Source organism: Pandoraea nosoerga (assembly GCF_902459585.1).
GTDB lineage: Bacteria > Pseudomonadota > Gammaproteobacteria > Burkholderiales > Burkholderiaceae > Pandoraea > Pandoraea nosoerga.
Genome location: NZ_CABPSC010000022.1, coordinates 1 through 56,427, shown reverse-complemented (window position 1 = coordinate 56,427; position 56,427 = coordinate 1). Strand labels below are relative to the sequence as shown.

The window sequence follows — 56,427 nt, the reverse complement described above, 5'->3', positions numbered from 1 at the left end:
CGAGCCGCGTCTCGTGCTGCTCGACCTGATGCTCCCCGGCATGGACGGGCTGGAAGTGTGCCGCGCCGTGCGTGAAATCTCCGAAGTCCCCATCGTGATGCTCACCGCCCGCGCCGCGGAAACGGATCGTCTGCTCGGTCTGGAGCTGGGCGCCGACGACTACATCTGCAAGCCCTTCAGTCCGCGCGAGGTGGTGGCGCGCGTGAAGGCCATCCTGCGACGCGTTCGCGGCAACGGCGCCACGGCGGGGGCTCCCGCCGCCGCGCCGCAAACGCCTGCGCTCGTGATCGATCCGGTGCGTCATCACGCGCGCCTCGACGGCCACGAGCTGCCCCTCACGCCGGTGGAGCTGCGCCTGCTCGCCACGCTCGCCAGTCATCCCGACAAGACGTTCCCGCGCGCGCATCTGCTCGATCGCATGTACGACGACCACCGCGTGGTGGCCGACCGTACCGTCGACAGCCACATCAAGAATCTGCGCCGCAAGCTGCAGGCCATCCGTCCCGACGAGGAAACCGTGCGCTCGATCTATGGCGTGGGCTACCGGCTGGAGTTGCGCACCGATCGCCCGGCCGGGCACCCGGCGCGACATGGCGTCGCCGCTATCGACAATCCGGCAGATGCAGTGCCAGAATAGGCGCACCCGCGCCACGGCGGGTGCCCATTGAGGAGATCGACGATGCCACGCCGCACCGCCCCGCTCTGCCCGATGTTCCCGATGTCCGCGCCATCCCATCCGCCCGCCACGCCAGTCGGCTCGTTGCGCACACGCGCCGCCCGCGAGGCCGCCGCGTGCGGGAAGCGCCCACGGCTCGATCGCCTGATGCGCGTAACGCTGGCCCTGGCCCTTCTCGGCAGCGGCGCGCTGGCACACGCGCAAACGCCTGTGTGCTTCGATAGCGTCGGACGCGCCCTTCCCCCGGAGCAATGCTCGCAGGCCGCGCGCGACCAGGCGGCGGCGCAAGCCGCCGCATCGGGGGCCGGGTCACCGTCCCTGCGAGACGAATGCCGCGCCCTCGCCGACAAAATCGCCAACACCCCCGACAAGCCGGTCTACACGCGCGACCGGCCGGTCGTCGCGCCCAACGGCAATCGTATCGACATTCCTACGCGCACAAACCCGCGCAAGGCGCTCAAGGAAGAATACATGCGCAAGTGCACGTAGGCATGCGCCTACAAATTAGCGGAAGATGCAAGCGAGTTAGCGGAACTTGTGGCGCCGGTTTCTTGACAATACACGCAGACACCGCATAATCGTTGTCATGCCGGCGCGTACTGCAACGTCGCGAATGCGCTGTCCATCGGACGCCGAATCATCGTCCTCATCGCCGCTTCAATGCCGAAGCGTCTCGCCCCGCCGGGGTGTTGCGTCGGCCTGACGTTTTATCCGCATCCACCGCCGCCACACGTTGCAAGCGGCATACGCTTTCCGGAGGGAGAAAATGCAGAAACGCGAATTCCTGATGAAAACTTCCGTGGCCATGGCGGCTGCCGCCTTCGCTCTGGCAGGCTGCACCACCACGACGCCTTCGCAGGCCGATCGGAGCGACAAGGCCGCCGGCACGAACGCGAACAAGCGCCGCGAAATCGATGCGGCCGTCAACGGCGCGCTCGAGAAAATGTATGCCTCCGTGAAGGGCTCGCGCGAACTGGTAAACCGCGCACGCGGCGTGCTCGTGTTCCCGTCCGTGCTGCAGGCCGGCTTCGTCGTGGGCGGCGAGTATGGCGAAGGCGCGCTGCGCGTCGGCGGCGCGACCAAGGGTTACTACAACACCGTGACGGCGTCGTTCGGCCTGCAAATCGGCGCGCAGTCCAAGGCGGTCATCTTCCTGTTCATGACGCAGGACGCGCTCGACAAATTCCAGCGCACCGACGGCTGGACGGCTGGCGCGGACGCCTCCGTCGCGCTCGTCAAGGTCGGGGCCAACGGCGCGGTCGACCTGAATACGGCCACCTCGCCGGTAGAGGTCATCGTCATGACCAACGCCGGCCTGATGGCCAACCTGAACGTCGAAGGCACGAAGGTCACGAAGCTCAATATCTGACCGGGCGGGCGTCGCCCTGCGCGGCGGCGCCCATCGAACGGCCAACGAACGACAAACGAACGGCCAACCAACAACGCCAACGGGAAAACGGCGCTGCCCCTGCGGGTGGCGCCGTTTTTTCATGCGACGGACTCGCCTCAGCCGGCCATCACTCGTTGCTGAACGCGGCCGGACGCCACTTGAGCAGGCGCTTCTCGAGCGACGTGAGCAGATAGTCGGCGCCCAGCGCCACGGCGGCGAGCACGATCATCGCGGCGAACACGCCGCTCGCGTTGAACGCGCCCTGCGCGGTCGAGATCAGCAGGCCAATGCCCTGCTTGGAGCCGAGGAATTCACCGACGACGGCGCCCACGAGCGCAAAGCCGAAGCTCACGTGCAGGCTGGCGAGAATCCACGACAGCGCCGACGGAATCACCACCGACATCGTCACCTGACGACGCGACGCACCGAGAATCTGCGCGTTGGCGATCATGTAGCGGTCGGCTTCGCGCACGCCCTGGAAGGCGTTGGCGAACACCACGAAGAACACCATCACCACGGCGAGCGCAACCTTCGACGCCATGCCCAGGCCGAACGCGATCACGAAGATCGAGCCGAGCACCACGCGCGGAATCGAGTTGGCGATCTGGATGTAGAGGCTGAAAACGTCCGAAAGCAGCTTGTTGCGCCCAAGCACGATGCCGCAGATCACGCCGGCCACCCCCCCGATCAGAAAGCCGAGCACGGTCTCTTCGAGCGTGACGATCACCTGCGTCCAGAGCGGTCCCTGCGACGTGCCTTCCACGCACCAGTCATAGATCTGCTGCACGATGAGCGACGGCTGCGAGAAGAAAAACGGATCGATCCAGCCGACGCGCGCGGCGAGTTCCCAGCCGCCCAGTCCGACCACCAGAATGGCCACGCGCAGAAAAATCACCAGCGCGCGACGTTGTTTGATACGGCGCTGCGCCGCGGCTTCCTCGCGTGCGAGATCGGCGTCGCCGATTCCTGCCAGCATGGCCTGTTCACTCATGTTCATGCCCTCCTCCTGACGGCATGGGCGTGCGCGCCTGCCGCGCCGCCCGATAATTCACTGTCGCCGGCTCTCGCCAATGCCGACAGACTCAACCGATCTTCACTTCTTCGCGCAGATCCGCCCAGATCTCGCGCGAGATGTCGATGAAACGCTGTTCGTAGCGAATCTCGGACATCACGCGCGGGCGCGGCAGATCGATCGTGTACACGTTCTTGAGCGTGGCCGGACGCGCACTCAGCACGAACACACGATCGGCGAGCGCAATCGCTTCCTCCAGATCGTGCGTGACGAACACCACCGAGCCCGACGTCGACGACCACAGTTGCAGCAGCTCGTCCTGCATGAGCGTGCGCGTTTGCATGTCGAGCGCCGAGAACGGCTCGTCCATCAACAGGATTTCGGGGTTGTTGATGAACGTCTGCGCCAGCGCCACGCGCTTGCGCATACCGCCCGAGAGCTGGTGCGGGTAGTGATTGCCGAACTTGTCGAGGCCAACGCGCTTGATCCACTCGTCGGCCAGCGCATACGCGGCGTCCTTCGACTGGCCCCGGAAGAGGGGTCCGGCGGCCACGTTCTCGCGCACGCTGCGCCAAGGGAAAACGGCGTCGTTCTGGAAGACGAAGCCGATGCGCGGATCGATGCCATTTACCGTCTGGCCCATCACGCGGACGGTGCCGGTCGTGGGACGCAGCAGGCCGGTAATCATCGACAGCGTGGTCGACTTGCCGCAGCCGGTCGGCCCGACGATGGCGACGAATTCGCCGCGCGCGACCGACATGCTGAAATTGCGCAGCGCGACGGTGGCGCGCCCGTCGGGCGAAATGAAGCGGCACGACACATTGTCGAATTCGATGGCCGGCGTGTCGCGCGAGACGGTGCTCGCGGCACGCACCGGCGCCGTGGGGGTGGTGGTCTGGGTCATGCCCGGCTCCTCTGGTACGTCGAATGGCTAACGGTCTTGCCGTTGCGTTGGGATGAGCCGGCCCGCACACCGGACGGTCGTCAGGCGCGGGCGGCTCGGGGTGCGCGCCGAACTGCGCGCGCGCCGGTATTACGGGGTCAAGGGGTGCGCAGGCCGCGCCGCGAACGCGAGAACGCGAGAACGCGAGGGCGGGCGAGCGCCCGATCACTTGACCTGATCGACGAACTCGTTGGTGTACGTCTTCGACAGGTCGATGTGCTTGCCCTTCACGTTCGGATTGAACGCAGCGAGCACCTTAAGCACGGTCTCGGGACCGCCCTTGGGCATGCGGCCGTCCGGCGAGAACATCGGCAGCGAGTTCTGCAGCGCCTGCACGTACAGGTCCCGATTCTTGCCGTAGTAGTCCTTCGGCATCTTGTCGGCGATCTCGGTCGCCGAGTGGGTGTTGATGTACTTGAGCGTCTTCACGAACGCGCGAGCCAGCTTGGCCGCTTCGGGCTTGTGCTTGTCGAGCCACGAGCGCTGCACGTACAGGCTCGATGCCGGATACGCGCCGCCGAGCGCGGCCACGGTGCCTTCCATCGTGCGCATGTCCACGAGCACGGCGGCGTCGCCGGTCTTGATCAGCTGCGAGGCGGTGGGCTCGGTCGTCATGCCGGCGTCGATGCGGTTCTGCTTGATCGCCGCGATGAACGTGTTGTCCGCGCCGACCGGCAGCACCGAGTACTGCGCCGACGTGATGCCGTGCTTGGCGGCGAGGTACTGCGTGAGGAAGTTCGTCGAGGAGCCGAGGCCGGTCACGCCGAGGGTCTTGCCCTTCACGTCGGCCATGCTCTTGATGGTGTCCTTGCTCTTGGCGTTGACCAGTTCCACCTCGCCCGGCACCTGACCGAAGATCGTGATGGCCTGGACTTCCTTGCCCTTGCTCTGCAGATCGATGGAGTGATCGTAGAAACCGACCACGGCCTGCACCGCGCCGGCGAGCAGCTCGTTCTCGGCGTCGACGCCGGCTGGCTGCGAGAGCAGTTCGACGTTCAGCCCCTCTTCCTTGAAGTAACCGAGTTGCTCGGCGAGCTTGGCCGGCAGGTAGATCATCTTCGTGATGCCGCCGACCATGATCGTGATCTTGCCGCTGTCGGCGGCGAAGCCCGGTGCGGCGGCCAGCGCCAGCGACACGCCGAGCACGGCGGCGATTGCGGGTTTCACGAAGGCTTTGGGCAGGCGCGTGCCAAGGCTTGCTCGCATTGTGGTGTCTCCATCGTTTTAGGGATAATGGGGCCGAGCGCGTGTGCGGCGCCGGCGGGCCTCGCGCGACGCGTCGCGGGGCCGGGGCAGCGGTCCACTGAGTCGAATTCCCCTGCCTCGATGGCGATTGTAGAAAATCGAAGCTTTCATCAAGCTTTCGCCGCTTGCAGGTTTTCGTTCGCGACTCATGGGTGTTTACCCGCTGTTGGCGAGCGTCCGGACAGCGGGCACACTCCCGAGCGCATTACGCCCTCGCCGTCATGAAACTGCTGCTCATCGAAGACAACGACACGCTCGCCCACTGGCTCGCCCGCATGCTGCGCGACGACAACTTCACCGTCGACGCCGCGCGCGACGGCGATGCGGCCGATCGCCTGCTGCAAACGGAAACCTACGACGTCGTGCTGCTCGATCTGATGCTGCCCAGGCTCGGCGGCAAGCATGTGCTGCGGCGCCTGCGCGAGCGGCGCAACAACGTGCCGGTCATCATTCTGACGGCGAGCGGCTCGGTCGACGAGAAAGTCGACTGCCTTGGCGCGGGGGCGGACGATTACCTCGTCAAGCCGTTCGAAGTGCGCGAGCTTATCGCGCGCGTCAAGGCGCTGGCCCGGCGGCACTCCCCCGAACAGGGCGCCGAGCTGCAGTGCGCCGATCTCGTCTATCACACCGGCACCCGCCAGTTCACCATCGCCGGCGCACCGCTTGCGCTGCCCTCGCGCGAGCACGCCGTGCTCGAGATCCTCATGCGCAAGCAGGGCAAGACCGTCGCCAAGAGCGCGCTCGTCGACGGCGTGTTCGGCCTGGACGACGAACCCAGCGCGGACGCCATCGAAATCTACATCCATCGCCTGCGCAAGAAGCTCGAGACCAGCCGCGCGGCGATCATGACGCTGCGCGGTCTCGGATATCTGCTGCGCGAGAAAGATGCTTAGCCTGCGCGTCAGGCTGTTGATGTGGCTGATGCTGCCGCTCTCGCTCTATATCGGCGCGAGCGCGTGGCTCGCCTATCGCAGCGCGCGCGACACGGCCGAGCTCGTGCAGGACCGTGCGCTGCTCACGTCGGCGCAGGTCATCGCCGGCGAGCTCACGTGGGTCGACGGCGCGCTGCGCGCCAGCGTGCCGCCTTCGGCGCTCGAGCTCTTCGCCTCGCCGGCGCGCGACCGGGTGTTCTATCAGGTCATCACGGAAGACGGCCGCCTGCTTGCCGGGCCGCCCGACTTTCCGCATCCGCCGCTGTTTCAGGCGTCCGCGCCCGTCTACACGGACGTCACCCTCAACGGCGAGCCGCTTCGCGTGGTGAATTACGTGCGCACGATGTACGACTCCGGGCAGCGCTATCGCGTCGCCGTCGTGGTCGCGCAGACCATGCACGGACACGACGAGATGCTCGCGCAGCTCTGGGAGCCCTCGCTGCATCGCCAGATCGCCATGGCCGCGCTCGCCGCCATACTCGTGCTCATCGGCCTGACCGTGGAGCTGCATCCGCTCATCCGGCTCAAGGAAGAGGTGGCCGGCCGCGCCCCGCAGGAGCTGGTGCCCATTCGCGCAGGACAACTGCAAACGGAATTGCGCCCCATCGTCGACGCGATCAACCTGTGCATCCAGCGGTTGTCCGCACAGGCGCAGCAACAGCGCCGCTTCGTGGCGGACGCCGCACATCAGCTGCGCACGCCGCTCACGCTGCTCGACACCCAGTTGCAGTTCGCCGCACAGTTGGACGACCGCGCCGCGCTGGCCGACGTGCTCGCCGCCATGCAGACCAGCAGCCGCGGACTGGCCGACCTCACCAACAAGCTGCTGCTGCTCTCACAGGCGGAGGCGGCGGACACGCCGGCGTTCTCGCGCTCGCGCGTCGATCTGGTGGGCGTGGCGGCCGGCGTGCTCGAAGAGCTCGTCGCCCTCGCGCAGCGGCGTGACATCGACCTGGGGCTGGAGACCGCCGAAGCGCATGTCTGGGTCTCGGGCAACGGCGAGCTGTTTCATGCGATGGTCATGAATCTTGTCGACAATGCGATCCGCTATATCCATGAGGGCGGCCGCGTGACTGTCGCGATCGACCGCGAGGGCGGCGCCGCGCGCCTGCGCGTGGTCGATGACGGCCCCGGCATTCAGGCCGAAGCGCGCCAGCGCGTGTTCGAGCGCTTCTATCGCAATGCGCCGCCCGGGCAACCCGGCACCGGCCTTGGCCTCGCCATCGTGAAAGAAATCGTGGCGGCCAGCCACGGCGCCGTCACGCTGGGCCCGGGCGCGCACGGACAGGGTCTGGTCGTGACCGTGACGCTTCCTCTGGATCCGGAAACAGAAAACAACGCCCTATAGGGCCCGCGCCTGGCGTACCGTCACCGATGAGGCGCGCGGCACTTCCGGGCGATTGTCTGAAAGAAACTCACAACCGTATGAAGTACCGATAAAAATCAAGGCACTACAACTGGTTAGATCGAAAGTGTCGTTTGAAACATACGCTCGACTGGATACGCTAGGACAAACCCTGATATATTTGGGGTCTTCGCAGAATCCTCCTCAAGCAAGCGCAAACTTATTGATCCAAATCAATTAGTTATGCTTCGCTGTCAACCACGCGGGCGCCCGCCGCGTGTAATTGTGACGAAATGTAAAGTTTGTTAAATTGGTTGTCGGTCCCGCCGCGTGGGTTGCGGCACGGGACTTTTTCTCTCAGGGATTTGCCTCCATGCCGTATCTCGTCGATCCTGCCGCACAGGCTGCGAGACGCCGCACGTCGCTGGACGACGCGGTGCACGCTCGCGCCGTGACGCCGGCATCGGATCAGGCCGCCGTCTGCGATGCGTCATTGCCGGTGGAACCCGCCTCGCGCGCGGGCGTCCCCCGTGCGCTCGCGCAGTCGGTGGCGCGCAAGATCGACGCCGCACGCGAGGCCGAGCGCACGCGCCTTGCGCAGGAAATGCACGATGGCCTCGGCGCCCATCTCACGGCATTGCAACTGACGGTCGCGCGCCTGACGATGCGCCCGCCGGCCAACCCCGCCGAATGGCAATCCCTCTGCGCCCAGATCCAGCATGCGGCAAGTGCCGCACAGGACGCGGCACACGAACTCGTCGGCCGCCATCGCCCTCCCGCGCTCGACGCGGGTCTGGTGGCGGCGTTGCGCGCGTGGCTGCGCGGCTTCGGCGAGCAAAGCGGACTTACCTGCATCTGGCGGTGTGACGACGTGACCCGCGAGCGCGTGGCACGGCTCACGCCCGAGGCGGTGCTCGCGCTGTATCGCATCGCGCAGGAAGCGCTCACCAACGTTGCTCGTCATGCCCGCGCGTCGCGCGTCGTCGTCGCGCTCGACGGCAGCCATCGCTCGCTCAAACTCACGGTTTGCGACGATGGTTGCGGGCTTGCCCGCGGCGCGCGCCGCAAGCAGGGACATTTCGGCCTGATCGGCATGCGCGAGCGCTGCACGGCGCTCGGCGGCACGCTGCGCATTGGCGGTGGCGAGGGATCGGGGACGCTCGTGAGCGCCCGCCTTCCCTGGCACCAGATCCTTCCGGCCCCGGCCGGAATCCAGGCCCTGCAGGCCCCGGAATCGCTCGCTCTTCACGGATACGCATCATGACGCTTAGAGTGCTCATCGTCGACGACCACGCCATCGTGCGGCAGGGCGTCCGACAATTGCTCTCCGATAGCGGGAGCATCGCCGTCGTCGGCGAAGCCGACTGTGGCGCGGAAGCGCTGGAGATGACCGACTCGGCGCAATGGGATATCGTCCTGCTCGATATTTCGTTGCCCGACACGAACGGTCTCGAGATTCTCAAGACCCTGCGACGCAAGCACCCCCGTCTGCCGGTCATGGTCTTCAGCATGTACGGCGAAGGCCAGTTCGCGCTGCGAGCGCTCAAGGCTGGCGCGGCCGGCTATCTGAGCAAACGGTCGAACGCGCAGCAACTGGTCTCGGCCGTGCGGCAGGTCGCCTCCGGCCGCAAGTACGTGAGCCCGATGGTCGCCGAGACGCTCGCCGACTATCTCGGCCCGGACGCCGACCAGCCGCCGCACGAGCGCCTGTCCGATCGCGAGTATCAGACGCTGTGCATGATCGGCTCGGGCAAGCGCCTCACCGATATTGCCAATGCGCTGTCGCTTTCGGTCAAGACGGTGAGCGTATACCGCACGCGTCTGCTCGAGAAGATGCGTCTGAACAACAACGCCGAGCTGACCTATTACGTCATGCAGCACGGTCTGGTCAGCGCCGAGATGGGACCGGTTGGCGTTTGATCGCCGGCGCAGCCCTGGCCGGCCGCCCACGGGCGGACCGGCAGTGAATAAGTACTCACTCCATGGCCCGGCTGCGCGGGCCATGCGCATTTCCGGCATCCGGCCTGGTATCCGCGACGTCTTTTTCACGGGCGCGGCAAAAAAATTTTCGTCGCCGCGGCGCCTCGTCGCGCACACGCGCACACGCGCTCTTCGCGCTCGGGCGCCCTCTGCGCCGCAGGGCTTGCCGCCTCTCAGCGCCTTACAGGATATGAATAGGCGCCAGATTGCCCCTTTCCTTGGCGGATCGATCGTGGAGGAATTTCGTAGACTGGCTCACTAGCGTTTTTCCGACATCGACGGGCACGGTCGATGGGGGGTGGCAAAGCAATTTGCAAAAGCACCCTAAATTTTCCCAAATGCCGTCCGATATCCCCTACAACGGCGGCTTTCGGCGATTGGCTCGTGAGCCAAAGTTACGGCGCTTAAGCCGGAGCCAATTTATTTGGGAAAGGAGTTGCTAAATGGCATCTGTCATCAATACCAATATCTTCTCGCTGGTTGCTCAACGTAACCTGAGCTCGTCGCAAGGCGCGCTGCAAACCTCGATCACGCGCCTGTCCTCGGGCCTGCGCATCAACAGCGCCGCCGACGACGCCGCCGGTCTGGCCATTACCGACCGCATGACCGCCCAGGTCAACGGTCTGACCCAGGCACAGCGCAATGCCAACGACGGTATCTCGCTGGTGCAGACCGCTGCCGGCGCCCTGTCGTCGATCACGGACAACCTGCAGCGCATCCGCACGCTGGCCGTTCAGGCGACCAACGCCACGAACTCGGATTCGGACCGTGCCGCTCTGGACCAGGAAGTCCAGCAACGTCTGGCTGAAATCAACCGCACGGCCTCGCAAACCCAGTTCAACGGTCTGTCGGTGCTCAACGGCACGATGGGCGTGGCGAACTTCCAGGTTGGCGCCAACGCCGGCCAGACCATCTCGGTCAACCTGACGCAGAGCATGACCACGTCGAGCATCGGCGCCGTGGCACAAGCCAACTCGACGACCAACCCGCTGTCGTTCACGATCGCTGCCGGCGATCTGACGATTGCGGACGGCGGGGGTACCCCCATCGATGTCGCCGCCGGCACGTACAACAACGCCAACGACCTGGCCGCCGCCATCAACACGGCAGGCGCCAAGGCCGGCTTCACCGCGAACATCGCGTCGGTGAACTCGTCGGGCCAGCTCGTCATCGCCAACACCGATCCGGCCGCGGCATTGACCATCGCCGGGACCGCACAAGGTACCCTCGGTCTGCCGGGAACCATCAACGCGGGCGGTGCTGCCGTGACGTCGACCGGCGTGGCCAAGCAGTTCCAGACCACGCTCTCGACCGGCGACCTGACCTTCACGGTCGACGGCGTGGCTCACGACATCACCGGCACGTTCAAGAGCTCGGCTGACCTGGCAACGGCCATCAACTCGGCGAACATCGGCATCAACGCGTTCGTCGATTCGACCGGCGCAATGCACATCAGCTCGGGCCAGTCGTTCGCGATCTCGTCGACCAACACCGGTACGCCGACGACCCTGCAACAGCTCGGCCTGACCGCCGGCACGTACACGACGTCGGGCAGCCTGGCTACCGCCGACGTGAAGACGGTCAACAACGCCACGCTGATGCTCTCGCAGATCGACGCGGCCATCACGACGGTCGACTCGTTCAACGCAACGCTGGGTGCTACGCAGAACCGCTTCCAGTCGACGATCTCGAGCCTGTCGACCACGACGCAAAACCTGACGCAGGCGCGTTCGGGCGTGCAAGACACGGACTACGCAGCGGAGACGGCCAGCCTGACCCGCTCGCAGATCCTGCAACAAGCCGGTATCTCGATGCTGTCGCAAGCCAACCAGCTGCCGCAGCAAGTGCTCAAGCTCCTCCAGTAATACCGGAGCGGCACTGAAGTCACACCGCGCGCTTCGGCGCGCGGTCCGCCGGCGGCGTCACTGCATCAAGCGGTGCCGCCGCCTTAAGCTTTACAGACCGACCTGTCGCGGCATGTCGGCAAGGAAGCCCGAGTTCAACAAAGCGAGAGCAGAAAACATGGCAACTTCAACGTCTTCGAGCGGCAGCATTTCCTCTCCCGGCATCGGCTCGGGGCTGGACGTCAATGCGCTCGTCACGAGTCTGATGCAGCCTGCCAACAACAAGCTCACGCTGCTGAAGAACCAGGAATCCAGCTACCAGACCAAGCTCTCCGCGCTCGGTCAATTGCAGTCCTCGCTGTCCGCGTTCCAGGCCTCGCTGCTCACCCTGTCGAGCGCATCGCAGTACCTGCAGATGTCGGCCAACGTCGGCGACAACACGATTCTCACGGCTTCGAGCAGCAACGGTGCGGCAGCCGGCGCCTACAGCGTCAACATCTCGCAACTGGCGCAGGCGCAAAGCCTGTCAACGAGCGGTGTGGCCAACCAGACGAGCGCCATCGGCTCGGGCACCCCGACCAAACTCACTTTCTCGTTCGGCACGATCTCGGGCGGCACGCTCACCGACGGCACATACGCCGGCGCGAGCTTCACCGCCAACGCCTCGCAGCAGCCGGTGACAATCACCATCGACAGCAGCAACAACTCGCTGCAGGGCATTCGCGACGCGATCAACGCCTCGGGCGCGCCGGTGAGCGCCACGATCGTCAACGACGGCAGCAACACCCCGTATCGACTCGTGCTCACGTCCAAGACGACGGGCGAGAACATGAGCATGAACATCAGCGCGGCCGCCGGCGGCGACGCGGCGATCACCAACATGCTCACCTACGACGCGACCGGCACGCAGAACCTCACGCAGACGGCCGCGGCGCAGAACGCCAAGCTCACCGTCAACGGTCTGGCGATCACCAGCGCCACGAACAGCGTGCAGAACGCCGTGCAGGGCCTGTCGCTGTCGCTCGTGAAAACAGGCACCACCACGGTCACCCTGACCAACAATTCGAGCGCGGTCACCACCGCCGTGCAAAGCTTTGTCACCGCGTACAACACGCTGCAAAGCACCATGAACACCCTCACCAAGTACGATCCGACCGGCCAGGCGACCGGTGCGCTGATCGGCGACTCGACGGTCAACCTGGTGCAAACGCAGTTGCAACAGATTCTGAACGGCCGGCTGCCCGGCGTGCAGAGCACCGGCCTCACGTCGCTCGCGCAGATCGGCGTGAACTTCCAGAACGACGGCACGCTGTCGGTGGACACCAGCGCGCTCAACAAGGCCATGTCGAGCGGCAACGGCTTCCAGCAACTCGCCTCGCTGCTCGCCACCAACGGCATCAGCACGGACAGCCTGGTCACGTACAACGGCTCGTCGAGCAAGACGCAGCCGGGCAACTACGCCGTGAACATCACGCAGGTGGCCACGCAGGGCACGGCGACCGGCTCGGTGTCGCTGGGCGCGAGCACCACGATCACCTCGGCGAACAACCAGCTCAACCTGCTGCTCGACGGCAACAACGCGAGCGTGGTGATCCCGCCGGGCACGTATACGGCCGACCAGCTCGCCACGGCCATCCAGGCGGCGATCAACGGCAACAGCGTCTTCTCGGCGGCCGGCTCGGGCGTGAGCGTGGCGCAAAAGAGCGGCATTCTGACCATCACCTCGAATCGCTACGGCTCGGCCTCGCGCGTGCAAGTGACGGGCGGCTCGGCGCTCGACGCCGTGTTCGGCACCAACACGCTCAAGACCGGTGTGGACGTGCAGGGCACGATCGGCGGCATGTCGGCCGTCGGCACCGGCCAGACGCTCACCGGCGGCGCCGGCACCGCGGTCGACGGACTCAAGCTCACGATCGGCGGCACGAACACCGGCAGCCGCGGCACCGTGGCGTTCTCGCAGGGCTACGCCTCGCTGCTGAACAACCAGGTCACTGACTTCCTGAGCAGCAAGGGCGCGATTTCGTCGGCCACGAACAGCCTGAACACCACGATCAAGCAGATCCAGCAGCAGGAATCGGATTGGCAGGACCAGATGACGCAAATGCAGAACCGCTATCTGGCGCAATTCACGGCGCTGGATGCGACGATGGCCAAGCTGCAGAACACGAGCGACTACCTCAAGCAGGTGCTGGGCGGCTCGTCGTCCTCGTCGTCGTCCTCGAAGTAAGCGCGCGTCACGCTCAATCGGCCACGCGCCCCGGAGAAAGACATGTACGGTCAAAATGCCGCCAACGCTTATCGCAAGGTCGGTCTCGAGACGGGCGTCATCGCTGCGAGCCCGCACCAGCTCATCGTGATGCTGTTCGACGGCGCCAAGGCCGCGCTCACCCGCGCGCGCGTGCACTTCGAGGACGGCCGCATCGCCGAGCGCGGCCAGGCCATCTCGAAGGCCATCGAAATCATCGGTGGGCTGCGCGACGGGCTCAATATGGAAGTCGGCGGGGAACTGTCCCGCAATCTGCGTGATCTGTACGACTACATGGGGCGGCGTCTGCTCGAGGCGAACCTCGAGAACGACGTGGCCAAGGTAAGAGAAGTCGACACCCTGCTCGACACCATTGCATCGGCCTGGCGAGAAATCGCCCCGGCCGCCGGCACGGGTGCCGCCGCCGCCCAGGCGGGCACCGGAGTGCGCTATGAATGATGCCGCGACCTTGCTCGATTGCTACGAAAGTATTGCCGGTCTGACAGAGCGCATGCTCGGTGTGGCGCGTGACGGCGATTGGGATGCCCTCATCGACCTCGAGGCGCAGTACCGCGCGCAGGTCGACGCGATCAAACAGCTCGACGCCGCGCTGCCACTCAGCGAGGACGAGCGCGCGCGCAAGCATGCCATCATCCGCCGCATTCTGGCCGACGACGCGGCCATCCGCGATCTCGTGGTGCCGCGTCTCGCGCATCTCGACGCCATGATCAACAGCACGCGCCGTCAACGTGCCCTGCACGAAGTCTACGGCCTGAACCTGGGCACCTGAGGCGCGCCGCCCGGCAGCGCGTCTCGTCGCCCGCATTTCGGAGTAAGGCATGGCCGGTCTCGACTCGGTTCTGGCCACGACACTCGCCCGGCGGCTCGATTCGTTGCTCGGGCTCGGCCAGGGTGTCTCCACGACAAGCGCACCGAGCGCCGTTGCCGGCACACCGCCCGCGGGCGACGCGACCGCCGCGCTCGGCGACCTCGCCACGCGCGGCTCGCCGAGCGCCCCCGTCGGTCTGGGCGACACGCCCGCCCAAACCGCCGCACGCCTTCCCACCCCGATCCAGCAGGCAACGCTCTCGGCGGCCGCACGCACCATCGACACGATTTTGCGCCTCGCGCCCGAGTCGCCCGGCCCCATTCAGGCGAGTGCGCCGGTATGGCCGGCCGCGCCCGGCACCGGTGCACCGGCGCTCGCGCCGCTGGTCGCCGCCGCGCTCAGGGAAGCCTTGTCCGCGAGCGGCCTCTTTTACGAATCGCATCTGGCGCAATGGGCGTCGGGCAGCCGCTCGTTCGAACAACTGCAGGCCGAGCCGCAATTGCGCTGGCCCGCGTCCGCGAACCTCGCGGCGCAACTGCGCGCCGCCGGGGCCGACGCGACGCTGCCCGGGCCCGGACCGCTCACACGGCTGCTGGGGCCGGCCGCCGGCGAGGCGACGCTCACAACAGCGTGGCCAACGTTAGGTCCCGGGCGCCTGGACGCCTTGCCGGGCGCGGCGAATCCTTCACCGCCATCGTCGACATTGCCAGGGCAGCCGACGACGACGCCGGGCTCGCCCGGCCAACCCGCCGCGGACGGCGGCTTGCCGGCGGGAGCCCACCTGCCGAATGCCGCGACGGCGCTCGCGCATGCGGCCAGCGTCGCGCAGACGACGAGCAGCGTCCTGCCTGCCGGGCACGGCGAGGACGCGTCGGCTGCCGCCGACCGTCCCCCGCATGGACCGGCCGGCGCCATTGCCGCCGTGGCGAACACGCCGGCCGAGAGCGTGACGCTGGTGCGCCAGCAGCTCGACATGCTCGTCAATCCGCAATTCCAGTGGAACGGCATGGCGTGGCCCGGCGCCCCCATGGAGTGGCAGGTCGAGGAGCGCGCCGGGCAGTCCGCGCCAGGCGAGGCGGCCGCGCCTTCGACGTGGCACACGCATCTGCGTCTGACGCTGCCCTCGCTCGGCACGGTCGACGTCACGCTCGGTTTGTCGGGCCAACAACTGCAAGCGCGAATGCTCGCGGACTCGGCGGCGTCGGCGGACATGCTCGCGAATGAAGGCGAAGAACTGCGTCAGCGATTGGCCGCGGTCGGTCTGATCGCGAGCCAGCTTTCGTTCGGGGCCCTGGGCGCCGAAGCGTCGGACGCGCCGGGCGAAGTCGGCGCGCACGCCATGGGCGCCGCCGGCGCGGGAAATACGCGTGCGGCCAGTGAAGCCGCCGGCGAGCGAGCGCCGGGTGCCACATCGCCGGCAGGAGGTGACGCATGACGTTGCCGCCGGAGCGCCGCACCGCGGTGGCCCTCGCCTACGGCGCGAAGGACACGGCGCCGCGTGTCGTGGCAAAGGGCTACGGCCTGCTCGCCGAGACCATCGTGCGCACGGCGCGCGAGCATGGCCTGTACGTTCACGAATCGCCGGAGCTGGTGAGCCTGCTGATGCAGGTCGACCTCGACCAGCGCATTCCCGCGCAGTTGTATCAGGCCGTGGCCGAACTGCTGGCGTGGCTCTACAAACTCGAAGCGAGCCGCGGCGGCAAGACGCCATCGTTGCCGCCAATGCCCCCCGGCGCGGCGCCCACCGCGCAGACGCCAGCACCGGACGCCACCGCTGCACCCGCTGCACCATCCAGCAGCGCCGACGTCCCCCCCGCCTGAGCGCCGGCAGCCGCGCCCGTCGTCCAGGCGCCGTGACGACGGCGGCCGGCGAGGGAAATGGCCGAAAGGTGTCTGGAAGGGAACGGCGAGCGGAATCGACGAAGGGATCGACGAAGGGATCGACGGAGGGACCGATGAATGGAATCGGCCGGGGCGCGCCGACCGCGCGAAACATGGGGCGACATTGCGCCGCCGCTGGCCTCACACCTGCATGTTCATCACGGTGGTGTATGCCGAAACGAGCTTGTTGCGCACTTGCAGGCTCATCTGAAAGCCGATGTTGGCCTTTTGGAGGTCGACCATCACGTCGTTGAGCGCCACGCCGGGTTCGCCCATTTCGAACGCCCGGGCCTGCGCCTCAGCGCCATTCTGCGCCGCCGACACGCGCCTGAGCGACGCGTCGAGTTCCGCGGCAAAGCCGCCGGTGGCCGAGGCAGCGCCGGCGCTGGACGTGCCCATGATCGAGCCCGCCGCCTGCGACGCCACACCGCCCAGCTTCTGCAATACCGATTCGATCCCCGGAATAGCCATCTTCTACTCGTCCTCAACGGAACCCGGCCACGCGCGACGCCGAGCCGCTCGCACCGGTTTGCCTTTTATCAGTCACGTCGGAGCTTACCACCTGCCGGCAAGCCCCCAATACCCTAATTAGCGGCAAAACACCCGCCTAATCCTCAAAACGATTCCATATTCGGCGTCGAATAATCAGGACCATCGGCATCGTGCGCACCGTGAGTCGGACCTTTCCGTTCCTTGTCCCCGCACACGTGAGCGCCTTGCCAAGCGTACCCGGAGAATCCTGTCGCATGTTAGTGAGCACTTCCACCGCGATGAACGTAATGTTGACGCCACTGGCGTGGGGCCGCGCATGAACGCCGCCACCCAGACGGCGGACGTCGCCGCCAAGCCGCCCCTGCTCGCGCAGTTGCGCTCACGCGAGCGCCTGCCGCTGCTCATCGGCGGTGCGGCGATCGTCGCATTGCTGATCGCCGTCTTCCTGTGGAGCCGTGCGCCGGACTACAAGGTGCTGTACAGCAACCTGAGCGACCGCGACGGCGGCGCCATCATCACGTCGCTGCAGCAGATGAACGTGCCCTACAAGTTCGCCGAGGGCGGCGGGGCCATTCTGGTGCCGGCCGAGCAGGTGCATGACGTCCGGCTGCGCCTCGCGTCCCAGGGCCTGCCCAAGGGCGGTCTGGTCGGCTTCGAACTGATGGACAACCAGAAGTTCGGCATCAGCCAGTTCGCCGAGCAGGTCAATTACCAGCGGGCTCTCGAAGGCGAACTCGCACGCTCGGTCGAGTCGCTGTCCGCCGTGCAGGCCGCGCGCGTGCATCTGGCGATCCCCAAGCCGTCCGTCTTCGTGCGCGAGCAGCAAAAGCCGAGCGCCTCGGTGCTCGTCACGCTCTACCCTGGCCGCGTGCTCGACGACGCCCAGGTGAGCGCCATCGTGCACATGGTCGCCTCGAGCGTGCCGGAGCTGCCGGTCAAGAACGTCACGATCCTCGACCAGAACGGCAACCTGCTCTCCGCGCAGAGCGGCAAGGGGCTGGGTCTGGACGCCAGCCAGCTCAAGTACGTGCGCGAGCTCGAGCAGTCCTACGCCCGCCGCATCGAATCGATCCTGAACCCGATCGTCGGCCCGGGCAACGTGCATGCGCAGGTCACGGCGGACGTCGACTTCAACCAGGTCGAGCAGACCTCGGAGAACTACAAGCCGAACGCGGGCGAGCAGGCGGTGCGCAGCCAGCAAAGCAGCGAAGCCTCGCAGATCGGTATCACGCCGCCGGGTGGTGTGCCGGGCGCGCTGTCGAACCAGCCCCCAGGGCAGGCGAGCGCACCGATCACGCAGCCGCCGCAACAGTTCGCGCAGAACGGCGCCAACCCGGCGAGCGCGGCGAGCGCCCCGCAAGGCCCGCGCAGCGACCGCAGGGACACGACGGTCAACTACGAAGTCGACCGCACGATTCGCCACGTGCAGCAAGCCACGGGCGGCCTCAAGCGCCTGTCGGCGGCCATCGTCGTGAACTATCGCCCGGGCACCGACGCGAAGGGCAAGCCCGCGATGGTCGCGCTCACGCAGGCGCAGCTCGACCAGATCCAGAACCTGGCGAAGGAGGCAATCGGCTTCTCGGGCCAGCGCGGCGACACGCTCAACGTGGTCAACAGTCCGTTCACGGTCGAGGAAGACCCGGAGGCGAACCTGCCGTGGTGGCGCCAGCGCCAGAACATCGAACTGGCCAAGCAGGTCGGCAAGTGGGTGCTGATCTCGCTCATCGGCCTCTATCTGTGGTTCGGCGTGATCCGCCCGGCGATCCGCAAGCACTTGAGCCCGCCGCCGCCGGCAGAGCCGACGCTCGCCGGCGCCGCGGGTGCGGACGGCGCGCAGGACGCCGAGGGCGAAGGCGCCGACGGCGAGTCGGGCAAGAAGGGCGAACTGAGCGCCTACGAACGTAACTTGCAGTACGCGCGCCAAGTCGCGCGACAGGATCCGAAGATCGTGGCAACGGTAGTCAAATCATGGGTGGGTGGCGGCGATGAGCGCGGCTGAGGGACTCCAACGCAGCGCCATTTTGCTGATGTCGCTGGGTGAAGACGAAGCGGCGGAGGTCTTCAAGTACCTCGCCCCGCGGGAAGTGCAGAAGCTCGGCGCGGCCATGGCCTCGCTGCGCCAGGTCTCGCGCGACCAGATCGCCGACGTGCTGCAGGACTTCGTGCTCGAGGCCGAGCAGCATTCCGCGCTCTCGCTCGATTCGTCCGAATACATCCGCTCGGTGCTCAACAAGGCGCTCGGCAGCGACAAGGCCGCGGGTCTCATCGAGCGCATTCTGCAAGGCGGCGACACCAGCGGCATCGAGGGTCTGAAGTGGATGGACTCGAACGCCGTGGCGGAACTGATCCGCCACGAGCATCCGCAGATCATCGCGACGATCCTGGTGCACCTCGACCGCGATCAGGCCTCGGAAGTGCTCGCGCTCTTCACCGAGCGCCTGCGCAACGACGTGGTGCTGCGCATCGCCACGCTCGACGGCATTCAGCCGGCCGCGCTGCGCGAGCTCAACGACGTGCTCACCAAGCTGCTCTCGGGCAGCGAGAACATCAAGCGCAGCCCGATGGGCGGCGTGCGCACGGCCGCGGAGATTCTCAACTACCTGGGCGGCGTGCACGAAGAGTCGGTCATCGAAGCCGTGCGCAACTACGACTCGGACCTCGCGGCGAAGATCGTCGAGGAGATGTTCGTGTTCGAGAACCTGCTCGACGTGGAAGACCGCAGCATTCAGGTGCTGCTCAAGGAAATCGAGTCCGAGTCGCTCATCATCGCGCTCAAGGGCGCGCCCGCCGAGCTGCGCGAGAAGTTCTTCAAGAACATGTCGGCGCGCGCCGCCGAACTGCTGCGCGAAGACCTCGAGTCGCGCGGCCCGGTGCGGGTCTCGGAAGTCGAAGCCGAACAGAAAAAGGTGCTGCAGGTGGTGCGGCGCCTCGCCGACCAGGGCGCCATCGTGATCGGCGGCCGCGGCGACGACGCTTACGTGTAACCGGACGGGGCTCACGCGCATGTCGACCATCATCCCGAAGGAACGCCTGTCCGCCTGGCAACGCTGGGAGATGGCGTCGTTCGACCCGCCGCCCCCACCGCCGCCACCGCAACCCGCGCCGCCCAGCCCGCTCGACGACCCGGCGCTCGTCGAACAGATCGCCGCCTGGCGCGAACAGGCGCGCGCCGAAGGCCACGCCCAGGGCTACGCGGCCGGCCACGCCGAAGGCTATGCCGCCGGACAGGCCGCCGGTCAGCACGAAGTGCAGACCCGCGCGGCGCAGCTCGCCGACATTGCTCATGGTTTCGGCAATGCCGTGAACGCCATCGATCGCGAAGTCGCCGAGCCGTTGCTCGGCCTGGCGCTCGACATCGCACGTCAGGCGCTGCGCCAGACGCTCACCATCCACCCTGAAACGCTGCTGCCCATCGTGCGCGAGTTGCTCGCCAACGATCCGCTCACCGGCTCGCCGCGCCTGCTCCTCAATCCGGAGGACGTGGCGCTCGTCGAGGCCCACGTCGGTGCGGAGCTGCAGGCGGCCGGCTGGACCGTGCGCGCCGATCCGGGCATCGAGCGCGGTGGCTGCAAAGCCGAAGCGGCGAGCGGCGAGGTGGACGCCACCGTCGCGACGCGCTGGCAGCGCGTCATGGCCGCCCTGGGCAAGGATTTGCCGTGGTGAGCCCCGAACTCACCCCCCTCTCGGCCCACGCGCCGGTGCTCTCCGGCACGGCCGGCGCGCATGGCGACGCGCCGCCGCCGTCGCACGCCCCTGTTCAGGCGAACGACGACGCGGCACCGTCCGTCCGCCTGTGGGACGAGATCGATACGGCAGCCCAGGCCGGCGCGTTGCAGCCCGAGGATCACGAACCTCACGAGCCGGCCTCCGCCCCCCGCGCCGAGGCCGCGACAGCGGGCGCCGCCATGGACGAGGACGTGGCGGCACGCGCCTGCGCCGCCGCGCCCAAAGCGGCGGTACACGCGCTCGACGCCCGGGAGATTGCACGCGACGCGCACCTGCGCCGCTGGCAGAACACGTTGCGCGAGCGCCTGCCGCACGTGCATGCCGTCGAGTCGACGCGCCGCTGCGGCCGCCTGACGCGCGCCGCCGGGCTCGTGCTCGAAGCGGTCGGCCTGCGGCTGCCGGTCGGTGCGGGCTGCCTGATCGAGCTGCCGGTGCACGACGCCTCGCGCGAACCCGCCACGGCAGAAGCGGAAGTCGTCGGCTTCGGCGGCGACCGTCTCTTCCTGATGCCGCAAACGGAAGTCGCCGGCCTGCTGCCGGGCGCGCGCGTATTCCCCCTGGAGCCGGCCGCCGACGGTCCGCTGCCGAGCCAGCGTCACAACGGCAAGCGCCTGCCCGTGGGCGAGGCGCTGCTCGGCCGCGTGGTCGACGCCGCCGGCCGTCCGCTCGACGACTTCGGCCCGCTCGGGCTGACGGACAGTGCGTCGCTCGCGTCCGTGCCGATCAACCCGCTGGGACGCGCGCCCATCGAATCGGTGCTCGACGTCGGCGTGCGCGCCATTAACGCGCTGCTGACGGTCGGACGCGGCCAGCGCATGGGGCTTTTCGCCGGCTCGGGCGTGGGCAAGAGCGTGCTGCTGGGCATGATGGCGCGCTTCACGCAGGCCGAAGTGATCGTGGTCGGACTCATTGGCGAGCGCGGCCGCGAAGTGAAGGACTTCATCGAGAACATTCTCGGACCGGACGGTCTGTCGCGCTCGGTCGTGGTGGCCGCCCCGGCCGACGTTTCACCGTTGCTGCGCCTGCAGGGCGCCGCCTACGCCACCACGCTCGCCGAATACTTTCGCGATCAGGGCAAGGACGTGCTGCTGATCATGGACTCGCTCACGCGCTACGCGATGGCCCAGCGCGAGATCGCGCTCGCGATCGGCGAGCCGCCGGCCACCAAGGGTTACCCGCCTTCGGTCTTCGCCAAGCTCCCCGCGCTGGTCGAGCGTGCCGGCAACGGTCCGGACGGCGGCGGCTCGATCACCGCGTTCTACACGGTGCTCACCGAAGGCGACGATCAGCAGGACCCGATCGCCGATTCGGCGCGCGCCATTCTCGACGGCCACATCGTGCTCTCGCGTCAGTTGGCGGAATCCGGACATTACCCGGCCATCGACATCGAGCAATCGATCAGCCGGGCCATGGCCGCGCTCATCGACGACAACCAGTTCGACAGCGTGCGCCGCTTCAAGCAGATGCTCTCGCGCTACCAGCGCAACCGCGACCTCATCAACGTGGGCGCCTACGCGCCGGGCAGCGACCCGATGCTCGATCAGGCCATCGAACTCTACCCCCGTCTCGAAAGCTTCCTGCAGCAGGGAATGCGCGAGCGGGCCAGCTATCAGGACGCCGTGCAGCAGATGCGCGGACTGTTCCACTGACCGGAGGCGGCCATGAACTCCACCCTGCCCCTCAAGTTGCTCATCGAACTCGCGCAGAAGGACGTCGACGAGGCCGCGCGCCTGCTCGGCGAGCGCCAGACCCAGCGCGCGGAAGTCGAGCGCCAGCTCGAAGCGTTGCGTCAGTACCGCCACGAGTACCGCACGCGCATGCAGGCGGCAACGATCCAGGGCATGGCAGGCTGCGACTGGCGCAACTTCCAGCAATTCATCGATACGCTCGACGCCGCCATCGGGCAGCAGGCCATGCTGCTCGAGCAGGCCGAGGAGCGTCTCATTGCCGCACGCCGCGAGTGGCAGGCGCAACAGCGCCGCCTGAACTCGTTCGGCACGCTCGCCTCGCGCGAGCAGGCGCGCACCGCCCTGCGCGTGGCGCGTCGCGAGCAGAAGGAAAACGACGAGTACGCCGCGCGCAGCCTGCGCCGCCGTGCCGAATCCCAGATTTGAAGGACCGTAGGAGCCCGACATGTCGATTCTGAGCTTCCTGACCGACTCCGCAAGTGCCGCCATGCAGGCCGTGAAGGCCGGCCGCGCCGGCGCGTCGAGCAGCGACGACGGCAACGCACTGCCGTTCTCGACCGTCTTGTCGCAGCAGACCCGGAGCGTGCCGACGCCGGCCCCCGCCGTGAGCAGCGGCGCGGCGACGAACGCCCCGGCCGGGCGGACGGATGCGTCGTCGGGCGGTGCCCGCTCGACGGACGGCGCCGCGGCCGGCAGCCCGGCGAGCCAGACGGCGCAGGCCGGGCAGACGAGCGTGTCGAACCCGCCATCGCAGCCGTCGAAGGCGAACACAGCCAACGGCGGCAAGGACGACAACAGCGGCGACGACAGCGACGACGTCCAGAGCGCCGCATCGGGCGATGCCGCGGCAGCGCTCGCCGTCGCACTGGCCGCGATGAATGGCGCGCCGCTCGCGCCGCAAACACCGGCGCCGGCTGACGCGAGCGCCAGCGCGCAGGCAGCAGCGAGCGCCGCGCACGGCAAGTCCGGCGCGGGCGCGGCCATCGCAGCCGCCGTGGACGGCGCCCTGCAAGCCAGTGGTGCGGCCCAGTTGACGGGGCAGCCGCCGGCAGGCGGAGCCGCCGACGCCAAGACCGCGGCCCCCCCCACGGCCGATGCCAAGGCGCCGGTCCATGGGACTGTGACGCCGGCGGCCTCGAATACGACCGGGCCGGGCCTGTCGCTCGACGCGCTCGCGAAGAACGCCACGGCCTCGCAGGCCGCCGCCGGCGCACAAACCGCGGCAACGGACGCGAGGGCGGCCGCAACCGCCCCGGTGAGCGCCGACGCACAGGCGTCGCGCGTGGCCGACGCGATGGCGCAGCAGGCACAGGGCAACCGCGACGCTGCCACGCAAGCCGCGGCTGCCGCCAGTGCCGCCTCGCAGGCCGCCGCGCAGGCGGCACAGACGGCCACCGCCACGCTCAGCGCGCCACCGCAACTGCAGGCCCAGGCCAACTTGCCGGCGGCCCTCGCGCTGAGTGCGCGCGTCGGCACGCAGGACTGGAACAACCAGCTCTCGCAGCAAGTCGTGTGGCTTTCCTCGGCCCACACGCAAACGGCGCAATTGAGCCTGAACCCGCCCGACCTCGGCCCGCTGCACGTGGTGCTGAACGTGGCGAACGACTCGGCCCAGGCGATGTTCGTCTCGCAGCACGCCGCGGTGCGCGACGCCGTACAGGCCGCGCTCCCGCAACTGCGTGAAAACCTGGCCAACAACGGCATCGCGCTGGGTAACGCCTCGGTGAGCGCCGACAGCTCGCAGCAGCAGACGTTTGCGCAGCAGGGTGCGGGCGGCAACGGCGGCGGCAATGGCAACGGCAATGGCAGCGCCCGCGGCACGACCGCGGACTTCGATTCCGGCAACGACACGCCGCTCGCCACGGCCGTGAGCGTGCCGGTGCGCGCGGGCAACGGCCTCGTCGACACGTTCGCCTGATCGTCCGACGCCTGTCCGGCCGATGACGTCCAATGGGGCCAAATGAGGACCAATGAGGGCCAATGAAGGCCAAGCACAGGGTCCAATAAGGGCCGGCCGCGCCCGCGCCGCACCCGACCGGCAGGGCGCCCATGAATGGATCCGCGCACGCTCGCTGCCCCGAGCTCGTCCCATCGGTCTGGAAGGCGCAGACCTAAAGCCGGCGGTTTTTCCTGCCGTTAAGACAAAGACGCGAGTTAGACGCGATTGTCCCTTCTTTTCGGTCGATCACCCCTAGCCGGAGTGGCCGACAATCACTACCCAATAGCAGGCGAATACATGGCAAATCCCGCACCGACGCAAGCCGCTGCTCCCTCCGGAGGGGGTGTGCGCAAATGGATTCTGTTGATCGTTGCGGTGGCGCTCATGGCGGCTGCAGGCGCGGCCACGGCCGTGTATCTGCTCACCGGCCGCAGCGAAGCGGCGAAAGCCCCGCCGCCACCGCCGCCGCCCGTATTCGTCGGCATGGATCCGTTCACGGTGAACCTGTCGGGCGAAGACGGCGAGCGTTATCTGCACATCGGCCTCTCGCTCAAGGTCGCGGATGCCGAGACGCAAGCCCGCATCACGCAGCACATGCCCGAAGTGCGCAGCCGCGTGTTGCTCCTGCTCTCGTCCAAGCAGCCGCAGGATCTGGCCACGATCGACGGCAAGCGCCGTCTGGCGAGCGAGATCCGCACGTTGATCGCGCAGCCGTTCGCGGCCAACATGCCGCAGCAGGCCGTGGGCGAAGTGCTGTTCACCGCGTTTGTAATTCAGTGAGTGATTCATGGCGCATGAGGAGTTCCTGTCGCAGGAAGAAGTCGACGCCCTTCTGAAGGGCGTCACCGGCGAACAGGATGACCGGTCCGATACGGAAGATCATTCCGGCATCAGGCCCTACAACATCGCGACGCAAGAACGCATCGTGCGCGGGCGCATGCCCACGCTCGAGATCATCAACGACCGTTTCTCGCGCCTGTTCCGCATTGCGCTGTTCAACTTCATGCGCCGCAGCGCCGAAATCTCGGTCAGCCCGGTGCGTGTGCAGAAGTACAGCGAATTCATCCGCAACCTGCCGGTCCCCACCAACCTCAACCTGGTCCACATCAAGCCGCTGCGCGGCACGGCGCTGTTCGTGTTCGATCCGAACCTCGTCTTCCTGGTGGTGGACAACCTGTTCGGCGGCGACGGCCGGTTCCATACGCGCGTCGAAGGGCGCGACTTCACGCAGACCGAGCAGCGCATCATCGCGCGCCTGCTCGATCTGGTGTTCGAGAACTACGGCGCGTCCTGGAAGCCGGTGCATCCGGTGGAATTCGAATACGTGCGCGCCGAAATGCACACGCAGTTCGCCAACGTGGCCACGCCCAACGAGGTGGTGGTCACCACGACGTTCGACATCGAGTTCGGCTCGGTGGGCGGTGAATTCCACATCTGCATGCCGTACTCGATGATCGAGCCGTTGCGCGACCAGCTCTCGAGTCCGCTCCAGGGCGAGACGCTCGAAGTCGACAAGCGCTGGGTGCGCCTGCTCTCGCAGCAGGTGCAGGCCGCCGACGTGGAAATCGTGACCAACCTCGCGCAGGTCGACATGACGCTCTCGCAGCTGCTCAACATGCGCGTGGGCGACGTGATTCCGCTCGACGTGCCCGAGGTGCTCGAGGCCAAGGTCGACGGCGTGCCCGTGATGCTCTGCAATTACGGCGTCTTCAATGGTCAATACGCGCTGCGCGTGAACCAGATGATCAACCATTCGCACAGCGATTACACGAAGGACAACGAGTGATGAGCGATACCCCTCAAACGCCCGGTGACGACGCCCAGGCCATGGCGGACGAGTGGGCCAGCGCCATGGCGGAGCAGACGGCCGCCGAATCGGCGCCCGCGGCGGCCCCGCAGCCGGCGCCCGCCCCGGTGTTCCAGCCGCTCTCGGCGAGCGCCGGCAATCCGCCGGGCGCCACGCACAACGACATCGACCTGATTCTCGACATCCCGGTCCAGATGACCGTGGAGCTCGGCCGCACCAAGATCGCCATCAAGAACCTGCTGCAACTCGCGCAGGGCTCGGTCGTCGAGCTCGACGGCATGGCCGGCGAGCCGATGGACGTGCTGGTCAACGGCTGCCTCATCGCGCAGGGCGAAGTGGTGGTCGTCAATGACAAGTTCGGCATTCGCCTGACTGATATCATCACGCCATCCGAACGCATCCGTAAGCTCAACCGATGATTGCAACGAAAGTCCGCGGCGCGCCCGTCGGGCGCGCCGTGGCAGCCGCCGCCCTCGGCCTGACGACCCTGTGCACCGCCCACGCCCAGGGCACCGCCTCGCAGGCCGCCGCCGTGCCGAGTCTCGGCGGCGCCGGCATCGTGCAGACCGGCCTCGGTCTCGTACTGGTGCTCGCCCTTCTCTTCGGGCTCGCGTGGCTTGCCAAGCGCTTCGGCTTGCAGCGCCCGATGGGCAGCGGCAACGTGCGCATCGTGGGCAGCGCCGCCGTCGGCCAGCGCGAGCGCGTCGTCGTGGTCGAAGTGGCCGGCGACTGGGTGGTGCTCGGCGTCGCGCCGGGACAGGTGCGCAGCCTGCACGTGATCGACGCCGAGCGCGTTGCCGACCTGCCCGCCCCCGCGCCGGCCGCTCCGGTCGGCGCTCAGGCCAACCGCGCCGCGCAGGCTTTTGCGCAAAAGTTGCGCGATTCGATGAAAAAGGATTCCTGATGTCACGCGGCTTGCTGCGGGCCGGGTGGATGCCGGGACTGGCGCTCGGACTGGTCGTTGCCGGCATCGCCCTGCCGGGCGCGGCACTCGCGCAGGCCACGTTGCCGGCGCTCACGACGACGCCCGCCCCGGGCGGCGGACAGACGTACTCGCTGTCCGTGCAGACGATGCTGCTGCTCACGTCGCTCGGCTTCCTGCCGGCGATCCTGCTGATGATGACGGCGTTCACGCGCATCATCATCGTGCTCTCGCTGCTGCGCCATGCCATCGGCGTGACGACCTCGCCGCCGAACCAGATCCTGATTGGCCTGGCGCTGTTCCTGACGTTCTTCGTGATGTCGCCGGTGTTCGACAAGGCCTACACCGACGCCTACCAGCCGTTCGCCGCCAACAAGATCAGCTTCGAGCAGGCCGTCGACACGGGTGCCAAGCCGTTTCACGCGTTCATGCTCAGGCAGACGCGCGAGGCCGACCTCGCCCTCTTCGCCAAGCTCGCCAGGACGCCGCCGATGAACGGCCCCGAGGACGTGCCGATGCGCATTCTCGTGCCCGCCTTCGCGACGAGCGAGCTCAAGACCGCGTTCCAGATCGGCTTCACGATCTTCATCCCGTTCCTGATCATCGATCTGGTGGTCGCGAGCGTGCTGATGTCGATGGGCATGATGATGGTCTCGCCCTCGACGGTGTCGCTGCCGTTCAAGCTGATGCTCTTCGTGGTGGTCGACGGCTGGCAACTGCTGCTGGGCTCGCTCGCCCAGAGCTTCACGATGTAGCGACGAGGAACGCGAGATGACTCCCGAAACCGTCATGGCGCTCGCCCACCAGGCAATGCAGGTCACTTTGCTGCTGGCCGCGCCGCTGCTGCTCGTCGCCCTCGTCTCCGGCCTGCTCGTGAGTCTCTTCCAGGCCGCCACGCAGATCAACGAAATGACGCTGTCGTTCATCCCCAAGCTGCTCGCCGTGTTCGTCACGCTGGTGATCGCCGGCCCGTGGATGCTCAACCTCATGGTCGATTACATGCGCCAGCTGCTCACCGGCATTCCCGGCCTCGTCGGGTAAGCCGCGCGCCCGTTGATCAGCTTTACCTACGAACAGCTCTCGGGCGTCATCGCGGCGTTCCTGTTTCCGTTCGCGCGTCTGCTGGCGCTGTCGATGAGCGCACCGCTCTTCGGCAACGCCGCCGTGCCCGCCACGGTGAAGATCGGCCTCGCGGGCGTGGTCACCCTCGCGCTCGCGCCGGTGCTCGGGCCCATGCCGGCCGTCTCGCCGTTCTCCTGGGAGGGTCTGTGGGTGCTCGCGCAGCAGGTCATGATCGGCGCGGCGCTGGGCTGGTGCATGCAGATCGTGTTCTCGGCGATCAGCATGGCGGGCGACTTCGTCGGCCTGCAAATGGGCCTGTCCTTCGCCACGCTGCTCAACCCCAACAGCGACGGCAGCACGGCCGTGCTCGGCATGCTGCTCAACGTGGTCGCCATGCTCGTCTTTCTCGCCACCAACGGCCATCTCGTGATGTTCGCCACGCTGGTGCAGAGTTTCACGGTGCTGCCCGTCTCGGGCACGCCGATCTCGGTGGCCGGCTGGCACTACCTCGCCATGCTCGGCACGCAGCTCTTCACGCTGGCGCTCATGCTGTCGCTGCCGCTGGTCGCCGCGCTGCTCATCTGCAATCTGGCGCTCGGCATCCTGAACCGCGCCGCGCCACAGCTCAACATCTTTGCCGTGGGCTTCCCGCTCACGCTCGGCGTGGGTCTCGTCGTGCTCGAACTGATGATGCCGCGCATCGCGCCGGTCATGGACCACTTCATCTCGATCGGCATCGACATGATGATCCGCGCCACGGCGGCCTTCGTGCCGAAGGCCTGAGCGCGGCAACCGGTCACAGGTAGTTGAACAGCGACAGCTTCTGCGTCTGGATGAAGCTCTGCTGCGAGGCTTGCAGCGAGGCCTGCAGTTGCGCGAACTTGCTGGCCGTGCCGATGAGGTCGACATCCAGCAGGTCGCTCAGCTGCGACTGATACGACAGGTCGGCCCCGCTGCCGATGTTGTCGAGCGACGTCAGCTCGTTCATCCGCGAGCCGATGGTCGTTCGTATCGTGGTCACGTTGTCGTAGGTATTGCTGAACATCTGGTTGAACGTGGTCAGCGCGTTGCTCAGGTTCGCCTGCCCGCTCGGGCCCTGCAGGCCATACGGCGTCTTGAGCGTGTTGATGAGCGACTGCAGGTTGTCGAACACGTTCGTGCTGCCCTGCGTGGCCGGCTGCACCGTGTAGTTGTCGCCCGTGGCCGGCACACCCGTGAACGTGACCGTCTTGCCTGCGAACGAGATCGGCTGGCCCGACGTGTACACGCCCGTCACGTCCGTGGCCGTGGTGTCGGTCAGGTCCTTGATGGTGTAGTTCGTCGTGGGCGGCGTGGTCGTGTTGTCGATCGCAAAGCTGATCTGGAACTGGTGGTTCGCCGCCGGGTCGGTCACGTCGGTCGTCGAAACGGTCGTGTACGTGGCGGTGCCCGTGTTGGCGGCGTTGCCGCTGATGAGCGTGCCGGCGGTGGCCGGCTGCAGCCCCTCGAAAATGCTCGAGCCGATGTCGTTGACCGGGATCACGCGGTTCGCCCCGACCTGCACGTTGCGAATACCGGTGTCTCCGGCGTAGCTCGCCCCGGTGGGCGAGGCCACATAAGCCGCCGAACCGCCCAGGAAGCCGGAGAACAGGTACTGGCCGTTCGCGTCCGTGGTGTTGGCGAGCGAGAGCAGTTGCTGGAAGCTCGACTGGAGGTCGGTGGCGATCGTCGTGCGGTCGTTGTCGCTCAGCGTGGCGTTGCCCGCACTCACCACCTGCGACATGATGTGCTGCAGGTTGGCGATGACGCTGCCGAAGGTCGAATCCTCGAGCTGCAGCTGGGTCATGGCGGACTTGCGGTTCGTCGCGTACTGCGAGTTCATGTCCTTGTCCTGCGACACGGCCACCGCCTGTGCCGCGGCCACCGGGTCGTCGCTGGGCGTGGTCACGCGCTTGCCGGACGAGAGCTGCGCCTGGGCGTTGAGCATGTCGGACGTGTTGCGGCTCATCGCCTGCGTGCCCTGCTCGAAAATCATGTTGGTGCTGATGCGCATCGTTCGACCCCTGCTTAGTTGACCATCTGAAGGATGGTGTCGAACAGCTGCGACGCCGTCTGGATCACCTTCGAGTTGGCCTGATACAGCTGCTGATACTTGATCAGGTTGGCGGCCTCTTCGTCGAGGTTCACGCCGGAATTGGACGACTGGGCCGTCTGCGCCTGCGTGAGCAGCGTCTGCTGCGCGGCGCTGGTGGCCTTGTACGTGTTCGTGGTCGAACCGACGTAGGAGACGAGGCTCGCGTAAGCCGACGCGTAGCTCTCCTTGCCGCCCACGCGCGTCTTGTCGTTCTGCAGCCCGGCGAGCGCCAGACCGTTGCGGTTGTCGGTGACCGCCCCCGTCGTGTTCGGGCTGATGGTGACCTTGTCGCCATTGCCGGGCGTGCCGCTCAGATTCACCGTCATGCCGTTCATGGTGATCTTCGCGCCGTAGGTCGCGTCATACGGCACCGTGTCGCCCGCGGCATACGTGGTCGTCACGCCGTTGACCGTCACCGTCATCGGCGAGGGCGCGACGAGCGTGAGCGCGCCCGTGGTCGCGTCCTTGCTGAACGTGAACGAGACCGGCGCCGTCAGCACGTTCGACAGGTAGTTCGCGTCCACGCTGCCCTGATCGGTCTTGAGCGAGCCGGTGTTGGTCGACGGCGTCGAGGCCAGGATGGGCGCGGCCAGGGCGATCTTGCCCGGGTCGGTGATTGCCACGCCGATGTTCTGCGCCGCGTTGCGCGTGGGCTGGATCGTGAAGCTGTCGCCGGCCACGAGGCCGCCGGCCGTCACGCTGAAGCCGTCGGCAAATGCGTTGCCGCTGGTGTCGGTGAACGCGAGCGGCGCGCCCGGCGTGGCGGGTGCGCCGGCCGTCCAGGTCGCGCCGTCCGTCACACGCGTGAGCGTGTAGTTCGTGCCGTCATACGACACCGTGTAGTCGCTCGCGGTGACCTTCGACGCGTCGGTAATGCTCGCGTTGAGCGTGGCGGCGTTCGAGTTGTTCGTGTTGGCGACGATGGTCGGGCTCGGCACGGTGAAGAAGTCGCCGCCCGGCTGACCATACAGGTCGAGGCCCAATTGGTTCTGCGCGTTGAACGTGCCGGCCAGCGACAGCGCGATCTGGCCGAGCGTGTTTTGCGCCTGCGTGAGCGCGCCGCTGCGGAACGACAGCAGACCGGCCACCGAACCGCCGGTGATCGACGACTCGGGAATCGGCACCTTGGTGCCGCTCGGCGTCACGTAGGCGAGCGTCATCTGCGACGGGTCGCTCGTCGACGCCACCGTGGTGAGCTGGTAGGCCGAGTTGCCCATCACCAGCGATTGCCCGTTGCCGATGAACACGTTGTACGCGCCGTTGCTGTCCTTGACCACGTTCGTCTGCACGAGCGCGTTCAGGTTGGCCACGGCCTGGTCGCGCTGGTCGAGCAGATCGTTCGGCGTGGCGTTGATGCCGTTGGCCTGCGCCTGCTGGATCGCGTCGTTGAGCGCGGCGATCTGCTTGGCGTAGGTGTTGATCTGGTCGGTCGACTGGGCGAGCGTGCCGTTGATGCTCGAGCGCAGCGAGGCGATCTGCCCCGAGAGCGACTGGAACATGCTCGTGAGCGTCTGCGCCGACGAGATGACCGTCGCGCGCGTGGCCGAGTTGGCCTGTCCCGAGACGATGTTCTGCAGATTCGTGAAGAACGTCGACATCGACGCCGGCAGGCCGGTCGTCGAGCTGCCCAGCGCGTTGTTGATCTGCGAGATCTGCTGGTAGTAGGTGTTGAGCTGGCTGAACTGGGTTTGCGCCTGGTTGACCTGGTTCGACAGGAACTGGTCGTACACGCGCGACACGTCGGTCACCAGCACGCCCTGGCCGAGGTAGCCCATGCCCGTGAACTGGCTGTTCTGCTGGGCGTAGTTGACAACTTGACGGTTGTAGCCGGCCGTCCCCGAATTGGAGATGTTGTTGCCGGTGGTATTGAGGGCGAACTGGGAAGCGTTCAGCCCGCTCATGCCAATGTTGATTAGGCTCATGATCTCGCGGCTTGAGTTGGGGGCGCGCGCCGCGGCTCTGTGTCCCGAGCCCTGGGCTTCGCACCGTTACCGATGTGTTTACGGCAGCCCGGCGCCAATATTGAGGCCGTCGCCGCATGATTTCGTCCCGTTTTCCATGCCGGCGGCCGGCCATCGCAGCCCCTTGCCGACCCCTGCCACCCCTGCCACCCCTTGCCGGGCATTGCCGTGCGCCCCTTCTGCGCTCATGGGGCGATCGTGGGGAGCTCGTGGGGCGCGCCTGCCGCCCGTCGGTCCGTCCGTCCGTCAGGCGAAGTGCTTCATGATCTTCATGAGCTTGCTGGCGTAGTGCGGATCGGTCGCGTAACCGGCGCGCTGCAGGTTGGTCGCGAAGCTCGCGGCGTCGTTGGCGCCCGCCACGACCGACGCGTAGCGCGGGTTGTTCGAAATCAGGCTGGCGTAGTCGGCGAACGCCTCGTCGTAAGAACGATAGGCGCGGAACCTGGCCATCACCTTGCGCGGCTGGCCGTTGACGTACTCGGTCGTGGCGACCTCGACCGTCGGGCCCGTCCAGCTCTTGCCCGCCTTGATGCCGAAGACGTTGAAACTCGTGCTGCCGTCGCTGCGCCGGATCTCGCGCTTGCCCCAGCCGGACTCCAGCGCCGCCTGACTCAGCATGAACCGCGCCGGAATGCCGCTGCTGGCGCTCGCGTTCTGCGCGGCCGCGGCCATGCGCTCGACGAACTCGCCGGCAGCCGCCGGTGCGCCCTCGGCAATGCCGATGCCGTCTGCGGCGTTGTAGGCGCGGCCCTGCAGCGGCTGCTGACGGCCCATGGCGGCCGGCGGCAACGTGGTGCCGGTCTTCGCGAGCTGCCTGAGCATCAGATCGGCCAGGCCGATGCCCTTGTTCGACGCGAGCTGCTGGGCGAGCTGGTCGTCGAGCATGCCGTTGAACATCTTTTCCTGATCGCTGCCGAGCAGGCCGCCCGACATCGTGGCCTCGCGCATGCTCTTCATCATCATCTGCGTGAAGACGGCCTCGAACTGCCTGGCCGCCTGCTGCGTGGCCTGCGGCGTCTGCTGATGGGCAGCCGCACGCAGGGCGGTGAGACCCTGCATGTCGTAGGTCGCGCGCTGCGTCAGGTCGGGAAGGGACTTGCCTGCGCCGGTGAGTCGGGAGCCGTCGGCCATATCAGATGATCTCCAGGTCGGCGCGCAGGGCGCCCGAGGCCTTCATGGCCTGCAGAATCGACATCAGGTCCGCCGGGCTCGCACCGAGCGAGTTCAGCGCCTTGACGACGTCGGCGAGGTTCGCGCCCGCCTTGACGAGCTTGAGCGCGTTGTTCTCCTGTTGGACGGAGATCTGCGAATTCGGCGCCACCACGGTCTGACCGCCCGAGAACGGCGCCGGCTGGCTCACGTTGTTCTGCGTGTCGATGACGACCGACAGGTTGCCATGCGCCACCGCGCATTGCTGGATCGTCACGTTCTGATTCATCACGACCGAACCGGTGCGCGCGTTGATGATCACGCGCGCGGCCGTGTTGTCGGGTCGCACTTCCAGGCTCTCGAGCTGCGCGAGGAACTGCACGCGCGAGGACGGATCGGTCGGCGTGCGCAGCAGGATCACGCGGCCGTCGAGCGCCTGCGCGGTGCTGTAGCCGAAGCGACGGTTCACGGCGTCGACCACGCGCTGCGCGGTCGAGAAATCGGTCACGTTCAGCTCCATCTGCACGGTGCCCGGCTGGCCGCCCATGGCGGTCGGCACGGCGCGCTCGACGATGGCCCCGGCCGGAATGCGGCCCGAAGCGAGCTGGTTGACCGTCACGCTCGAGCCGTTGGCCGACGCGCCGGCGCCGCCCACGAGCAGGTTGCCCTGCGCGAGCGCGTAGACCTGACCGTCCGGCCCCTTGAGCGGCGTCATGAGCAGCGTGCCGCCGCGCAGGCTCTTGGCGTTGCCCATCGAGGAGACCACCACGTCGATGGCCTGGCCGGGACGCGCAAATGCGGGCAGTGTGGCCGTCACCATGACCGCGGCCACGTTCTTCAACTGCATGTTCGTGCCTGGCGCGACGGTGATGCCGAGCTGCGAGAGCATGTTGGTCATGCTCTGCACGGTAAACGGCGTCTGCGTGGTCTGGTCGCCCGAGTTGTCCAGACCGGCCACCAGGCCGTAGCCGATCAGCTGGTTGTCGCGCACGCCCTGAATCGACGCGAGCTCCTTCAGGCGTTCGGCGTGCGCCGCGCCCGGCATTGCCAGCAGCGCGGCACCGGCGGCTGCCGCCACGGCGAGCGAGCGCACGGCGCCCGCCCAACGGCGAAGGCAGCCGGGGCGAGCAGGGAGACGGAGGCGAAGCGCGCGGCGCGACGGGTACGGCATGTTCGACATCACAAGGGCATCAGAAAGGCGACACGTTGAGGAAGAAGCGCTGCAGCCAGCCCATGGTCTCGGCTTCGTTGATGTAGCCCTTGCCGCGGTATTCGATGCGCGCATCGGCCACCTGCGTCGAGGGCACGGTGTTCGAGCCCGAAATCGTCTGCGGGCTCACGATGCCCGAGAACTTGATGTACTCGGTGCCCTGGTTGATGGCGATCTGCTTCTCGCCGGCCACCGCCAGATTGCCGTTGGGCAGCACGTCCATGACCGTCACCGTGATCTGGCCCGAGAACACGTTGTTGGCGTTGGCCGCGCCCTTGGCGTCGAACTTGTTGCCGCCGCTCGCGTTCAGGCTCTGGTTGTTGAACACGCCGCCGACCACCCCGGGCATCTGGTTGAGCGTGAGCGAGCCGCTGCTCGAGCGGTTCGTGTTGGCTGCGGAATTCTTGCTCGCCGCCGTGTTCTCGTTGATGACGATGGTGAGAATGTCGCCTACGTTGCGCGGGCGCCGGTCTTCGAAGAGCGGGCGGTTCGAGTACAGCGGTCGATAGATCGAGCCCTCCGGGTCGGCCGCCACCGGCGGGGGCGGCGGACGCGTGGTGGTCGGGCCCTGCACCACCGGTTCCTGCGGCACGTAGGCGCAGCCCGCCAGAGCGCCCAACGCGACGGCGGCGGCGAGCGCAAGATACCGCGACTGGCCTGCGCTGCTGCGTGGGATGACGATCTTTGCGGACATGGTCGGCATTTCCTGAAGCGATCAGCGGCGAGCCGCTGCTTACATCTGCGTCAGGCGCTGCAGCATCTGGTCGGATGCCGTCACCGCCTTCGAGTTGATTTCATAGGCGCGCTGCGCCTGGATCATGTTCACCAGCTCTTCCACCACGTTCACGTTCGACGTTTCGACGTAGTTCTGGTTGAGCACGCCCGCGCCGTTGGTGCCCGGCTGCGCCACGTTCGGCGCGCCCGAAGCCGCGGTTTCGGCGTACAGGTTCTCGCCCAGGCTCTGCAGCCCGGCGTTGTTGATGAAGGTGGCGAGCTGGAACGTGCCGATCTGCACGTTGGCCGTGTTGCCCGGTTGCGTGACCGAGACCGTACCGTCGCGCGCGATGGTGAGCGAGAGCGCGTTGGCCGGAATCGTGATGGCCGGCTGAATCGGGTAGCCCGAAGCGGTCACGAGCTGGCCGTTGTTGTCGACCTGGAACGAGCCGTCGCGCGTGTAGGCGGTCGTGCCGTCCGGCATGAGCACCTGGAAGAAACCGTCGCCGTTGATGGCCACGTCCTTCGCGTTGTTGGTCGACGTGAGGTTGCCCTGCGTGAAGATGCGCTCGGTGGCGGCCGGACGCACGCCGGTGCCCAGCTGCAGGCCGGAGGGCAGCAGCGTTTGCTGCGACGACTGCGCGCCCGGCTGGCGCAGGGTCTGGTACAGCAGATCCTCGAACACCGCACGGCCCTTCTTGAAGCCGTTCGTGCTGGTGTTGGCGAGGTTGTTGGAAATCACGTCCATGTTCGTCTGCTGGGCGTTCATGCCCGTGGCGGCGATGTAGAGCGAACGGATCATTTGATTTGACTCCCCGTGTACGGTAGCGAGCGCGCGCTGGCGTCTCGCGAGGCCATCAGCTGAAGTTCAGCAACTGGTTGGCGGTTTGTTCGTTGGTATCGGCCGTCGAGAGCATCTTCATCTGCATCTCAAAGGCCCGCGACTGCGAAATCATGTTCACCAGACCGCTCACCGGATTGACGTTGCTGTTCTCGATCGAGCCGGCAACGACCACCACGTTCGGATCGACCTGCGCCGGCACGTTGTTGGCGGTGCGAAACAGGCCGTCGTCGCCGCGCACCAGATTCGCTTCGGGCGGGTTGACGAGCTTCAGTTGCCCCATGACCGCGATGGAGTTGGGCGGATCGCCCTGTCCCAGCGCGGAGATCGTGCCGTCGGTGCCGATGGTCACGGACGCGCCCGGCGGCACGGCAGCCGGCCCGGCGTCGGTCATCACTGGCAGGCCGTGCAGCGTGATCTGGCCATCGGCCGTCATCTCGAGGTTGCCGCCGCGGGTGTAGGCTTCGCGGCCTTGCGCGTCGCGCACGGCGAGCCAGCCCTGCCCCTGGATGGCCACGTCGAGTGCGCGGCCCGTCTGCTGCATCGCGCCGGGCGTGAAGTCGGTGCCCGGCGTGGAAGTGGCCACGAACGTGCGCGTGCCGGTCGTGCCGTCGGCGGCGCGCACCGGCGCCTGGCGAAACGCCGAGAGCTGGGCGCGAAAACCGGGCGTCGAGACGTTCGCCAGGTTGTTGGCGGTGGTCGATTGCTGCTCCATCGCCTGCTTCGCGCCGGTCATGGCGACATAGATCAGACGGTCCATCGACGCCTCTGCTGCAGGTTACCCATGCGCGGCTCCGGATTACAGGTTGACCATCGTCTGCATCAACTGGTCTTCCGTCTTGATCGTCTGCGCGTTGGCCTGATAGTTGCGCTGCGCGGTGATCATGTGGACCAGTTCTGCGGTCAGGTCGACGTTCGACGCTTCCACGGCGCCGGCCTGCAGCTTGCCGAGGTTCGTGCCGCCGGGCACGCCGACGATGGGAATGCCCGAGTCTGCCGATTCGGCCCACAGGTTGTTGCCCAGCGGAATCAGACCCTGCACGTTGTTAAAATTGGCCAGCGCCACCTGCCCCAGCGTGATCGACTTCGTGTTCGAGTACGTGCCCACGATGGTGCCGTCGGCGTTGAACGTGAAGCCCGTCAGGCGGCCCGAGGTGTAGCCGTCCTGCGTGAGTGTGTTGGGCGTGTAGGTGTTGCCGTATTGCGTGGTGCCCGACAGGTCGAGCGTCATGTTCGCGTTCGACGCGCCGTTGCCGTAGGCGATCGTGGGCAGCGTGATCGGGCCGGTCACGGTCGCGCCGGTCGAGTCCGTCTGCGCCACGAGGCTGCCGGCCGAGTTGAACGTCATCGTGCCGATCGGGCCGGTGCCCACGAGCGTGGTGCCGTCGACCGAGGCGTAGACGGTCCACGTGGCGTTGTTGGTCGTGGCGTCGACGCTCGTCTTCTTGAAGTAGAGGTTCACGTCGTGCGCGTTGCCCAGCGAGTCGTAGACCTTGAGCGACGTGGCGTTGGTGTACGAATTCGGGTCGGTGATCGAGAACGGCGTGGTGTTGACCGCGTTGCGCGAGTCGAGGTTGAACTGACCGGTGATCTTGCTGGTGGCCGTGGGCGCGAGATCGCCCGTGGGGATCTGCAGATCGACCGGCGAGACGCTGTTGATGATGCCGTTCGGGCCGGCGAGGTAGCCGGTCAGGTGATCGCCGTTGGCGTCGACGATGTAGCCGTTCTTGTCGAGCGAGAACTGGCCGTTGCGCGTGTAGGCAATGGTGCCGTTGTTCGACACCCGGAAAAAGCCGTTACCCGAGATGGCCAGGTCGAGCTGACGATTCGTGACCGTGATGTCGCCCTGCGTGAACTGCTGCGCCACGGCCGCCACGCGCGTACCGATGCCGACAGTGTTGTTGCCCGCGCCGAACAGCGAATTGGCGTAGATGTCGGCGAATTGCGCCTGCCCTTGCTTGAAGCCGACCGTAGCCGCGTTGGCAACGTTGTTGCCGATGACGTCCAGGTCCTTGGAGGCGGCGTTCAGGCCGCTCAATCCGGTCGAAAAGGCCATGCTGTTACTCCTGAGTTCGGTTGTCGACGATGTGCGTCGCGAGGAAAACGGTTAAGGGCTTGCGTCGAAAACGGGTCGCTTACAGGATCTCGCGCACGTCGGCGAGCTTGACGTTCGTGCCCGTGCCCACATTGAGCAGCGGCGAGCCGGTCGTGCTCGCCACCACGCTTTGCACCTGTGCATACGAGAGCAGCGTCGGCGTCACGGCCTTGCCGTTGGCCGAGGCGGTCACCGTCAGCGTGTACTTGCCGTCGGCCACGGCGGTGCCCGCGTCGTCCTTGGCGTCCCACGTGAGTGCCTGCACGCCGGCATCCAGGGCGCCGGCGTTGACGGTGCGCACCACCTTGCCCGTGGCGTCCTTGATCTGGATGGTGACGGTGTCGGCGTCGCTCGGCAGCTCGAAGCCGAACGGCGTGGCGGTCTTCGTGACGGTGCCGTCGGTGCCGGTCGTGCTGCCCACGCCGATGCCGTTGCCCGGAATCAGCACGCCCTTGCCCACGAGCGCCGCGGCTTGCAGGCTTTGCGTGGAGTTGAGCTGCGAGGTGACCGAGGAGAGCGTGGTGTTGAGCTGCGTGATGCCCGAGACCGTGCTGATCTGCGCGAGCTGCGACGTGACCTGCGAGTTGTCCATCGGGTTGAGCGGGTCCTGGTTGTTCATCTGGGCGACGAGCAACTTCAGAAAGCTGTTTTGCAGGTCGTCGGCGCTGCCCGCCGAGGACTTCGAGCTGGAGCTGTTGGCCGTGCCGTTGATCGAGTCGAGGAACGACTGCGAGAAATTGCCGGCGTTCGACGTGTTGATACTTGCCATGATTCGGATCTCCGCGCGGCCCCTTACTGGCCGACCGTGAGGGTTTTGAGCATCAGCGTCTTGGCGGTGTTGAGCGCCTCGACGTTGGCCTGATAGGAGCGGGAAGCGGAGATCATGTTGACCATCTCTTCCACCGGATTCACGTTGGGCATGGTGACGTAGCCCTGGGCGTTGGCAGCCGGATTCTTCGGGTCGTACACGGTCTTGAGCGGCGACGGATCGTCGACCACGCCGGCGACCTTGACGCCGCCCACGTCGGCGCCGGCCACGGGGTTGACCTGAAACACGACCTGCTTGGCGCGGTACGGCTGACCGTCCGGGCCGGTAACGGATTCGGCATTGGCCAGGTTGCTGGCCGTGACGTTCATGCGCTGCGATTGCGCAGTCATGGCCGAACCGGCGACGTCGAAGATGCTCATCAGTGGCATGGCGCTTACCCTTGACTCGTGATGGCTGCCAGCATCGTCTTGATCTGGCTGGACAGGACCGTGAGGCCCGTTTGGTAATGCACGGCGTTATCGGCGAAGTTCACCCGCTCGGCGTCGAGCTCGACGGTGTTGCCGTCCACGCTCTGCTGATACGGCACGCGATAGAGCAGCTCGGGCCCACCCAGCGGGGGCGCCGTGCTTGCGCCGCGTGCGGCGATGTGGCGCGGCGAGGTGCGCGTGAGCGAGACGCTCGACTCGGTGGCGAGCTGCTGCTGCGCGCCACGCTCGACGGCCTGCGTGAGCGCGCTGTTGAAATCGACGTCGCGCGCCTTGTAGCCCGGCGTATCGGCGTTGGCGATGTTCGAGGAGATGATCTCCTGGCGATAGGCGCGCATGGCCAGCGCCTGCTGGGAAAATCGCAATGCCGCGTCCAGTTTGTCCATGATCTCGTCTCGCCCGATGCTTGCCTTGCTGCCAGGTGTTGCACAAGAAGTCCGTCCGTCGTCGCGCCCTGGCGCCAGGGCCGCCGGGGCCGCGGCGTCGCGTCCCGGGAAGCGGGCGTCGCCATGGCGCGCCGACGGGATGTCCTGCCGGGTCCGAAAAAAGTACGGACCTTTTGGCATGCTTCGCATCGTATGCCCGCGCTCCGGGATTCAATCGGATGAATAGGCACGAGATTGACCGCCATTTCGGGCCATGCCCCCGGCCGGACATCTCTAGAATGGCTTCCTGACGGCGCCGGACGGCGTTCGCCCCCCAGGCACAGGAACACTGCCCGGTGCCGTCGGCTTCACCGCGCCGCCGGGGTCCGGGGCGCCAGGCGGGTCGAGCGTCGGGCTGCACTGAATGCACCCCGTGCACCGTGAGTGCGCGACGAATGCCCCGCGAGCCGCACGCGAAGGAGAGTGAACATGGCAGGTAATTTCGGCGACCGTGTCGTCAGCGCCGCCCGCGAGCGCCATGCGCCGCGGCGTGGTCGTCGCGCGGGCTCGCGAGCCGGCCTGCGGGCCGCCGTGCTCATTGCCCTGTTCTCCGCGCTGTTCTCCGGCCCGTTCGCCGCCCCGCTGACAGCGGGGGCGGATGGTGTCGCACACGCTGCCACGCAGAGCCCGAACGCGGGCATCGCCACCGATCCTGCCGCGCAGAACCTGGGCAACGCGCTCGGGCCCGGGGCCATCGTCATTCCCGGCAACAATGCCGCCGCGGGTGGCGTCGCTTCGAACGTGCCGGGCAACGTTCGGCCGGTCGCCGTCAATGCCCAACCGAATGCGGGGGCCACTGCCGCTCAGGTCGCTCCTGCCCCTCAACCGTCGCCGCAGGCAACGGTCCCAGGCAATTCCCAATTCCAGAACACCGAAGTCGTGCGGCAGACGGCCGAGCGTTTCCTGCGTGAGCAGACGACCGGCCTGCCGGGCCGCGTGACGATCACCGTGGGCGACGCCGTCTCCGAGCGCATGCCCGCGTGCAGCGCGCTCGAACCGTTCCTGCCGCCCGGCGCGCGTCTGTGGGGCTCGACGACCGTTGGCGTGCGCTGCGCGGGCGAGCGTCCGTGGACGCTGTACCTGCAGGCGCGCGTGAGCATCAACGCAACGTATTTCGTGGCCGCCCGCCAGATCAACCCGGGCGAGACGATCGGGCCGAACGATCTGTCGCCGCGCCAGGGCGATCTCACATTGCTGCCGCGCACGGTGGCGACCGACGCCGGCCAGATCGTCGGCACGGTGGCAGTCAACCGCATCACGTCCGGATTGCCGATTCGCTCCGATCTGCTGCGCAGCGCGATTGCCGTGCAGCAGGGCCAGACGGTGCGCGTGGTCTCACGCGGCTCCGGCTTCGAGGTGAGCACCGAAGGCCAGGTGCTCTCGCGCGCCAGCGCGGGCGATCCCGTCCAGGTGCGTACCCGCGCCGGTCAGGTCGTCAGCGGCACCGTCAGGACGGGCAAAGGAGGCAACGTGGAAGTGGAAGTGGCCCTGTAGAGTCTGCGCAGCAAGCGCTCACTATCATTAAATCTTCGTTGAAATCACCCGGGTACTTGAACTGGTAACAGGATGTTACTTGCCTAAAGTTATGGCGGATAATGCCGTTACACAGGCAGGTTTCTGGGGAAAGCACATGAAAATCGAACCACCCGCCAATCCGTTGACTGGCGTCGGCCCGGGTAAGGGCACGGCGGACCGGGCGACGACCGGCACTGTGAGCACCGACGGCGCAACGGCGTCCGCGGCCAACGCCGGCGGCGCGGCGAGCGTGAGCACGAGCGCGTTGTCCTCGGAGATGCGCGCCCTGCAGGCCGCGCTGGCACAGACGGGTTCGGCCGATATCGACGTCGCCAAGGTCGCCGCCATCAAGCAGGCGATTTCGGAAGGCCGGCTCACGATCGACACCAACAAGATCGCGGATGGCCTCATTGCGACCGCGCGCGATCTGCTCTCGACGCAATCGAAGTCATGACCACGGATGCCCTGCTGAATGCCCTCGTCACGGAAACGGCCGCGATCGGCGCGTTTACAACGCTGCTCGACGAGGAACAGCAGGCATTGGTGAACGGCACGCTCGACGCATTGCCCGAACTCACCGAGCGCAAGACGCGCGCGGTGGCGGAACTCTCGGCGCTCGGCCGCGAGCGTGACGCGCACCTCCAGGCGTTGGGCTACACGCCCGACGAAGCGGGAGCCACGGCCGCCGCGGCAGCGGACGCGCGCATCGACGGCGCGTGGAAGACGCTGCTCGCCGCAGCGGCCGAGGCCAAGCGCGCCAACGACACGAACGGCGTGCTGATCCGCACCCGTCTCACCTACACCCAGCAAGCGCTCAACGTACTGTACGGCCCGGAGCAGAATGCCCCGCTGTATGGCCCCGACGGACGCACCACCCCACGCTCGAGCGGGGGAAGCGTTACCGCTTGAACCCCGAATCGCTTGCAGCGCTCGGCGCTTGAGCGGCCGGCGGGCCGGAGAGCCGGAGCGACACCCGGCGAGCGGCCCGGGAATCTTCTCGCCGTGCGCCCGCCCGTCGACGATCACTTCGCCACCGCTTCACCACCGATTCACCACCGCTTCCGCTACGGCAATGACGCGGCTCAACTCGCCGACGTCCACGCCTTCTCGCGCAGCGTCGCACGCAGCCGCGAAATGGCCTGGCTGTGGAGCTGGCACACGCGGGACTCGCTGACCTCGAGCACCGCGCCGATCTCGCGCAGGTTCAGGCCCTGCTCGTAGTACAGACTCATCAGCAGCTTCTCGCGCTCGGGCAGGCGCTCGATCGCGTCGACCACGCCGCCGCGCAGCCCCTCGTCGAGCAGCATCGTCAGCGGATCGGCCCCCGGGTCCGCACAGATGCGGTCGATGAAGGGCTCTTCGTCCGCCGACTCGAAGTCTTCGTAGTAAATCAGCTGGCAGCCGTGCACGTCCTGCAGCATCTGCTGATACTCGGCCAGCCCGATGGACATCTCGCCGGCGATCTCGCTCTCCGACGGCCCTCGTCCGAGCCGCTGCTCCAGGCGCTGCACCGCCTGCTCGATCTGGCGCGCCGTCTTGCGAATGCCTCGCGAGGCCCAATCCAGCTCGCGCAGCTCGTCGAGCATGGCGCCGCGAATCCGCTGGCTCGCGTAAGTCTCGAACTGCGCGCCCTGCGTTTCCTGATAGCGGTTGGCGGCATCCAGCAAACCCAGCATGCCGGCCTGGATCAGATCCTCCAATTCCACGCTCGCCGGCAGCTTGGCCATCAATTGCAGCGCCAGCCGGCGCACCAACGGCGCGTATTGGGTCAGCGTGTCGTTCGTGTCGACCTTCCCGCGCGCGGTATACATGTTTCCCTCCGCTTCCTCTCGACGCGTGCCGTGCCGCTCAGGCCGTGTGCGCGCTCGTCGCGCCCACGCCGTGCGCCAGCTCGCCACCGCGATCGCCGCCGATGTCACCCATTGCCGCACCCATTCCCACGCCCAGGGTCGCACCCAGAGCCGGCCCCCCGGCCTCCGGCACCGCCAGCGGCCAGTGCATGACCTGGGCGGCCAACTGACGATACGCCACCGCCGCGGGCGCCATGGGGAACGCGTCGACCACCGTGCGCGTCAATTGCCGCGCGCGCATGACCTGACGATCGGCCGGCACATGGCCCGCCAGCTCCAGCGACACCGCGAGATAACGGCTCGCCGTCGTCGCCAGATTGCGGCACACCACGCGGGCCTCCACATCCTCCGCCCGGTTCACCAGCACCCGGAATTGCGCCAGCGCATATTCGTAATGCGCCCGCTTGATCCACGAATACGCTCCCGTGATCGACGCCGGATCGCGCCCGAGCACCACCAGCACGTCGTTCGCATGCGCGGCAAGCGGACTGAGCAGCGCGCCCGCGTGCGTGCAGTCGATCACCACGACATCGGGCTCGCCCGCGGTGAGCACCGGCAGCGCGCGCATCGGGTCGATGCGCTCCGGATGGCGATGCGCCACCGGCACGAGCACCACGTTCTCGCGCGTATGCACGCGAACCGAATCGGCCGCGATGCGGCCGGCAAGCACGTCATGGATGTCGCCGCGCAGCGGCAGCCCGAGCGCCGGCGCGGCATGGCCGCTCTCGTCGGCCAGCACGACATCCTGACCGTGATGGGCCAGCGCACTGGCCAGATTCAGCGCCACACTCGTCTGACCCGCTTCAGGCGTACTCCCGACCACGGCGATGATGCGCGTGGCATGGCGCGCCACCAGACGGCGCAGTCCCTCCGCTTGATCGAGCACGAGTTTAACCAAAGCACGCCTCGCCAGAAGATTGTGCGGGCGCGAACAGCCCGCTGTAGTTCGGATCGACGCCACGCACCACGGCCGGCAGGTCTTCCTCGGCCGGCACGAACGGCGACCCCGTCACCGGCGCCGAGAGCGCCGTCTCGATCAGGAATTCGCGCTCGGCCACGTGCAGGTTCTCCGGCACGCGCTGCCCCGTGGACACGTAGTGCACCGGCAGACGGTGACGAATCACCGTATCGAGCACCGAGCCGAGATTGGTGGTCTCGTCGAGCTTCGTCAGGATACACCCGGCGAGGTCGCCGCCTTGCGCGCTGGCGCTGCGATACGCGTGCACCACTTCGTTGAGCGTGTCGCCGTGGCTCGTGGCGTTGAGCAGCAGCAGGCGCTGCACCGGCGTGTGCGCCCCACACAGCATGGCCACCTGCTCCGGCACGGTGCGATCGCGCTGGCTCATGCCCACCGTGTCGATGAGCACCATGTGCTTGTTGCGCAGCTCGGTGAGCGCGAGACGCAGGTCCGTTGCATCCTTTACCGCATGCACCGTCACGCCCAGGATCTTGCCGTAGATGCGCAGTTGCTCGTGGCCGCCGATACGGTAGCTGTCCGTCGTGAGCAGCGCGAGCTTCTCGGCGCCGTGGCGCATCACGCAACGCGCGGCGAGCTTGGCCGTCGTCGTGGTCTTGCCCACGCCGGTCGGCCCCATGAGCGCATACACCCCGCCGCGCTCCATCAATTCGTCTTCGTTCGCCATGACGGGCAGATTGCGCTTGAGCGCATTTTTCACCCACTCGAGACCCGGCTCACGCCCGCTGCCTTCGGGCAGATGCTCGAGCAGCGCACGGCCGAGCTGCGCCGAAAAACCCGCGGCGAGCAGCGTGCGCAGGATTTCGCCCTGGGCCGGCGAGCGCCGCCGCTTGTCGTTCCACACCAGCCCGGCCACCTGCTCCTCGAGCAGGCCGCGCATGCTTTGGAGTTCGCCCATCATGCTCTGCGCGAAGGCGCTCGCCGCCGCGATGTCCTGAGCCGCCGCGGCCGCCGCCGGCGGCGCCGCCGGAGCCGGACGGGGACGCGGCCGGTAAGTGGGCATGTCGCCGCCGGCGAGCGCGTCGAGATCCTCTTCCGCCAGCGCCACGATTTCCACGCCGTTGGCCACCGAACGGTTGGACAACACGACCGCATCGGGCCCGATTTCCTCGCGAATCTGGCGCAGTGCGTCGCGGCACGTGCCCGCAAAGAACTTCCGAATCTTCACGCTTGACCTCCGATGAGTGCCGTCATTTTCACGTTGCGCGTATCAGGCACTTCCGCATACGACAAAACCTTGAGCTGCGGCAGGCTGCGGCGCAGGAAGCGCGAGAGCAGCGAGCGCAACGGATGTTGAACCAGCAATACCGCCGGCAGCCCCTGGCGCTCCTGACGCGCCACGGCCGCCTGCGTCTCGCGCAGCAGCGTGTCGGCCAGGCCCGGCTCGAGGCCGGTGCCGCCGCCGGCGGACAGCGCCTGCGTGAGAATTCTTTCGAGATTGGCGTCGAGCCCCACGACCTCCAGGTCGCCGTTGCCCGGGAACACGCTCTGGGTGATCGCGCGGCCCAGCGACAGGCGCACCAGCGCCGTGAGATCGTGCGGGTCCTGCACGCGCGCGCCGTGTTCGGCAATGGTGTCGATGATGGTGCGCATGTCGCGAATCGGCACCTGCTCCTCGAGCAGGTTTTGCAGCACCTTCTGCAGCGTGGTGAGCGCGATCGTCTTGGGCACCAGATCCTCGATGAGCTTCGGCGCGTCCTTGCCGATGCGCTCAATGAGCTGCTGCACTTCCTGGCGCCCGAGCAACTCGTGCGCGTGGGCGTTGATCAGATGGTTCAGGTGCGTGGCCACGACCGTGCCGGCATCGACCACCGTGTATCCGTATGCCTGCGCCTGATCGCGCTGGCCGACGTCGATCCACGTCGCGGGCAGGCCGAAGGCCGGATCTCGCGTCGGCGTGCCCTGCAGCGGCGCGCTCACCTGCCCCGGGTCGATCGCGAGCAACTGCCCCGGATACGCTTCGCCCTCGCCGATGATCACGCCCTTGAGCGTGATGCGGTACTGGTTCGGCCGCAACTCCAGGTTGTCGCGAATATGGACGACCGGCGCGAGAAAGCCGATCTCCTGCGCGAACTTCTTGCGAATGCCCTTGATGCGCTTGAGCAGCTCACCGTCCTGATTGCGATCGACGAGCGGGATCAGGCGGTAGCCGACTTCGAGACCGAGCGGATCGACGAGCGCCACGTCGTCCCACGACGCTTCGGCCACTTCGGCCGGCGCCGTCGCCGCGACGGGCGCCGGACGCGCGGCTTGCTGCCTGCTCGCCTCGGCGCGACGGAACTGCCAGCGCGCGAGCGCACCAAGGCCGAGAGCCAGCAGCAGGAATGCCAGGTGCGGCATGCCCGGGATCAGCCCCATCAGGCCGAGGATGGCGGCGGTAATGCCCAGCACCCGCGGGTTGCTGAAGAGCTGGGAGACGACCTGCTGGCCGACGTCCTCGTCGGTGGCCACGCGCGAGACCACCACGCCGGCGGCCGTCGAGATCACCAGCGCGGGGATCTGGGCGACGAGGCCGTCGCCAATAGTGAGCAGCGTGTAGTTCTTGGCCGCCGTGGCGAGATCCAGGTTGTGCTGCGCCACGCCCACGATCAGCCCGCCGACGATGTTGATCAGCATGATGAGCAGACCGGCGACCGCGTCGCCGCGCACGAACTTCGAGGCGCCGTCCATGGAGCCGTAGAAGTCCGCTTCCTGCGCGATCACGGCGCGGCGCTTGCGCGCCTCCTCTTCGCCGATCAGGCCGGCGTTCAGGTCGGCGTCGATGGCCATCTGCTTGCCGGGCATGGCGTCGAGGGTGAAGCGCGCCCCCACTTCGGCGATACGCCCGGCGCCCTTCGTGATCACCATGAAGTTGATCACGACCAGGATGATGAAGACCACGATGCCCACGGCGTAGTTGCCGCCGACCAGGAAGTGACCGAACGCCTCGATCACCTTGCCGGCCGCGTCCGGACCGGTATGCCCTTCGAGCAGCACCACGCGCGTGGACGCCACGTTCAGCGACAGACGCAGCAGCGTGGAGAAAAGCAGCACGCTCGGGAACGCCGCGAAGTCGAGCGGCTTTTGGGTGTACATGCTCACGAGCAGCACCATCACCGACAGCGCGATGTTGAACGTAAACAGCAAGTCCAGGATGAACGGCGGCAACGGCAGGATCATCATGCCCAGAATCATGATGATCAGCACCGGCGCGGCGAGCGACTTCAGATTGCCGCCGAGGAGCAGTTGCGAGGTGCGCAGCAGCTGGTTCGCGCGAGGGTTGAGGTTCATTCGTTACACTCGTTTCGACCGGGCGCGCCGCGGGGCGGCGAGTTCGGCCGGCACCGGCAGCTCGGTCGGCGTGACCGGCTCCACGCCGCCCTCGGTACGCCAGCGGCGAAGCTGGAAGACCCACGCCAGCACTTCGGCCACGGCCGTGTACAGGGTGGCCGGAATTTCGTGACCGATTTCCACGTGCGCGTGCAGCGCGCGGGCCAGCGGCGGGGCTTCGAGAATCGGGATGTTGTGCTCCACCCCCATCTCGCGGATACGCTGGGCGACCAGATCGGTGCCCTTGGCGAGCACGCGCGGCGCGCTCATGTGTTCCTTGTATTCGAGCGCGACGGCGAAGTGCGTCGGGTTCGTCACGATCACGTCGGCCTTCGGCACGTCCTGCATCATGCGCCGGCGCGCGGCCTGGCGCTGCAACTGGCGAATGTGGGCCTTCAGGTGCGGATCGCCTTCGTTTTCCTTGTTCTCCTGGCGCACTTCCTCCTTGGTCATGCGCAGCTTCTTGTAGTGCTGCCAGAGTTGGAATGGCACGTCGATGGCCGCCACCAGCAGCAGCGAGGCCACGATGAACGCGCAGCACACCACGATCATCTCGCCCACGTATGGCAGCGCCGCCCGCGGCGACTGCGTCATGAGTCCCATGACCGCGTCGCGATCGCGCGCGATTGCCCAGTAGGCCACGGCGCCGACCAGCAGTGTCTTGGCGACCGCCTTGACCAGCTCGATCAGGCCCTGCACGGAGAACATGCGCCCGAAGCCCTTGAGCGGGTTCAGGCGCCCGAAGTTGGGCGCGAGCGACTTGGTGGTGAAAAGCCAGCCGCCGAGCGCCATCGGTGCGGTGATCGCCGCGATCACCAGCAGGCCGAGCAGCGGCGCAATGGTCATGAGCGCGTCGGCGCCCGAGTGCGCGGCGCTCGAGAGCATGCGGTGCGTGTCGAGGGCGGTGCCCGGCTCGAACTGCATGCCGCGGCGCATGAGCTGCCCGAAACCTTGCGAGATACGCTCGGCCATCATCCACAGGCCGGCCACCCCGGCCGCCAGCAGGGCGAACGTGGATAATTCGCGCGAACGCGCAACCTGTCCCTCCTCGCGCGCCTTTTCAAGGCGCCGGGGGGACGCAGGTTCCGTCTTTTCGAGATCGCTATCCTCAGCCATGCCCTATCCACAACGGGCGGACGAACCCACCCTATCGCGACCGATTATGGCCGTAACCGTCAAGTCACAAAGGGGGGAATAGAGGCGGGATTGGGCGGTATTTCGCCCGGGCGGCCAACCGGCCGCCGGGCCGTCAGAATCCGAGGCTGGCGAGCAGGTCGTCGACCTGGCCCTGATCCGAGACGATGTCGTTGCGGCCTTCTTTCTTGATCTGCGGGCCGTTGAGCAGGGAGTCTTCGGCTTCCTTGCGCTTTTCGGGCGGCATGTTCTCGAGCAGCGTCTGGAGCAGATGCTTCTCGATCTCCTGCACCACGTCCATGATCTTCTTGATGACCTGCCCGGTCAGATCCTGGAAATCCTGCGCCATCATGATTTCCATCAGATGCGCGTTGGTCGCGCGGGTGTCCTCGGGCACGCGACGCAGATACGTGCGCGTGTCCTGCACGAGCTGGCGCGCGTCATCGAGCTCGAGCGGCTGGTCGAACCACTTGGCCCAGCGCTCGTCGAGCGCGTTGGCGTCGCTCTCGAGACGGTCCTGAATCGGCTTGGCCAGTTCGATGGCCGTCAGCGCGCGCACCGCCGCCTGCTCGGTCATGGTCGCGACGTAGTTCAGCCGGTCCCGTGCGTCGGGAATGGCCTCGGCCGCCTGCTCCAGTTGCTTGTCCAGCCCCAGTTCGCGCAGGTTGTCGCGCAGCATGCGCGTGAGCTGCCCGATGCGCATGAGCATGCGCTCGGCCGGATCCGCCTCGCCGGTCACGTAAGCGCCGTCGGGCTCGGCCGGCCATTCAGTGCTCGCCTCGTGGGTCACGGTCAGGCCCCCGTTTTTTCCATTTTCTCGAAGATCTTGCCCAGCTTTTCGTCAAGGGTCGCCGCCGTGAACGGCTTGACCACGTACCCGCTCGCCCCGGCCTGCGCGGCGGCGATGATGTTTTCCTTCTTGGCTTCGGCCGTGACCATCAGCACCGGCAGCTTCGAGAGGTTCGGATCGGCGCGGATCTGCTGGAGCATGGTCAGGCCGTCCATGTTGGGCATGTTCCAGTCCGACACCACGAACTCGAAGTTGCCGCCGCGCAGCTTGGCGAGCGCCGCCGCGCCATCCTCGGCCTCGTCCACATTCGAGAAACCGAGCTCCTTGAGCAGGTTTCGCACGATCCGTCGCATCGTCGGGAAGTCGTCGACGACCAGGAATTTCATGTTCTTGTCTACCATCTTCACTCCAATTCGGCGGGCTCCGCGCGGGAGCCGGCCAGATTCATGGGCAAATGCCGCCTTCACTCAGTGCCCTAAGTGTGTCCGCAAACCAACGCGAGGCATACGGCGAACAAATGCCAATTAGGGGCCGATTTGGCGCCCTACTATACCCGTTGCGTGCGTTCGCCAAATTTCGCGACCTGATGCAGCACTTTTCGGGCCATCTCGTGCAGCGGGACCACCTCTTCCGCGCCGCCCATCGCAATGGCCTCGCGCGGCATGCCGAACACGATGCAGCTCGCCTCGTCCTGCGCGAACGTGTAGGCGCCGGCCTGGCGCATCTCCACCAGGCCGGCGGCGCCGTCGCGGCCCATGCCCGTGAGGATCACGCCGATGGCGTTGCGCCCGGCATGCACGGCCGCGGAGCGAAACAATACATCGACCGACGGCCGATGTCGATTCACCGGCGGCGCCGGATCGAGCAGCGCCACGTAGTTCGCGCCGCTGCGCGAGAGCTGCAGGTGGGTGTCGCCGCCCGGCGCGATGTACGCGTGGCCCGGCAGCACCCGCTCGCCGTGCTCGGCTTCCTTGACGGTGATCCGGCACAGGCCGTTCAGGCGCTGCGCGAACGATTTCGTAAAGCCCGCCGGCATGTGCTGCGTGATGAGAATGGCCGGGGCGTCGGGCGGCATCGGCACGAGCACCTCGCGGATCGCTTCCGTGCCGCCCGTGGACGCGCCGATGATGATCAGCTTCTCGGTCGATACGAGCGGGTTGCGCAGCATCGGCGCCGATTCGACCGGCGCCGGCGCAGCGCTCCTGGGCGGCGCGCTGCGCACGCGCGCGCGCGCCGCGCCGCGGATCTTGTCGGCGATCATCTCGCCGTACTCGAGCATGCCGTCACGAATGCCCAGACGCGGCTTGGTCACGAAGTCCACGGCGCCGAGTTCGAGCGCGCGCAGCGTGACTTCCGAGCCGCGCTCGGTAAGCGAGGACACCATGAGCACCGGCATCGGGCGCAGGCGCATGAGCTTCTCGAGGAAGTCCAGGCCGTCCATGCGCGGCATTTCGACGTCGAGCGTGAGCACGTCCGGGTTGTGTTGCTTGATCAGGTCGCGCGCCACGAGCGGGTCGGGTGCGGTCGCCACTACGGTCATGTCCGGTTGGGCATTGATGATCTCGGTCATCAGGCTGCGCACGAGTGCGGAATCGTCCACGCACAGGACTTTGATTGGTTCGCTCAAGCCTCCTCCATTTGTCGGTTGTCAGGCCCCGGCCGAGGCTTGGCATTTCTGGCCGGTGGCGCAAAGAGTTCTACGGAGCCCCGTACTTCGCGTGCGCGCAGTCGCTGCGCATACGCCTGTTCGCGCTGGACGATCGCCGGGTCTCCCCGGTCGCCCAGCTTCCTGACCATCACCCGCCCGGTGCGCGGCAAGAAACACACCTTGCGCGGGTGCGGTCCGAGCAAATCCTGCGCGCTCACGCGGATCTGCTCCATCTCGAGATACCGCAACACGAAGTTCGCGTTGCGATCGCCGATGTTCAGTGTCGTCATGCCCGCGAGCACCGCACCGCCGCCGAAGACTTTCGCTTCGAGCCGCTCGCGGCGCGCGCCGAGCTTGATGAGCTCGTTGATGAGCATTTCCATCGCATACGCCCCGTAGCGCATGGACGCTGACAGAATGCGATCTCGCTCGCTCTCGCCATCGTCGGGCAGCATGAAGTGATTCATGCCGCCGATGCCGGTGACGGTGTCGCGCACACACGCCGCCACGCACGAGCCGAGCACGGTCACGAGCATGATGTCCTCGGTCGTGACGTAGTACTCCGAGGGCAGCAGCTTCACCGCCCGCGTATTGAAGGCGTTGTCGAAATAATGGTTGGTGGCGAGCGCCTCGGCCAGCGGCTGTGCCATGTCACGCTCCCCGTGCGCCCGTGCCGGCCAGCTCGTAGACTGTCTGCCCTCGCAGACGGAACGCGCGGCTCACATAAGTGAAGTTTTCCGAATGCCCGGCAAAGAGCAGTCCATCCGGCTTGAGCAGCGGCACGAAGCGCTCCAGAATGCGCGCCTGCGTGGCCTTGTCGAAATAGATCATGACGTTGCGGCAGAAGATGGCGTCGAACGGCCCGCCGATCTGCCACGACGGCGCAAGCAGGTTCAGCGGCTCGAACGTCACGAGCTGCTGCAGTTCCGGACGCACCTTGATCTTGCCCGCGTTCGCGCCCGTGCCGCGCAGGAAGTGCCGATGCAACTGCTCCTGCGTGAGCTTGCCGGTCTGCTCGCCGTTGTACACGGCGGCCGAGGCGCGCGCGAGCACCTGCGTATCGACGTCGGTGGCCAGCACGCTCGCGTTGGGCCGCGAGCCCAGCGTATCGACCAGCGTCATCGCGATCGAATACGGCTCCTCGCCGGTGGACGCGGCGCAGCACCAGATCGAAATCGGCTTCGGACGGTTGCGCACGAACTCGGCGAGCAGCGGGAAGTGATGCGATTCGCGAAAGAACGACGTGAGGTTCGTGGTGAGCGCGTTGGTGAACGACTCCCACTCGGCGTCGCCCGTATCGGCCTCGAGCATGTCGAGGTACTCGGTGAAGCTCGTCATGCCAAGCGCTCGCAGGCGCCGCGCGATGCGGCTGTACACCATCTCGCGCTTGTGCTCGGCAAGCGCAATGCCCGCACGCTGGTAGATCAGGTTGCGGATGCGGCCAAAGTCGGCCAGCGAGAAGGCAAAGTCACGCTCGCCCGCGAGGGCCGCACCGCTCGCGCGCGCGAAATCCGCGCTGCGCGAACCGACCTCACCGTCGGGGCCAGCGGCCCCACGGCGCGTCAGATGCGAAGAGTTGCGCGAATCAGTCATGGTGTCTCACTTGAATACGGCGTGGATCGCTCGCTTTACTGGCGGCTCGATGGTCCTTGCGCGTCGCGTCTCATGCCGCCCGGGCCATCGGTGCCGGTTCGCGCCGGACCGCGCGGATCGAGCGCGGCGTTGCCGCGTCGGCCCCGCGCGCCTCACCGCCATCACTGCCGCCGCCGGTCTGGAATACCGACACGGCCGCGCGCAGTTCGTGCGCCTGCGATTCGAGCGCACCGGCGGCCGCCGCGGCCTCTTCCACGAGCGCCGCGTTCTGCTGCGTGACTTCGTCCATCTGCGCCACGGCGCGGTTGACCTGCTCGATGCCGCCCGACTGTTCCGCCGACGCGGCCGAAATCTCGCCCATGATGTCCGTCACGCGCTTGACCGCCTGCACGATCTCGTCCATGGTCTGTCGCTGCTGCGCGACAAGGGCCGTGCCGTCCTGTACGCGCCGCGCCGAGTCCTCGATCAGCGCCTTGATTTCCTTGGCGGCGGCCGCGCTGCGCTGCGCGAGCGTGCGCACTTCGCCGGCTACCACGGCGAAGCCACGACCCTGCTCGCCCGCGCGCGCGGCCTCGACCGCCGCGTTGAGCGCGAGGATGTTGGTCTGGAACGCAATGCCGTCGATCACGCCGATGATGTCGACGATCTTGTTCGAGCTCGCCGAAATGCCGTCCATCGTCTCGCCGACCTGACCGGACACTTCGCCGCCGCGCGTGGCGATCTCCGAGGCGTTGACCGCCAACTGGCTCGCCTGGCGCGCGTTGTCCGCGTTCTGCTTGACGGTCGCCGTGAGCTGCTCCATCGACGAGGCCGTCTCTTCGAGCGAGGCCGCCTGCTGTTCCGTGCGCGCCGACAGGTCCGTGTTGCCCGCCGCGATCTGCTGCGCGGCCGTCGTGATGGACTCGGTCCCCTGGCGGATCTGGCCGATGGTGTCGGCCAACGTGCTTTGCATGCGTTGCATCGCGTAGAGCAGGCTTGAAGTGTCGCCCGGCGCCACGCTCACATGGCTGTGCAGATCGCCCGAGGCGATGCGCCGCGCGATTTGCGCCGCGTATTCGGGCTCGCCGCCAAGGCTGCGCTGCACGTTGCGGATGATGGTGATCATGGCGGCGGTGACGATGGCCCCGATCAGCAGCAGCGCGGCGCCGAAGCGCATCAGCGTGCCGTAGAACGCCTCGTCGATGTCCTGCACGTAGACACCGCTCATCAGGCCCCAGTCCCAGGGCGCGAAGTACTTCACGAACGAGATCTTCGCGAGACGCTCGTCGCTGCCCGCGCGGCGTCCGTAGTACTCGACGAAGCCGGTGCCTTTGTCCTTGGCCACGCGCACCATCTCGACATAGAGCAGCTTGCCGTTCGTATCTTTGTAGTTGGAGACATCCTTGTTGACCAGGTCGGCGAGCGTCGGGTGCATGAGCACGACCGGCTTCGAGTCGAAGATGACGAGATAGCCGTTGTCGCCGTAGCGCATGGTCTTCAGACGCGCCATGGCTTGCTGCTTGGCCTCCTCGACGCTCATCTTGCCCGCGGCGGCCTGCGCCGCGTAGTCGCGCACGATGCCGTCGGCGCTCGTGACAACGTCCTGCACGGCCGTGCGGCGCTCGGAGAGCATCGTGCCGCGCTCATGCCAGGCGGCCCAGCCGCCGAGGAACAACAGGCCCAGCCACATCAGCGCGAGCGCGGACCAGAGTTTTGCCTTGAGACTCAACTGCATCATGATGCGACCCCTCCACTACCGGCACGCCGTGGCGCCGCACTTTCGTGCAGCGCGCGCGACGGCCCTGTCTTACCCAGTGTTGCCACTTGCCGACACACGCCTCGCCCCGGCGGGCAAGGCGCGTGCACCGTTCCTGTAGGTTGTTGCCTATGCTCTCCCGGCGGGAGATGCCACGCCCGGTGCGATCAGAAGGTTTCCCAATCGCCGTTCGCGTCGTCCGTGCCCGTGCGGCTCGCCGCCGGAGCGGCGGCCGCCGGCGCCGGCTTGCGCAGCGGTGCGGGCGCCGGTGCTGCCTTCGGCGCGGGCGCGGCGGCCGGCGCCGCGACCTTCTTCGCGACCGGACGCGCCACTGCCGGCATGGCCGCCGGGGCGGCGTGGCTCGCGCCCGCCTGACTGGCGTCCAGGCGGAACACGCTCACCACCGACTTCAGACGGTTGGCCTGCTCCTCGAGCGAGCCGGCCGCGGCGGCCGCTTCTTCCACGAGCGCCGCGTTCTGCTGCGTGACCTCGTCCATCTGCGTCACGGCGCGGTTGACCTGTTCGATGCCGCCCGACTGCTCCGCCGACGCGGCCGAAATCTCGCCCATGATGTCCGTCACGCGCTTGACCGCCTGCACGATCTCGTCCATGGTCTGACCGGCCTGCTCGACGAGTGCCGAGCCGTCCTGCACCTTGTGGGCGGAGTCCTCGATCAGCTCCTTGATCTCCTTGGCGGCGGCCGCGCTGCGCTGCGCGAGCGTGCGCACTTCGCCGGCTACCACGGCGAAGCCGCGGCCCTGCTCGCCCGCGCGCGCGGCTTCGACCGCCGCGTTGAGCGCGAGGATGTTGGTCTGGAACGCAATGCCGTCGATCACGCTGATGATGTCGACGATCTTGTTCGAGCTCGCCGAAATGCCGTTCATCGTGCCGACCACGCGGCCCACGACGTCCCCACCGCGGGCAGCGATCTCCGAGGCGTTGACCGCCAACTGGCTCGCCTGGCGCGCGTTGTCCGCGTTCTGCTTGACGGTCGCCGTGAGCTGCTCCATCGACGAGGCCGTCTCTTCGAGCGAGGCCGCCTGCTGCTCCGTGCGCGCCGACAGGTCCGTGTTGCCCGCCGCGATCTGCTGCGCGGCCGAGGTGATCGACTCGGTGCCCGAGCGGACTTCCGCCACGGTGCGCACGAGGCTGTCCTGCATGTGCTTCACGCCCTTGAAGAGGCGCCCCGTCTCGGTGTCGTTCCACACTTCGATGCGCTGCGTGAGGTCGCCCGCGGCGATTTTCTCGAAGTGCCGGATCGCGTCGTCGATCGGTCCGACGATGGCGCGCGTGAGCGTGACCTGCGTGATGATGCTCACGATCAGGCCGACGACGAGACCGACGCCGACCAGCCACATCACCAGCGTGTAGCGCGCCTGTGCGGCGAGGTAGCGTTCCTCCGCGTTCTTCACCTGCAGATCCGCCAGCACGGTCATCGCCTTGGTGTAGTCGGCGAACAGGCGCGGCACGTCCATCACGGTCTTGGCGTGGAAGTCGGGAATGTCGCCCGATTCGATGGCCTTGAGCGCCGGCAGGATGCCCTCGTTCACGACCTTGCCGCGGGCGGCCACGACGCTGTCGGCGAGCGGCTTTTCCTGCTCGTTCATCGGCAGCGCGGCGTAGGCGGCCCAAGCGTCGTCGGCCTTCTTCAGGTTGGTCCGCACACTCTCGATCGCGGTCTTGATCTCGGTCGGATCGGCGATGAATTCGATGCGCGAGAGCGTCACCCGGGCCGATAGCGTGGCGATCGTCGTCTGCGCGAGGGAACGCGACGAGGCCATGTCGTTCGAGTAGATTTCCTGAAGCGATGCGTTGCTCTGTCGCAGCGACAGAAGGCCCGCCGCGGCGCCCACGACCAGCAGCACCATGAAGAGTCCGAGCGCCAGCGTCAGCCGCGCCCGGATGGTGACATTCTTAAACATAACGACCTCTACCCCGTGAAGGCCGGCATGCCGCCGGCGTACTCATCCCAATCCATCGAAACGTCAAAACTCTTCCCAATCGCCGGAGTCGCTTGACGACGTATTTCCGGTGCTCCCCATGCCGCCCGCCGGGGCCTTGCCGCGACGCGCCGCCAATTGCAGGACCTGCGCATCTTCCGGTGCCGCGGCGCCCGGCGGCGTCGCGCCTGCCGGCGCCTGCGGCCGACGCGTCAGC

Annotated in this window: 55 protein-coding genes and 1 pseudogene (1 of these 56 only partly in view); 29 read left to right on the top strand and 27 right to left on the bottom strand. The window is 67.1% G+C overall.

Going from position 1 to position 56,427, the window contains the following annotated elements; translation table 11 throughout:
* From PNO31109_RS20960 to PNO31109_RS20950, 3 genes are all read left to right on the top strand, one after another.
* Positions 1-637, top strand: partial view of a response regulator gene (locus PNO31109_RS20960; RefSeq protein ID WP_150557374.1) — the 3' portion only. Its footprint begins 146 nt before the window's first position; 637 of the gene's 783 nt are visible here — the last part of the coding sequence; its start codon lies off the left edge, out of view; its stop codon occupies positions 635-637.
* Positions 638-679: 42 nt separating this feature from the next.
* A complete protein-coding gene (locus tag PNO31109_RS20955; protein WP_150557373.1) occupies positions 680-1,165 on the top strand; it encodes a hypothetical protein in 486 nt (161 codons plus the stop codon).
* 277 nt (positions 1,166-1,442) lie between these two features.
* Entirely contained in the window at positions 1,443-2,045 is a 603-nt protein-coding gene (locus PNO31109_RS20950) for a BPSL1445 family SYLF domain-containing lipoprotein (RefSeq protein WP_150557372.1), read from the top strand.
* A 148-nt stretch (positions 2,046-2,193) separates the two neighbouring features.
* Here the strand turns inward: PNO31109_RS20950 and PNO31109_RS20945 are convergent, their stop codons facing one another.
* From PNO31109_RS20945 to PNO31109_RS20935, 3 genes are all read right to left on the bottom strand, one after another.
* Positions 2,194-3,063 carry an ABC transporter permease gene (locus PNO31109_RS20945; protein ID WP_241013768.1) on the bottom strand — a complete coding sequence of 290 codons (870 nt, stop codon included), beginning with the start codon at positions 3,061-3,063 and terminating at the stop codon, positions 2,194-2,196.
* Between the two features lie 85 nt (positions 3,064-3,148).
* On the bottom strand, positions 3,149-3,982 hold the full coding sequence (locus tag PNO31109_RS20940) for an ABC transporter ATP-binding protein (RefSeq protein WP_150557371.1): 834 nt from the start codon (positions 3,980-3,982) through the stop codon (positions 3,149-3,151).
* A gap of 204 nt (positions 3,983-4,186) precedes the next feature.
* Positions 4,187-5,227, bottom strand: coding sequence for an ABC transporter substrate-binding protein (locus PNO31109_RS20935; protein WP_150557370.1), 1,041 nt, complete (start codon positions 5,225-5,227; stop codon positions 4,187-4,189).
* Between the two features lie 260 nt (positions 5,228-5,487).
* Here PNO31109_RS20935 and PNO31109_RS20930 point away from each other — a divergent pair, with 260 nt between their 5' ends.
* The 10 genes and pseudogenes from PNO31109_RS20930 to PNO31109_RS20885 form a co-directional block, all read left to right on the top strand.
* On the top strand, positions 5,488-6,159 hold the full coding sequence (locus tag PNO31109_RS20930) for a response regulator (RefSeq protein WP_150557369.1): 672 nt from the start codon (positions 5,488-5,490) through the stop codon (positions 6,157-6,159).
* Positions 6,152-7,546 (top strand): sensor histidine kinase, encoded by a 1,395-nt coding sequence (locus PNO31109_RS20925; protein WP_241013769.1) that lies wholly within the window; start codon positions 6,152-6,154, stop codon positions 7,544-7,546. Before PNO31109_RS20930 ends, PNO31109_RS20925 begins: the two co-directional genes overlap by 8 nt.
* A 370-nt stretch (positions 7,547-7,916) precedes the next feature.
* Positions 7,917-8,807 (top strand): sensor histidine kinase, encoded by an 891-nt coding sequence (locus PNO31109_RS20920; RefSeq protein ID WP_150557368.1) that lies wholly within the window; start codon positions 7,917-7,919, stop codon positions 8,805-8,807.
* Positions 8,804-9,463 (top strand): response regulator, encoded by a 660-nt coding sequence (locus tag PNO31109_RS20915; RefSeq protein ID WP_150557367.1) that lies wholly within the window; start codon positions 8,804-8,806, stop codon positions 9,461-9,463. Before PNO31109_RS20920 ends, PNO31109_RS20915 begins: the two co-directional genes overlap by 4 nt.
* A 503-nt stretch (positions 9,464-9,966) precedes the next feature.
* Complete coding sequence (locus PNO31109_RS20910) at positions 9,967-11,388, top strand: flagellin N-terminal helical domain-containing protein (RefSeq protein WP_150557366.1); 1,422 nt, start codon at positions 9,967-9,969, stop codon at positions 11,386-11,388.
* A gap of 157 nt (positions 11,389-11,545) precedes the next feature.
* On the top strand, positions 11,546-13,594 hold the full coding sequence (gene fliD / locus PNO31109_RS20905; RefSeq protein WP_174966489.1) for a flagellar filament capping protein FliD: 2,049 nt from the start codon (positions 11,546-11,548) through the stop codon (positions 13,592-13,594).
* A gap of 42 nt (positions 13,595-13,636) precedes the next feature.
* Positions 13,637-14,071 carry a flagellar export chaperone FliS gene (gene fliS, locus PNO31109_RS20900; protein WP_150557364.1) on the top strand — a complete coding sequence of 145 codons (435 nt, stop codon included), beginning with the start codon at positions 13,637-13,639 and terminating at the stop codon, positions 14,069-14,071.
* Positions 14,064-14,402 carry a flagellar protein FliT gene (locus tag PNO31109_RS20895; RefSeq protein ID WP_150557363.1) on the top strand — a complete coding sequence of 113 codons (339 nt, stop codon included), beginning with the start codon at positions 14,064-14,066 and terminating at the stop codon, positions 14,400-14,402. The genes fliS and PNO31109_RS20895 overlap by 8 nt, the downstream gene beginning before the upstream one ends.
* Before the next feature lie 49 nt (positions 14,403-14,451).
* On the top strand, positions 14,452-15,876 hold the full coding sequence (fliK, locus tag PNO31109_RS20890) for a flagellar hook-length control protein FliK (protein WP_150557362.1): 1,425 nt from the start codon (positions 14,452-14,454) through the stop codon (positions 15,874-15,876).
* A pseudogene (locus tag PNO31109_RS20885) lies at positions 15,873-16,169 on the top strand (EscU/YscU/HrcU family type III secretion system export apparatus switch protein); the annotation flags it as partial. The gene fliK and the pseudogene PNO31109_RS20885, both read left to right, overlap by 4 nt.
* Positions 16,170-16,463: 294 nt before the next feature.
* Here the strand turns inward: PNO31109_RS20885 and fliE are convergent.
* Entirely contained in the window at positions 16,464-16,793 is a 330-nt protein-coding gene (gene fliE, locus PNO31109_RS20880; protein WP_150557360.1) for a flagellar hook-basal body complex protein FliE, read from the bottom strand.
* A 337-nt stretch (positions 16,794-17,130) separates the two neighbouring features.
* Here fliE and fliF point away from each other — a divergent pair, with 337 nt between their 5' ends.
* From fliF to fliR, 13 genes are all read left to right on the top strand, one after another.
* Complete coding sequence (fliF, locus tag PNO31109_RS20875) at positions 17,131-18,813, top strand: flagellar basal-body MS-ring/collar protein FliF (RefSeq protein ID WP_150557359.1); 1,683 nt, start codon at positions 17,131-17,133, stop codon at positions 18,811-18,813.
* Positions 18,800-19,798 carry a flagellar motor switch protein FliG gene (gene fliG / locus PNO31109_RS20870; RefSeq protein WP_150557358.1) on the top strand — a complete coding sequence of 333 codons (999 nt, stop codon included), beginning with the start codon at positions 18,800-18,802 and terminating at the stop codon, positions 19,796-19,798. Before fliF ends, fliG begins: the two co-directional genes overlap by 14 nt.
* A 19-nt stretch (positions 19,799-19,817) precedes the next feature.
* Entirely contained in the window at positions 19,818-20,477 is a 660-nt protein-coding gene (fliH, locus tag PNO31109_RS20865) for a flagellar assembly protein FliH (RefSeq protein WP_150557357.1), read from the top strand.
* Positions 20,478-20,719: 242 nt separating this feature from the next.
* The gene (fliI, locus tag PNO31109_RS20860; protein ID WP_241013791.1) at positions 20,720-22,189 is read left to right on the top strand and encodes a flagellar protein export ATPase FliI; all 1,470 of its coding nucleotides are present in this window, start codon (positions 20,720-20,722) and stop codon (positions 22,187-22,189) included.
* A gap of 12 nt (positions 22,190-22,201) precedes the next feature.
* Complete coding sequence (gene fliJ, locus PNO31109_RS20855) at positions 22,202-22,654, top strand: flagellar export protein FliJ (RefSeq protein WP_150557356.1); 453 nt, start codon at positions 22,202-22,204, stop codon at positions 22,652-22,654.
* A gap of 19 nt (positions 22,655-22,673) precedes the next feature.
* Entirely contained in the window at positions 22,674-24,146 is a 1,473-nt protein-coding gene (locus tag PNO31109_RS20850) for a flagellar hook-length control protein FliK (protein ID WP_150557355.1), read from the top strand.
* A gap of 318 nt (positions 24,147-24,464) precedes the next feature.
* Entirely contained in the window at positions 24,465-24,947 is a 483-nt protein-coding gene (gene fliL, locus PNO31109_RS20845) for a flagellar basal body-associated protein FliL (protein WP_150557354.1), read from the top strand.
* Between the two features lie 7 nt (positions 24,948-24,954).
* Positions 24,955-25,953 (top strand): flagellar motor switch protein FliM, encoded by a 999-nt coding sequence (gene fliM / locus PNO31109_RS20840; protein ID WP_150557353.1) that lies wholly within the window; start codon positions 24,955-24,957, stop codon positions 25,951-25,953.
* The gene (gene fliN / locus PNO31109_RS20835; RefSeq protein ID WP_150557352.1) at positions 25,953-26,393 is read left to right on the top strand and encodes a flagellar motor switch protein FliN; all 441 of its coding nucleotides are present in this window, start codon (positions 25,953-25,955) and stop codon (positions 26,391-26,393) included. The genes fliM and fliN overlap by 1 nt, the downstream gene beginning before the upstream one ends.
* Positions 26,390-26,878: a flagellar biosynthetic protein FliO gene (gene fliO, locus PNO31109_RS20830; RefSeq protein WP_150557351.1), complete on the top strand. Its 489-nt coding sequence runs from the start codon at positions 26,390-26,392 to the stop codon at positions 26,876-26,878. The genes fliN and fliO overlap by 4 nt, the downstream gene beginning before the upstream one ends.
* Positions 26,878-27,651 carry a flagellar type III secretion system pore protein FliP gene (gene fliP / locus PNO31109_RS20825; RefSeq protein WP_370750493.1) on the top strand — a complete coding sequence of 258 codons (774 nt, stop codon included), beginning with the start codon at positions 26,878-26,880 and terminating at the stop codon, positions 27,649-27,651. The genes fliO and fliP overlap by 1 nt, the downstream gene beginning before the upstream one ends.
* Positions 27,652-27,667: 16 nt before the next feature.
* A complete protein-coding gene (fliQ, locus tag PNO31109_RS20820; protein WP_010807718.1) occupies positions 27,668-27,937 on the top strand; it encodes a flagellar biosynthesis protein FliQ in 270 nt (89 codons plus the stop codon).
* A gap of 12 nt (positions 27,938-27,949) precedes the next feature.
* Positions 27,950-28,741, top strand: a complete 792-nt coding sequence (gene fliR, locus PNO31109_RS20815) for a flagellar biosynthetic protein FliR (RefSeq protein ID WP_150557350.1) — start codon at positions 27,950-27,952, stop codon at positions 28,739-28,741.
* A 13-nt stretch (positions 28,742-28,754) separates the two neighbouring features.
* Here fliR and flgL read toward each other — a convergent pair whose 3' ends face one another.
* The 11 genes from flgL to flgB all read right to left on the bottom strand — a co-directional run bounded on the left by flgL (position 28,755) and on the right by flgB (position 39,684).
* A complete protein-coding gene (flgL, locus tag PNO31109_RS20810) occupies positions 28,755-29,990 on the bottom strand; it encodes a flagellar hook-associated protein FlgL (RefSeq protein WP_150557349.1) in 1,236 nt (411 codons plus the stop codon).
* A gap of 14 nt (positions 29,991-30,004) precedes the next feature.
* Positions 30,005-31,993 carry a flagellar hook-associated protein FlgK gene (gene flgK / locus PNO31109_RS20805; protein ID WP_150557348.1) on the bottom strand — a complete coding sequence of 663 codons (1,989 nt, stop codon included), beginning with the start codon at positions 31,991-31,993 and terminating at the stop codon, positions 30,005-30,007.
* Positions 31,994-32,278: 285 nt separating this feature from the next.
* The gene (flgJ, locus tag PNO31109_RS20800) at positions 32,279-33,163 is read right to left on the bottom strand and encodes a flagellar assembly peptidoglycan hydrolase FlgJ (protein WP_150557347.1); all 885 of its coding nucleotides are present in this window, start codon (positions 33,161-33,163) and stop codon (positions 32,279-32,281) included.
* A gap of 1 nt (position 33,164) precedes the next feature.
* A complete protein-coding gene (locus PNO31109_RS20795; protein ID WP_277396639.1) occupies positions 33,165-34,361 on the bottom strand; it encodes a flagellar basal body P-ring protein FlgI in 1,197 nt (398 codons plus the stop codon).
* A gap of 10 nt (positions 34,362-34,371) precedes the next feature.
* A complete protein-coding gene (locus PNO31109_RS20790) occupies positions 34,372-35,085 on the bottom strand; it encodes a flagellar basal body L-ring protein FlgH (protein ID WP_150557345.1) in 714 nt (237 codons plus the stop codon).
* Between the two features lie 39 nt (positions 35,086-35,124).
* Positions 35,125-35,907, bottom strand: coding sequence for a flagellar basal-body rod protein FlgG (gene flgG / locus PNO31109_RS20785; protein WP_150557344.1), 783 nt, complete (start codon positions 35,905-35,907; stop codon positions 35,125-35,127).
* A 55-nt stretch (positions 35,908-35,962) separates the two neighbouring features.
* The gene (locus tag PNO31109_RS20780; RefSeq protein WP_150557343.1) at positions 35,963-36,706 is read right to left on the bottom strand and encodes a flagellar basal body rod protein FlgF; all 744 of its coding nucleotides are present in this window, start codon (positions 36,704-36,706) and stop codon (positions 35,963-35,965) included.
* 39 nt (positions 36,707-36,745) lie between these two features.
* Positions 36,746-38,002, bottom strand: a complete 1,257-nt coding sequence (gene flgE / locus PNO31109_RS20775) for a flagellar hook protein FlgE (protein ID WP_150557342.1) — start codon at positions 38,000-38,002, stop codon at positions 36,746-36,748.
* A gap of 79 nt (positions 38,003-38,081) precedes the next feature.
* Positions 38,082-38,810 carry a flagellar hook assembly protein FlgD gene (flgD, locus tag PNO31109_RS20770; protein WP_150557341.1) on the bottom strand — a complete coding sequence of 243 codons (729 nt, stop codon included), beginning with the start codon at positions 38,808-38,810 and terminating at the stop codon, positions 38,082-38,084.
* Positions 38,811-38,833: 23 nt separating this feature from the next.
* Positions 38,834-39,238, bottom strand: a complete 405-nt coding sequence (gene flgC, locus PNO31109_RS20765; RefSeq protein ID WP_023598365.1) for a flagellar basal body rod protein FlgC — start codon at positions 39,236-39,238, stop codon at positions 38,834-38,836.
* A 5-nt stretch (positions 39,239-39,243) separates the two neighbouring features.
* A complete protein-coding gene (gene flgB / locus PNO31109_RS20760) occupies positions 39,244-39,684 on the bottom strand; it encodes a flagellar basal body rod protein FlgB (protein ID WP_150557382.1) in 441 nt (146 codons plus the stop codon).
* A gap of 465 nt (positions 39,685-40,149) precedes the next feature.
* Here flgB and flgA point away from each other — a divergent pair, with 465 nt between their 5' ends.
* From flgA to PNO31109_RS20745, 3 genes are all read left to right on the top strand, one after another.
* The gene (gene flgA, locus PNO31109_RS20755; RefSeq protein ID WP_150557340.1) at positions 40,150-41,214 is read left to right on the top strand and encodes a flagellar basal body P-ring formation chaperone FlgA; all 1,065 of its coding nucleotides are present in this window, start codon (positions 40,150-40,152) and stop codon (positions 41,212-41,214) included.
* A 136-nt stretch (positions 41,215-41,350) separates the two neighbouring features.
* Positions 41,351-41,689 carry a flagellar biosynthesis anti-sigma factor FlgM gene (gene flgM / locus PNO31109_RS20750; protein WP_150557339.1) on the top strand — a complete coding sequence of 113 codons (339 nt, stop codon included), beginning with the start codon at positions 41,351-41,353 and terminating at the stop codon, positions 41,687-41,689.
* A complete protein-coding gene (locus PNO31109_RS20745; protein WP_150557338.1) occupies positions 41,686-42,144 on the top strand; it encodes a flagella synthesis protein FlgN in 459 nt (152 codons plus the stop codon). Before flgM ends, PNO31109_RS20745 begins: the two co-directional genes overlap by 4 nt.
* Positions 42,145-42,317: 173 nt before the next feature.
* Here the strand turns inward: PNO31109_RS20745 and PNO31109_RS20740 are convergent, their stop codons facing one another.
* The 12 genes from PNO31109_RS20740 to PNO31109_RS22335 form a co-directional block, all read right to left on the bottom strand.
* Positions 42,318-43,046: an RNA polymerase sigma factor FliA gene (locus PNO31109_RS20740; protein ID WP_150557337.1), complete on the bottom strand. Its 729-nt coding sequence runs from the start codon at positions 43,044-43,046 to the stop codon at positions 42,318-42,320.
* A 37-nt stretch (positions 43,047-43,083) separates the two neighbouring features.
* Positions 43,084-43,971: a MinD/ParA family ATP-binding protein gene (locus PNO31109_RS20735; protein WP_150557336.1), complete on the bottom strand. Its 888-nt coding sequence runs from the start codon at positions 43,969-43,971 to the stop codon at positions 43,084-43,086.
* A gap of 4 nt (positions 43,972-43,975) precedes the next feature.
* Positions 43,976-45,229, bottom strand: coding sequence for a flagellar biosynthesis GTPase FlhF (flhF, locus tag PNO31109_RS20730; RefSeq protein ID WP_150557335.1), 1,254 nt, complete (start codon positions 45,227-45,229; stop codon positions 43,976-43,978).
* Positions 45,226-47,331 carry a flagellar biosynthesis protein FlhA gene (gene flhA / locus PNO31109_RS20725; protein WP_150557334.1) on the bottom strand — a complete coding sequence of 702 codons (2,106 nt, stop codon included), beginning with the start codon at positions 47,329-47,331 and terminating at the stop codon, positions 45,226-45,228. Before flhA ends, flhF begins: the two co-directional genes overlap by 4 nt.
* Positions 47,332-47,334: 3 nt before the next feature.
* Positions 47,335-48,486: a flagellar biosynthesis protein FlhB gene (gene flhB / locus PNO31109_RS20720; RefSeq protein WP_150557333.1), complete on the bottom strand. Its 1,152-nt coding sequence runs from the start codon at positions 48,484-48,486 to the stop codon at positions 47,335-47,337.
* A 133-nt stretch (positions 48,487-48,619) separates the two neighbouring features.
* Entirely contained in the window at positions 48,620-49,243 is a 624-nt protein-coding gene (gene cheZ / locus PNO31109_RS20715; RefSeq protein WP_280525240.1) for a protein phosphatase CheZ, read from the bottom strand.
* Positions 49,244-49,296: 53 nt separating this feature from the next.
* Entirely contained in the window at positions 49,297-49,695 is a 399-nt protein-coding gene (cheY, locus tag PNO31109_RS20710) for a chemotaxis response regulator CheY (protein WP_039413638.1), read from the bottom strand.
* A gap of 146 nt (positions 49,696-49,841) precedes the next feature.
* Positions 49,842-50,921 carry a protein-glutamate methylesterase/protein-glutamine glutaminase gene (locus PNO31109_RS20705; RefSeq protein WP_150557331.1) on the bottom strand — a complete coding sequence of 360 codons (1,080 nt, stop codon included), beginning with the start codon at positions 50,919-50,921 and terminating at the stop codon, positions 49,842-49,844.
* A complete protein-coding gene (gene cheD, locus PNO31109_RS20700) occupies positions 50,918-51,592 on the bottom strand; it encodes a chemoreceptor glutamine deamidase CheD (protein ID WP_150557330.1) in 675 nt (224 codons plus the stop codon). Before cheD ends, PNO31109_RS20705 begins: the two co-directional genes overlap by 4 nt.
* A 1-nt stretch (position 51,593) precedes the next feature.
* On the bottom strand, positions 51,594-52,535 hold the full coding sequence (locus PNO31109_RS20695; RefSeq protein ID WP_150557329.1) for a CheR family methyltransferase: 942 nt from the start codon (positions 52,533-52,535) through the stop codon (positions 51,594-51,596).
* 70 nt (positions 52,536-52,605) lie between these two features.
* Complete coding sequence (locus PNO31109_RS20690) at positions 52,606-54,252, bottom strand: methyl-accepting chemotaxis protein (RefSeq protein WP_150557328.1); 1,647 nt, start codon at positions 54,250-54,252, stop codon at positions 52,606-52,608.
* Positions 54,253-54,437: 185 nt separating this feature from the next.
* Positions 54,438-56,192, bottom strand: coding sequence for a methyl-accepting chemotaxis protein (locus PNO31109_RS22335; protein WP_150557327.1), 1,755 nt, complete (start codon positions 56,190-56,192; stop codon positions 54,438-54,440).
* Between the last annotated feature and the right edge of the window lie 235 nt (positions 56,193-56,427).

Coding starts and splice junctions, on each gene's coding strand:
- fliP (WP_370750493.1), top strand. CDS start 26,878: ATGTCACGCGGCTTGCTGCGGGCCGGGTGGATGCCGGGACTGGCGCTC.
- PNO31109_RS20950 (WP_150557372.1), top strand. CDS start 1,443: ATGCAGAAACGCGAATTCCTGATGAAAACTTCCGTGGCCATGGCGGCT.
- PNO31109_RS20695 (WP_150557329.1), bottom strand. CDS start 52,535: ATGACTGATTCGCGCAACTCTTCGCATCTGACGCGCCGTGGGGCCGCT.
- flgD (WP_150557341.1), bottom strand. CDS start 38,810: ATGGCAAGTATCAACACGTCGAACGCCGGCAATTTCTCGCAGTCGTTC.
- fliM (WP_150557353.1), top strand. CDS start 24,955: ATGGCGCATGAGGAGTTCCTGTCGCAGGAAGAAGTCGACGCCCTTCTG.
- fliL (WP_150557354.1), top strand. CDS start 24,465: ATGGCAAATCCCGCACCGACGCAAGCCGCTGCTCCCTCCGGAGGGGGT.
- PNO31109_RS20790 (WP_150557345.1), bottom strand. CDS start 35,085: ATGTCCGCAAAGATCGTCATCCCACGCAGCAGCGCAGGCCAGTCGCGG.
- PNO31109_RS20955 (WP_150557373.1), top strand. CDS start 680: ATGCCACGCCGCACCGCCCCGCTCTGCCCGATGTTCCCGATGTCCGCG.
- PNO31109_RS20795 (WP_277396639.1), bottom strand. CDS start 34,361: ATGTCGAACATGCCGTACCCGTCGCGCCGCGCGCTTCGCCTCCGTCTC.
- flgJ (WP_150557347.1), bottom strand. CDS start 33,163: ATGGCCGACGGCTCCCGACTCACCGGCGCAGGCAAGTCCCTTCCCGAC.
- flgG (WP_150557344.1), bottom strand. CDS start 35,907: ATGATCCGTTCGCTCTACATCGCCGCCACGGGCATGAACGCCCAGCAG.
- PNO31109_RS20915 (WP_150557367.1), top strand. CDS start 8,804: ATGACGCTTAGAGTGCTCATCGTCGACGACCACGCCATCGTGCGGCAG.
- fliD (WP_174966489.1), top strand. CDS start 11,546: ATGGCAACTTCAACGTCTTCGAGCGGCAGCATTTCCTCTCCCGGCATC.
- flgL (WP_150557349.1), bottom strand. CDS start 29,990: ATGCGCATCAGCACCAACATGATTTTCGAGCAGGGCACGCAGGCGATG.
- PNO31109_RS20745 (WP_150557338.1), top strand. CDS start 41,686: ATGACCACGGATGCCCTGCTGAATGCCCTCGTCACGGAAACGGCCGCG.
- PNO31109_RS22335 (WP_150557327.1), bottom strand. CDS start 56,192: ATGTTTAAGAATGTCACCATCCGGGCGCGGCTGACGCTGGCGCTCGGA.
- flhA (WP_150557334.1), bottom strand. CDS start 47,331: ATGAACCTCAACCCTCGCGCGAACCAGCTGCTGCGCACCTCGCAACTG.
- PNO31109_RS20690 (WP_150557328.1), bottom strand. CDS start 54,252: ATGATGCAGTTGAGTCTCAAGGCAAAACTCTGGTCCGCGCTCGCGCTG.
- PNO31109_RS20935 (WP_150557370.1), bottom strand. CDS start 5,227: ATGCGAGCAAGCCTTGGCACGCGCCTGCCCAAAGCCTTCGTGAAACCC.
- flgC (WP_023598365.1), bottom strand. CDS start 39,238: ATGCCACTGATGAGCATCTTCGACGTCGCCGGTTCGGCCATGACTGCG.
- flgA (WP_150557340.1), top strand. CDS start 40,150: ATGGCAGGTAATTTCGGCGACCGTGTCGTCAGCGCCGCCCGCGAGCGC.
- flgE (WP_150557342.1), bottom strand. CDS start 38,002: ATGGCCTTTTCGACCGGATTGAGCGGCCTGAACGCCGCCTCCAAGGAC.
- flhB (WP_150557333.1), bottom strand. CDS start 48,486: ATGGCTGAGGATAGCGATCTCGAAAAGACGGAACCTGCGTCCCCCCGG.
- cheD (WP_150557330.1), bottom strand. CDS start 51,592: ATGGCACAGCCGCTGGCCGAGGCGCTCGCCACCAACCATTATTTCGAC.
- fliO (WP_150557351.1), top strand. CDS start 26,390: ATGATTGCAACGAAAGTCCGCGGCGCGCCCGTCGGGCGCGCCGTGGCA.
- fliE (WP_150557360.1), bottom strand. CDS start 16,793: ATGGCTATTCCGGGGATCGAATCGGTATTGCAGAAGCTGGGCGGTGTG.
- flgM (WP_150557339.1), top strand. CDS start 41,351: ATGAAAATCGAACCACCCGCCAATCCGTTGACTGGCGTCGGCCCGGGT.
- fliI (WP_241013791.1), top strand. CDS start 20,720: ATGGACGAGGACGTGGCGGCACGCGCCTGCGCCGCCGCGCCCAAAGCG.
- fliH (WP_150557357.1), top strand. CDS start 19,818: ATGTCGACCATCATCCCGAAGGAACGCCTGTCCGCCTGGCAACGCTGG.
- fliS (WP_150557364.1), top strand. CDS start 13,637: ATGTACGGTCAAAATGCCGCCAACGCTTATCGCAAGGTCGGTCTCGAG.
- PNO31109_RS20850 (WP_150557355.1), top strand. CDS start 22,674: ATGTCGATTCTGAGCTTCCTGACCGACTCCGCAAGTGCCGCCATGCAG.
- fliF (WP_150557359.1), top strand. CDS start 17,131: ATGAACGCCGCCACCCAGACGGCGGACGTCGCCGCCAAGCCGCCCCTG.
- PNO31109_RS20780 (WP_150557343.1), bottom strand. CDS start 36,706: ATGGACCGTCTGATCTATGTCGCCATGACCGGCGCGAAGCAGGCGATG.
- fliK (WP_150557362.1), top strand. CDS start 14,452: ATGGCCGGTCTCGACTCGGTTCTGGCCACGACACTCGCCCGGCGGCTC.
- PNO31109_RS20920 (WP_150557368.1), top strand. CDS start 7,917: ATGCCGTATCTCGTCGATCCTGCCGCACAGGCTGCGAGACGCCGCACG.
- PNO31109_RS20930 (WP_150557369.1), top strand. CDS start 5,488: ATGAAACTGCTGCTCATCGAAGACAACGACACGCTCGCCCACTGGCTC.
- fliQ (WP_010807718.1), top strand. CDS start 27,668: ATGACTCCCGAAACCGTCATGGCGCTCGCCCACCAGGCAATGCAGGTC.
- PNO31109_RS20925 (WP_241013769.1), top strand. CDS start 6,152: ATGCTTAGCCTGCGCGTCAGGCTGTTGATGTGGCTGATGCTGCCGCTC.
- fliG (WP_150557358.1), top strand. CDS start 18,800: ATGAGCGCGGCTGAGGGACTCCAACGCAGCGCCATTTTGCTGATGTCG.
- cheY (WP_039413638.1), bottom strand. CDS start 49,695: ATGGTAGACAAGAACATGAAATTCCTGGTCGTCGACGACTTCCCGACG.
- PNO31109_RS20895 (WP_150557363.1), top strand. CDS start 14,064: ATGAATGATGCCGCGACCTTGCTCGATTGCTACGAAAGTATTGCCGGT.
- PNO31109_RS20940 (WP_150557371.1), bottom strand. CDS start 3,982: ATGACCCAGACCACCACCCCCACGGCGCCGGTGCGTGCCGCGAGCACC.
- flgK (WP_150557348.1), bottom strand. CDS start 31,993: ATGAGCCTAATCAACATTGGCATGAGCGGGCTGAACGCTTCCCAGTTC.
- fliN (WP_150557352.1), top strand. CDS start 25,953: ATGAGCGATACCCCTCAAACGCCCGGTGACGACGCCCAGGCCATGGCG.
- PNO31109_RS20910 (WP_150557366.1), top strand. CDS start 9,967: ATGGCATCTGTCATCAATACCAATATCTTCTCGCTGGTTGCTCAACGT.
- PNO31109_RS20945 (WP_241013768.1), bottom strand. CDS start 3,063: ATGAACATGAGTGAACAGGCCATGCTGGCAGGAATCGGCGACGCCGAT.
- PNO31109_RS20740 (WP_150557337.1), bottom strand. CDS start 43,046: ATGTATACCGCGCGCGGGAAGGTCGACACGAACGACACGCTGACCCAA.
- fliJ (WP_150557356.1), top strand. CDS start 22,202: ATGAACTCCACCCTGCCCCTCAAGTTGCTCATCGAACTCGCGCAGAAG.